42 protein-coding genes are annotated in these 51,243 nt (G+C 63.4%); 14 read left to right on the top strand and 28 right to left on the bottom strand.

Going from position 1 to position 51,243, the window contains the following annotated elements; translation table 11 throughout:
* Positions 1 to 169 precede the first annotated feature (169 nt).
* From DK391_RS14465 to ppsA, 3 genes are all read right to left on the bottom strand, one after another.
* Positions 170 to 1,099: a stomatin-like protein gene (locus DK391_RS14465; protein WP_109478649.1), complete on the bottom strand. Its 930-nt coding sequence runs from the start codon at positions 1,097 to 1,099 to the stop codon at positions 170 to 172.
* A gap of 93 nt (positions 1,100 to 1,192) precedes the next feature.
* A complete protein-coding gene (locus DK391_RS14460) occupies positions 1,193 to 1,648 on the bottom strand; it encodes an NfeD family protein (RefSeq protein WP_109478648.1) in 456 nt (151 codons plus the stop codon).
* Between the two features lie 119 nt (positions 1,649 to 1,767).
* On the bottom strand, positions 1,768 to 4,170 hold the full coding sequence (gene ppsA, locus DK391_RS14455) for a phosphoenolpyruvate synthase (RefSeq protein WP_109478647.1): 2,403 nt from the start codon (positions 4,168 to 4,170) through the stop codon (positions 1,768 to 1,770).
* Positions 4,171 to 4,615: 445 nt separating this feature from the next.
* Between ppsA and DK391_RS14450 the strand changes: the two genes are divergently transcribed.
* Positions 4,616 to 5,431: a pyruvate, water dikinase regulatory protein gene (locus tag DK391_RS14450; RefSeq protein WP_109478646.1), complete on the top strand. Its 816-nt coding sequence runs from the start codon at positions 4,616 to 4,618 to the stop codon at positions 5,429 to 5,431.
* 13 nt (positions 5,432 to 5,444) lie between these two features.
* Here DK391_RS14450 and DK391_RS14445 read toward each other — a convergent pair whose 3' ends face one another.
* The 16 genes from DK391_RS14445 to rpsB form a co-directional block, all read right to left on the bottom strand.
* Entirely contained in the window at positions 5,445 to 6,230 is a 786-nt protein-coding gene (locus DK391_RS14445) for an RNA methyltransferase (RefSeq protein WP_109478645.1), read from the bottom strand.
* Positions 6,231 to 6,314: 84 nt separating this feature from the next.
* Positions 6,315 to 7,019, bottom strand: coding sequence for a ribonuclease HII (gene rnhB, locus DK391_RS14440; protein ID WP_109478644.1), 705 nt, complete (start codon positions 7,017 to 7,019; stop codon positions 6,315 to 6,317).
* On the bottom strand, positions 7,016 to 8,185 hold the full coding sequence (lpxB, locus tag DK391_RS14435; protein WP_109478643.1) for a lipid-A-disaccharide synthase: 1,170 nt from the start codon (positions 8,183 to 8,185) through the stop codon (positions 7,016 to 7,018). The genes rnhB and lpxB overlap by 4 nt, the downstream gene beginning before the upstream one ends.
* 3 nt (positions 8,186 to 8,188) lie before the next feature.
* Positions 8,189 to 8,977: an acyl-ACP--UDP-N-acetylglucosamine O-acyltransferase gene (lpxA, locus tag DK391_RS14430; protein WP_109478642.1), complete on the bottom strand. Its 789-nt coding sequence runs from the start codon at positions 8,975 to 8,977 to the stop codon at positions 8,189 to 8,191.
* A 175-nt stretch (positions 8,978 to 9,152) separates the two neighbouring features.
* Positions 9,153 to 9,614 carry a 3-hydroxyacyl-ACP dehydratase FabZ gene (gene fabZ, locus DK391_RS14425; RefSeq protein ID WP_109478641.1) on the bottom strand — a complete coding sequence of 154 codons (462 nt, stop codon included), beginning with the start codon at positions 9,612 to 9,614 and terminating at the stop codon, positions 9,153 to 9,155.
* 181 nt (positions 9,615 to 9,795) lie between these two features.
* Entirely contained in the window at positions 9,796 to 10,872 is a 1,077-nt protein-coding gene (gene lpxD / locus DK391_RS14420; protein WP_109478640.1) for a UDP-3-O-(3-hydroxymyristoyl)glucosamine N-acyltransferase, read from the bottom strand.
* Positions 10,873 to 10,979: 107 nt separating this feature from the next.
* Positions 10,980 to 11,510 (bottom strand): OmpH family outer membrane protein, encoded by a 531-nt coding sequence (locus tag DK391_RS14415; RefSeq protein ID WP_204117363.1) that lies wholly within the window; start codon positions 11,508 to 11,510, stop codon positions 10,980 to 10,982.
* 47 nt (positions 11,511 to 11,557) lie between these two features.
* Positions 11,558 to 13,870 (bottom strand): outer membrane protein assembly factor BamA, encoded by a 2,313-nt coding sequence (bamA, locus tag DK391_RS14410; RefSeq protein WP_109478638.1) that lies wholly within the window; start codon positions 13,868 to 13,870, stop codon positions 11,558 to 11,560.
* Between the two features lie 65 nt (positions 13,871 to 13,935).
* Positions 13,936 to 15,348: an RIP metalloprotease RseP gene (gene rseP, locus DK391_RS14405; protein ID WP_109478637.1), complete on the bottom strand. Its 1,413-nt coding sequence runs from the start codon at positions 15,346 to 15,348 to the stop codon at positions 13,936 to 13,938.
* A gap of 7 nt (positions 15,349 to 15,355) precedes the next feature.
* Positions 15,356 to 16,561, bottom strand: coding sequence for a 1-deoxy-D-xylulose-5-phosphate reductoisomerase (locus tag DK391_RS14400; protein WP_109478636.1), 1,206 nt, complete (start codon positions 16,559 to 16,561; stop codon positions 15,356 to 15,358).
* Between the two features lie 21 nt (positions 16,562 to 16,582).
* Positions 16,583 to 17,404 (bottom strand): phosphatidate cytidylyltransferase, encoded by an 822-nt coding sequence (locus DK391_RS14395; RefSeq protein ID WP_109478635.1) that lies wholly within the window; start codon positions 17,402 to 17,404, stop codon positions 16,583 to 16,585.
* Positions 17,398 to 18,180, bottom strand: a complete 783-nt coding sequence (gene uppS / locus DK391_RS14390; protein WP_109478634.1) for a polyprenyl diphosphate synthase — start codon at positions 18,178 to 18,180, stop codon at positions 17,398 to 17,400. Before uppS ends, DK391_RS14395 begins: the two co-directional genes overlap by 7 nt.
* A gap of 73 nt (positions 18,181 to 18,253) precedes the next feature.
* Positions 18,254 to 18,814: a ribosome recycling factor gene (gene frr, locus DK391_RS14385; RefSeq protein WP_109478633.1), complete on the bottom strand. Its 561-nt coding sequence runs from the start codon at positions 18,812 to 18,814 to the stop codon at positions 18,254 to 18,256.
* 94 nt (positions 18,815 to 18,908) lie between these two features.
* The gene (gene pyrH / locus DK391_RS14380; RefSeq protein ID WP_109478632.1) at positions 18,909 to 19,622 is read right to left on the bottom strand and encodes a UMP kinase; all 714 of its coding nucleotides are present in this window, start codon (positions 19,620 to 19,622) and stop codon (positions 18,909 to 18,911) included.
* A gap of 244 nt (positions 19,623 to 19,866) precedes the next feature.
* On the bottom strand, positions 19,867 to 20,748 hold the full coding sequence (gene tsf, locus DK391_RS14375; protein ID WP_109478631.1) for a translation elongation factor Ts: 882 nt from the start codon (positions 20,746 to 20,748) through the stop codon (positions 19,867 to 19,869).
* Between the two features lie 188 nt (positions 20,749 to 20,936).
* Positions 20,937 to 21,689 carry a 30S ribosomal protein S2 gene (gene rpsB, locus DK391_RS14370; protein WP_109478630.1) on the bottom strand — a complete coding sequence of 251 codons (753 nt, stop codon included), beginning with the start codon at positions 21,687 to 21,689 and terminating at the stop codon, positions 20,937 to 20,939.
* A 434-nt stretch (positions 21,690 to 22,123) separates the two neighbouring features.
* Here rpsB and map point away from each other — a divergent pair, with 434 nt between their 5' ends.
* The 4 genes from map (at position 22,124) to DK391_RS45710 (ending at position 27,647) form a co-directional block, all read left to right on the top strand.
* Positions 22,124 to 22,936 carry a type I methionyl aminopeptidase gene (map, locus tag DK391_RS14365; protein WP_109478629.1) on the top strand — a complete coding sequence of 271 codons (813 nt, stop codon included), beginning with the start codon at positions 22,124 to 22,126 and terminating at the stop codon, positions 22,934 to 22,936.
* Between the two features lie 25 nt (positions 22,937 to 22,961).
* On the top strand, positions 22,962 to 25,541 hold the full coding sequence (locus DK391_RS14360; RefSeq protein WP_109478628.1) for a [protein-PII] uridylyltransferase: 2,580 nt from the start codon (positions 22,962 to 22,964) through the stop codon (positions 25,539 to 25,541).
* Between the two features lie 310 nt (positions 25,542 to 25,851).
* Positions 25,852 to 26,916 carry a hypothetical protein gene (locus DK391_RS45715; RefSeq protein ID WP_343225419.1) on the top strand — a complete coding sequence of 355 codons (1,065 nt, stop codon included), beginning with the start codon at positions 25,852 to 25,854 and terminating at the stop codon, positions 26,914 to 26,916.
* The gene (locus tag DK391_RS45710) at positions 26,916 to 27,647 is read left to right on the top strand and encodes a pseudouridine synthase (protein WP_343225418.1); all 732 of its coding nucleotides are present in this window, start codon (positions 26,916 to 26,918) and stop codon (positions 27,645 to 27,647) included. The genes DK391_RS45715 and DK391_RS45710 overlap by 1 nt, the downstream gene beginning before the upstream one ends.
* Before the next feature lie 86 nt (positions 27,648 to 27,733).
* Here the strand turns inward: DK391_RS45710 and def are convergent, their stop codons facing one another.
* The gene (gene def, locus DK391_RS14350) at positions 27,734 to 28,267 is read right to left on the bottom strand and encodes a peptide deformylase (protein ID WP_109478626.1); all 534 of its coding nucleotides are present in this window, start codon (positions 28,265 to 28,267) and stop codon (positions 27,734 to 27,736) included.
* The gene (gene ligA, locus DK391_RS14345) at positions 28,264 to 30,261 is read right to left on the bottom strand and encodes an NAD-dependent DNA ligase LigA (RefSeq protein WP_109478625.1); all 1,998 of its coding nucleotides are present in this window, start codon (positions 30,259 to 30,261) and stop codon (positions 28,264 to 28,266) included. Before ligA ends, def begins: the two co-directional genes overlap by 4 nt.
* Positions 30,262 to 30,577: 316 nt before the next feature.
* On the opposite strand from ligA, the gene DK391_RS14340 reads away from it, so the two are divergent.
* Entirely contained in the window at positions 30,578 to 31,444 is an 867-nt protein-coding gene (locus DK391_RS14340) for a lysophospholipase (RefSeq protein WP_239482818.1), read from the top strand.
* A gap of 129 nt (positions 31,445 to 31,573) precedes the next feature.
* Here DK391_RS14340 and DK391_RS14335 read toward each other — a convergent pair whose 3' ends face one another.
* The 3 genes from DK391_RS14335 to DK391_RS14325 form a co-directional block, all read right to left on the bottom strand.
* Entirely contained in the window at positions 31,574 to 32,818 is a 1,245-nt protein-coding gene (locus DK391_RS14335; RefSeq protein ID WP_109478624.1) for a cell division protein ZipA C-terminal FtsZ-binding domain-containing protein, read from the bottom strand.
* Between the two features lie 171 nt (positions 32,819 to 32,989).
* Positions 32,990 to 36,508: a chromosome segregation protein SMC gene (gene smc, locus DK391_RS14330; RefSeq protein ID WP_109478623.1), complete on the bottom strand. Its 3,519-nt coding sequence runs from the start codon at positions 36,506 to 36,508 to the stop codon at positions 32,990 to 32,992.
* Between the two features lie 107 nt (positions 36,509 to 36,615).
* Positions 36,616 to 37,593, bottom strand: coding sequence for a DMT family transporter (locus DK391_RS14325; protein ID WP_109478622.1), 978 nt, complete (start codon positions 37,591 to 37,593; stop codon positions 36,616 to 36,618).
* Positions 37,594 to 38,054: 461 nt separating this feature from the next.
* On the opposite strand from DK391_RS14325, the gene dapC reads away from it, so the two are divergent.
* From dapC to cls, 6 genes are all read left to right on the top strand, one after another.
* Positions 38,055 to 39,272 (top strand): succinyldiaminopimelate transaminase, encoded by a 1,218-nt coding sequence (dapC, locus tag DK391_RS14315; protein ID WP_109478620.1) that lies wholly within the window; start codon positions 38,055 to 38,057, stop codon positions 39,270 to 39,272.
* 93 nt (positions 39,273 to 39,365) lie between these two features.
* Positions 39,366 to 40,193 carry a 2,3,4,5-tetrahydropyridine-2,6-dicarboxylate N-succinyltransferase gene (gene dapD, locus DK391_RS14310; protein ID WP_109478619.1) on the top strand — a complete coding sequence of 276 codons (828 nt, stop codon included), beginning with the start codon at positions 39,366 to 39,368 and terminating at the stop codon, positions 40,191 to 40,193.
* Positions 40,194 to 40,195: 2 nt separating this feature from the next.
* Entirely contained in the window at positions 40,196 to 40,564 is a 369-nt protein-coding gene (locus DK391_RS14305; RefSeq protein WP_109478618.1) for an ArsC family reductase, read from the top strand.
* 156 nt (positions 40,565 to 40,720) lie between these two features.
* Positions 40,721 to 41,860, top strand: coding sequence for a succinyl-diaminopimelate desuccinylase (dapE, locus tag DK391_RS14300; RefSeq protein WP_109478617.1), 1,140 nt, complete (start codon positions 40,721 to 40,723; stop codon positions 41,858 to 41,860).
* 15 nt (positions 41,861 to 41,875) lie between these two features.
* Positions 41,876 to 42,763, top strand: a complete 888-nt coding sequence (prmB, locus tag DK391_RS14295) for a 50S ribosomal protein L3 N(5)-glutamine methyltransferase (protein WP_109478616.1) — start codon at positions 41,876 to 41,878, stop codon at positions 42,761 to 42,763.
* A 296-nt stretch (positions 42,764 to 43,059) separates the two neighbouring features.
* On the top strand, positions 43,060 to 44,499 hold the full coding sequence (gene cls / locus DK391_RS14285; protein WP_109478614.1) for a cardiolipin synthase: 1,440 nt from the start codon (positions 43,060 to 43,062) through the stop codon (positions 44,497 to 44,499).
* Positions 44,500 to 44,506: 7 nt separating this feature from the next.
* Here the strand turns inward: cls and DK391_RS14280 are convergent, their stop codons facing one another.
* The gene (locus tag DK391_RS14280; protein ID WP_109478613.1) at positions 44,507 to 44,998 is read right to left on the bottom strand and encodes a glutathione peroxidase; all 492 of its coding nucleotides are present in this window, start codon (positions 44,996 to 44,998) and stop codon (positions 44,507 to 44,509) included.
* Between the two features lie 125 nt (positions 44,999 to 45,123).
* On the opposite strand from DK391_RS14280, the gene DK391_RS14275 reads away from it, so the two are divergent.
* Together DK391_RS14275 and DK391_RS14270 are read left to right on the top strand one after the other, a co-directional pair.
* Complete coding sequence (locus tag DK391_RS14275) at positions 45,124 to 47,061, top strand: ATP-binding cassette domain-containing protein (RefSeq protein ID WP_109478612.1); 1,938 nt, start codon at positions 45,124 to 45,126, stop codon at positions 47,059 to 47,061.
* 57 nt (positions 47,062 to 47,118) lie between these two features.
* Positions 47,119 to 48,264, top strand: coding sequence for a CaiB/BaiF CoA-transferase family protein (locus DK391_RS14270; protein ID WP_109478611.1), 1,146 nt, complete (start codon positions 47,119 to 47,121; stop codon positions 48,262 to 48,264).
* A 13-nt stretch (positions 48,265 to 48,277) separates the two neighbouring features.
* Here the strand turns inward: DK391_RS14270 and DK391_RS14265 are convergent, their stop codons facing one another.
* The 3 genes from DK391_RS14265 to alr form a co-directional block, all read right to left on the bottom strand.
* On the bottom strand, positions 48,278 to 48,541 hold the full coding sequence (locus DK391_RS14265) for a DUF2866 domain-containing protein (protein WP_109478655.1): 264 nt from the start codon (positions 48,539 to 48,541) through the stop codon (positions 48,278 to 48,280).
* 139 nt (positions 48,542 to 48,680) lie between these two features.
* Entirely contained in the window at positions 48,681 to 50,057 is a 1,377-nt protein-coding gene (gene radA, locus DK391_RS14260; RefSeq protein WP_109478610.1) for a DNA repair protein RadA, read from the bottom strand.
* A 35-nt stretch (positions 50,058 to 50,092) separates the two neighbouring features.
* Entirely contained in the window at positions 50,093 to 51,163 is a 1,071-nt protein-coding gene (alr, locus tag DK391_RS14255) for an alanine racemase (protein WP_109478609.1), read from the bottom strand.
* Between the last annotated feature and the right edge of the window lie 80 nt (positions 51,164 to 51,243).

The following is a 51,243-nucleotide window of genomic DNA, read 5'->3' as shown; positions in this document are numbered from 1 at the left end:
GGTGGTCAGCGGCTTTCTTTTGCCTACTTTTCTTTGCCGCTGCAAAGAAAAGTAGGGGCCGCCCCGCACAGGGGCAACGCTAGCAGACCACTAACATCAAGCGGACGCCAGCAAAAGCAAAAACAAAAACCAAACCCAAAACCCCACCAACCGCCGAAGGCAAAAAAATCTACCCCACCGGCTTCGCCGGCCCCTTAACAATCGCCAACGCCGACGCAATCATCGAACTCATGTCGGCCATGTTGCCCGGCACAATAAGCGTATTGCCGGCCTTCGCCAGATTCCCAAAAGCATTCACATACTGTTCGGCAACCTTAAGATTCACAGCCTCCATCCCGCCCGTAGACTGAATCGCTGCCGCGATTTTCTGAATCGCCTGTGAATTAGCCTCGGCCACGGCAAGAATCGCAGCCGCCTGCCCCTGCGCCTGGTTAATTGCCGCCTGCCGCTCGCCCTCGGACTTCTGGATCGCCGCCTCGCGGCCACCCGAAGCGATATTGATCTGCTCCTGCTTGCGCCCTTCCGACGCCGCAATCAGCGCCCGCTTCTCGCGCTCAGCAGTAATCTGCGCCTGCATCGCGTGGAGAATCTCCTTCGGCGGCGTCAGATCCTTGATCTCGTAGCGCAACACCTTCACGCCCCAGTTCGACGCCGCTTCGTCGAGCGCCGACACGATCGAGTGATTGATGAAGTCGCGCTCCTCGAAGGTCTTGTCGAGCTCCAGCTTGCCGATCACCGATCGCAACGTGGTCTGCGACAACTGCGTGATCGCGAACACAAAATTGCTCGATCCGTACGACGCCTTCATCGGATCTGTGACCTGAAAATACAGCACGCCATCCACCTGCAACTGCGTGTTGTCACGCGTGATGCAAACCTGGCTCGGCACGTCGAGGGGGATTTCCTTCAGCACCTGCTTGTAAGCAATCCTGTCGATAAACGGCAGCACGAAACTCAAGCCAGGCGTGAGCGTCGCGTGATAACGCCCCAGGCGCTCCATCACCCACGCGTGCTGCTGCGGCACGATCTTGATCGTCTGCGCGGCAACCACGATCACGACGATCAGCAACACGAGTCCAACGATGCTCGACGGTTCCATTCCTGCACCCCCACTCTGTTTTTGAATTGTTGTACGCGTTTTAACGCGCTCAAGTCGCGCCGGTCCGACGCGAGCATCCGTTTCCGACGACGATCAGGCTCTGGCCGCCGCCGCTCGCCGGCTCGCGACGACGACAAGACAGTTGCCGTGTACCGCCGTGATTTCGTACAGGTTCGAGTCTTCCGGCTCGCCAGGCGTCAGTTCGACGTCCCATGATGCACCGCGATAGCTGGTGCGCGCGCGTCCGTCGCGCCACGTGGGTACCGTCAGCGTCGAGCCGATATCGAGATTCACGTCAGGGTTGCGCGCGGCTTCGGCCCGCGTCCTTGTCTTGCGCCCGAAGCGCGATTTGCGCAGCAACAGCATCGCCGCGAGTGCGACGGCCGCCGCAATGCCCATCTGCAGCGACAGGTCGAGACCCGCCAGGCGCGCCAGCCCCGCTGCCAGGAAGCCGCGCGCCACCATCAGCAGATAGAACGTGCCGTGCATCAGTTCGAGCACGACCAGCACGCCGGCGCCGATCCACCAGAACAATCCACTTTGGAACACTTTCGCCTCCACAAAGCAAAACACCCCGGAGCAACCGAGGTGTTTATAGCATGAAGCGTTCAGATATGATCGTTCGCAGAGGCACGTTTTGCGCGCCTCCACGAATTGATGCGCAATGCTTACTTCGTGACTTTCGCCAGGTTCTGCCACGTCTCGATGATCGTGGCCGGATTCAGCGAGATCGACGCGATGCCTTCCTTCGTCAGCCACTCGGCGAAGTCGGGGTGATCCGACGGGCCCTGGCCGCAAATACCGACGTACTTGTTCAGGCGCAGGCACGTGTCGATCGCGCGCTTGAGCATGAACTTGACGGCAGGGTCGCGCTCGTCGAAATCGACGGCGAGCAGTTCCATGCCCGAGTCGCGGTCCAGACCCAGCGTCAGCTGCGTCAGGTCGTTCGAGCCAATCGAGAAGCCGTCGAAGTACTGCAGGAACTCTTCGGCGAGAATCGCGTTCGACGGCACTTCGCACATCATGATCAGGCGCAGGCCGTTTTCGCCGCGCTTGAGGCCGTACTTCGCCAGCAGACCGACCACGCGCTCCGCCTGCTTCAGCGTACGCACGAACGGCACCATGATCTCGACGTTGTCGAGGCCCATCTCTTCACGCACGCGCTTGAGCGCGATGCATTCCATCTCAAACGCCTGCGCGAAGTCTTCCGCGATGTAACGCGACGCGCCGCGGAAGCCCAGCATCGGGTTTTCTTCATCCGGCTCGTAGCGCGAACCGCCGATCAGCTTCTTGTACTCATTCGACTTGAAGTCCGACAGACGCACGATCACGGGCTTCGGATAGAACGCCGCGCCGATCGTCGCGATACCTTCCGTCAGCTTGTCGACATAGAACGCACGCGGCGATGCATGACCGCGCGCGACGCTTTCGACCGCCTTCTTCAGGTCCTGCTCGATGTTCGGGTACTCGAGAATCGCCTTCGGGTGAACGCCGATGTTGTTGTTGATGATGAATTCCAGACGCGCCAGACCCACGCCCTTGTTCGGCAGTTGCGCGAAGTCGAAGGCGAGTTGCGGATTGCCGACGTTCATCATGATCTTGACGGGGATTTCCGGCAGTTCGCCGCGCTGGATTTCCGTCACTTCCGTTTCGAGCAGACCGTCGTAGATCTTGCCTTCGTCGCCTTCCGCGCACGACACCGTCACCAGCGCGCCGTCCTTCAGCACGTCCGATGCATCGCCGCAACCGACCACGGCAGGGACGCCCAGTTCACGCGCGATGATCGCCGCGTGGCACGTACGGCCGCCACGATTCGTGACGATCGCGGCTGCGCGCTTCATCACGGGTTCCCAGTTCGGGTCGGTCATGTCGGCGACCAACACGTCGCCCGGTTGCACGCGCTCCATTTCCGACGGATCGTGAATCACGCGCACGGGGCCCGCGCCGATCTTCTGGCCGATTGCACGGCCCGTTGCCAGCACCTGCGACTGGCCCTTCAGCTTGAAGCGCTGCTCGGCCTTGTTGCCGCCCTGGCTCTTCACCGTTTCCGGACGCGCCTGCAGAATGAAAATCTTGCCGTCGCGGCCGTCCCTGCCCCACTCGATGTCCATCGGACGCTGGTAGTGCTTTTCGATGATGACGGCGTACTTCGCCAGTTCGATCACGTCTTCGTCGGTGATCGAGTAGCGGTTGCGCTGCTCGTGCGGCACGTCGACGGTCTTCACGCGGCCTTCTTCGCCTGCCTTCGTGAATTCCATCTTGATAAGCTTCGAGCCGATCGAGCGACGGATGATCGGGTATTTGTTCTGCGCAAGCGTGGTCTTGAAGACGTAGAACTCGTCCGGGTTCACCGCGCCTTGCACGACGGTTTCGCCCAAGCCGTAGCTCGACGTGATGAAGACCGCGTCCTTGAAGCCGGATTCCGTGTCGAGCGTGAACATCACGCCTGCAGCGCCGACGTCCGAGCGCACCATGCGCTGCACGCCCGCCGACAACGCGACTTCAGCATGCGTGAAGCCCTTGTGGACACGATAGGAGATAGCGCGGTCGTTGTAGAGCGACGCGAACACGTGCTTCATGCGATCGAGCACGTCTTCGATGCCGACCACGTTCAGGTAGCTTTCCTGCTGACCGGCAAACGATGCGTCGGGCAGGTCTTCCGCCGTCGCCGACGAACGCACGGCAAACGACAGCTCTTCAGGCGAGCTCTTCGACAGCGTGTCGAACGCGGCGCGGATTTCCTGTTCGAGACGCTCTTGCATCGGAGCGTCGACGATCCATTGACGGATTTCCTTGCCCGCAGCGGCGAGCGCCTTCACGTCGTCGACGTCGAGCGTCTCGAGACGTTGGGCGATGCGTTCGGTCAGGTTGTTGTGATGCAGGAAGTCGCGAAAGGCGAGCGCCGTCGTGGCGAAGCCCGTCGGCACGCGAACGCCGGCTTCAGCGAGCTGACTGATCATCTCGCCGAGCGAAGCATTCTTGCCACCGACGATTTCCACGTCGGTCATTCGCAACTGCTCGAATGGAACTACATACGCCTGATCCTTAGCAACGTTAACTGCGTTAGTCATACAAGCCCCTAAGTGTGGAAAAAATACACGATTGCGCAAGTGGGCTTGAACACGGGGCGCTCATTGGAAGCGTGAACCCGTGCCTTGCACAACCTGTTGGAGAAGCAATCGCACGTGGCATTTGTGCACCGCACGAAGTCCGACGAAGCGAGAGATTGCACGAACTTGCCGCGTAGCCATGCAAGTTACGAACAAATCACAACGTAATCAAAGTGCGATAACAGATAGTTACACCCGATTTCGCTGCAATTGCTTATCCAACAGGTTGCCGCTATTCTACCGTGCCGACTCTCAAAATGTGACAGTCGGCCGAGAAATGCGCCAGAACGGCGCACACTGCGCCCCAGAAGCGCCGTTGCAAGTTTCCGGCCAGCCACCGGGCAGCGCGCGACGCGGCAATGTCTGATTTCGAGCGGCGCTTGCTGCTCACGTTCCCTGCCCACTGATGCCGCCCACCGTATTCATCGTCTCCGACGGTACCGGGATTACTGCCGAAACCTTCGCGCACTCGATCCTCTCCCAGTTCGACCAGAAATTCCGCCTGGTCCGCGTGCCGTTCGTCGATTCGACGGAAAAGGCCTACGCCACCCTCGAAAAGATCAACGAAGCCGCGCATCACGAAGGCCGCCGCCCGATCGTCTTTACGACGCTCGTGAACAGCGCGTCGAACCAGATCGTGAAGGATTCGAATGCGCTCGTGCTGGACATGTTCCAGACCTTCGTCGAGCCGCTCGAACAGGAGCTGGAACTGAAGTCGAGCCACGCGATGGGCCGTGGCCACCAGAACGCGGACACCGAGGAATACAAGAACCGGATCGAGGCGATCAACTTCTCGCTCGCACACGACGACGGCCAGTCGAACCGCAATCTGGAAGATGCCGATGTCATTCTGGTGGGCGTGTCACGCAGCGGCAAAACGCCGACCAGCCTCTACCTGGCGATGCAATATGGGGTGAAGGCGGCAAACTATCCGCTGATTCCCGAAGACTTCGAGCGCGGCAAGCTGCCGACGCCGCTGCTCGCGCATCGCACGAAGATGTTCGGGCTGTCGATCGATCCGCAGCGGCTGTCGGAAATCCGCAATGAGCGGCGTCCGGGCAGCAAGTACGCGGCAATCGAAAACTGCCGCTACGAGATCAATGAAGCCGAGACGATGATGCGGCGTGAAGGGATCAAGTGGCTCTCGTCGACGCACAAGTCGATCGAGGAAATCGCGACGACGATCCTGCAGGAAATCAAGCTGGATCGTTCGGCGTATTGATGACGCAGTGAGGTCAGCCGGCGGCGCGCTGCTGCCGGCACTGCTCGAAGAGACACACGGCGGCGGCCGCCGCAACATTCAGAGATTCCATCCCGCCCGGCTGCGGAATCGTCACGCGATACGTCACCGCGTCACGCCAGGGCTGCGACACGCCCGCCCCTTCATTGCCGAACACCCACGCCACCGGACCCTTGAGATCCGTGTCGTAAATCGCTTCGGCACCGTGCGAATCCGTGATGGCAACGGGCACATCGAGCCGTTCGATCAGCATCTGCGGCTCGACATCTTCGTGAATCTGCAGCAGGAAATGCGCGCCCATCCCCGAGCGCAGCACTTTTGACGACCATGCGTACGCGGTACCCGGCGCACAGAACACATGACCGATGCCCGCCGCCGCCGCACTACGCAGGATCGAACCCACATTGCCCGCATCCTGCACACCGTCGAGCACGACGCAGCTTTGCGTTACGCGCTCCGGCAATGGCAGATCGAGTTTGTCGACGACCAGCAGCATGCCGACGCCGTGCACGACGTTCGACAGTTGCCCAAACAACGCATCCGGCAACGTAACGATGCGCCGTTCGTCGATACGCGCGACGATGGCCTGCGCTTCGTCGTGACGCAGCGCGCCTTCCGTGACAACACAGGTTTCCGGCTGGCCGGCGACATCGAGATACGCGCTCGCGAGGTGAACCCCTTCGAGCAGCGCGTGTCCGCTCTTGCGCTGTTGATGCGTCGAGCCGGCCAATGCCTTCAGACGCTTGTAGAGCGGATTATCCCGGGAGGTGATGGCTTTCACTGGCAGCGACGACCGTATCGGTACGAAAAATAAAACGGTGAAAAGAAAAGCGCCCGTGGGCGCTTGATCGTGGTGTGCGCGTTATCAGAACGGCACGCTGTCGTCGGCTGCAGCAGGCGGCACGACTACGACACCTTGCGCTAACGGAATCGTTGTCCCGAACCGCAGATGCGCCTCGCGCACTGGTGCAAACGAACGCCGGTGATGCTCACACGGACCATGTTCGCGCAGCGCCGTCAGATGCTGTGGCGTGCCGTAGCCCGAGTGCGCATCGAAGCCGTACACCGGGAACATCTGATGCAATTCGAGCAGCATCCGGTCGCGGGTCACTTTGGCAAGAATCGACGCCGCCGAAATGCACGGCACGAGCGCATCGCCGCTAATAATCGCTTCGCTGCGAATGCTCAGCGTAGGACACCGGTTGCCGTCGATCTTCGCGAGCGTCGGCGCGACCTTCAGACCTTCGACGGCCCGCTTCATCGCCAGCATGGTCGCGTGCAGGATGTTCAGTGAATCGATTTCCTCGACGGACGCCGACGCAATGCAATACGCCAGCGAACGCTCGATGATCTTCTCGTACAGCTCGTCGCGCTTTTTCGCCGTCAGCGCTTTCGAATCGTCGAGACCGCGAATGCGCGGCTTCGACGGATCGAAAATCACGGCAGCTGCGACCACCGGGCCGGCCAGCGGACCGCGCCCCGCTTCGTCGACACCGCACACAATGTCTTCCGGCGACGAAAAATCGAAGCCGTTCTGCTGCGCGGTCTTTGCGGCTGCCTTGCGGGTCATGGACGTCCCCGGCGCGTTTCGATCACTTCGACGACGGCTTCCGCCGCCCGCTGCGCGGTGTTCTGCTTCAGCACGTGGTGCATCTCGGTGAAAATTTCCGTCAGCGTGCGCCGGTTTGCGTCATCGCGCAACTGGGTCAACGTGGCATCGGCCAGTGCTTCGGGCGTTGCGAAATGCTGCAGGATTTCCGGCACGACGAAGCGCCCGGCCAGAATGTTCGGCAGGCCGACGTACGGCAAATAACCCTGACGACGCATGATCTGTCCCGTCAGCCAGGGCACCTTGTACGAAATCACCATCGGCTTTTTCAGCAACGCCGCTTCCAGCGTGACCGTGCCGCTTTTCACGAGAATCGCGTCGGCGGCTGTCATCGCGACTTGCGCGTTGCCGTCCGTCAACGTCAGCGGCAGCTTCGGATGCGCGTCGACCAGCGGTTTGAGCAGTTCGCGCAGCGCCGGCGTCGCGGCCGGCATCACGAAACGCACGCCCGGCTCGCGTTGCAGCATCAGTTCCATCGCATCGAAGAACGTCGGGCCGATCAGCGCGATTTCCGCACGCCGGCTGCCCGGTAGCACCGCGATCACCGGGCCGCTTTCCGGCAGCCCGAGCGTGCGGCGCGCGCCGGCCATATCCGGATCGAGCGGGATTTCGTCAGCGAGCGGATGCCCAACGTAAGTCGCCTTTACGCCCGATTTCTCGAGCAGCGCCTTTTCGAACGGGAACACGCACAGCATCTGATCGACGGCTTTGACGATCTTCTTGATGCGGCCGCCGCGCCACGCCCAGATCGACGGGCAGACGAAATGGATGGTCGGAATGCCCGCATCGCGCAGCGGATGCTCGAGGCCGAAGTTGAAATCGGGCGCATCCACGCCGATGAACACCGACGGCGGCTCAGCCAGCAGTTGCCGCTTCAGTTCGTTGCGGATGCCGAGAATTTCGGGGATATGCTTCAGCGCTTCGACGTAACCGCGTACCGACAGCTTTTCCATCGGAAAATGCGCGTCGAAGCCCTTCGCGATCATGCGCGGGCCGCCGATGCCGAAATACTGCGTGGTCTCGGGCAGACGGGCCGCGAGCCCGTCCAGCAGCGACGCCGCCAGCAGATCGCCCGACGGCTCGCCGGCCACCATTGCGAGCCGTAGCGGACTGGTAGGCAACGGCATCGGTTAGCGGATGATGCCGCGCTGCGACTGCTCGACGAAGTCGACCAGCGCGCTAACCGGCTCGTCGCCGTCGCCGCCCGCCGAAGCGAGTTCGCGCAACTGCACCTTCGCTTCTTCCAGCGACAGGCCGTTCTTGTACAGCAGACGATACGCCGAGCGCAGCGCCGAAATCGCATCCGGAGAGAAGCCGCGGCGACGCAGCCCTTCGACGTTGATGCCGTGCGGCTCGGCCTTGTTGCCCGCCGCGATCACGAACGGCGGGATGTCCTGCACGAGCGCCGACGCGCCGCCAAGCATGGAATGCGCGCCGATGCGCACGAACTGGTGCACGCCCGACATGCCGCCGACAATCGCGTGATCGCCGATGATCACGTGGCCCGCCATCTGCGCGTTGCTCGACAGGATCACGTTGTTGCCGATCTGGCAGTCGTGGCCGATGTGCACGTAAGCCATGATCCAGTTGTCGTCGCCGAGCGTGGTGATGCCCTTGTCCTGCACGGTGCCCGTGTGGATCGTGGTGAACTCGCGGATCGTGTTGCGGTTGCCGATCACGAGCTTCGTCGGCTCGTCCTTGTACTTCATGTCCTGCGGACGACCGCCGACCGACGCGTAATGGCCGATGCGGTTGTCTTCGCCGATTGTCGTATAGCCTTCGATCACGCTGTGCGAACCGACTGTCGTGCGAGCGCCGATCGTGACGTTCGCGCCGACAATGGCGTACGGTCCGATTTCGACCGATTCGTCGAGCTGTGCGCCCGATTCGATGATCGCAGTAGGATGAATCCTGCTCATGCGCCCTCGCTTGTATTTCCGCGTATCAGTTACATGGCGCGGATGACGCTGCGGCGTCATCCGGCGCGTTGAAGCGGTCACGGATGCAACCCATCTTGTGACCGCTCGAGGTGTCGATTGTTCTGCCCTGCGTGTTACCGGACGTGACCATCAAAGGCCGCCCGGCCGCCGGCATTTATTCGCTGTCCGTCTGGCGCACTGCGCACATCAGGTCGGCTTCCGCCGCCACCTGACCGTCCACTTCGGCGCGTGCCTTGAACTTCCAGATGCCGCGCATATGGCGCTCGAACGTGACGTTCAGCATCAGCTGGTCGCCCGGTTCGACCACGCGCTTGAAGCGCGCATTGTCGATGCCGACGAACAGATACAGCGTGTTGTCCGGGTCATGCGGCTCTTCCGCGAAGGTCAGCAGCGCTGCCGTCTGCGCGAGCGCTTCCAGAATCAGCACGCCCGGCATCACGGGGCGCTTCGGGAAGTGACCCATGAAGTACGGTTCGTTGATCGACACATTCTTCAGCGCTTTGATGCTCTTGTGCGGCTCGAGTTCGAGCACCCGATCGACCAGCAGGATCGGATAGCGATGCGGCAGCAGCGTGAGAATCTTGTGAATGTCGAGATTGATTTTTTCGGTGCTCATGGTGTTTCTGCTCACGCAGGGGTTGCGCGATGATGACTGCGAATGCTGGGTGCAGGGGTCAGATTGACGATGACGCAGCCCTGCTGCCCGTTCCTGTGCCGGTTGCGCGCGTTTTTGGGGGCCGCGCGCGCCGGCGCTCGATTACGATGGTGCTATGTGATGCCTGTCGTGCCCGCGCTGCTTACGCCTTGTCTCCGGAGGCGCTGGCAACGGCGGCTTCGAGTGCCTTGATGCGATCGCGCAGCTTGTCGAGGTTGCGCATCAATGCGGCGCTCTTGTTCCAGTCGGCATGATTGACGGCCGGGAATGCGCTCGTGTACATGCCGGGCTTGCCAAGCGACTTCGACACACCCGACTGCGCGGTGACGATGACATAGTCGGCCAGCGTGACGTGGCCGGCAATACCGACCGCGCCGCCGATCATGCAGTGGCGGCCAATCGTCGTGCTGCCCGCGATGCCCGCGCAACCCGCGATCACCGTGTAGGCGCCGATCTTGCAGTTATGGCCGATCTGCACGAGATTATCGATCTTCACGCATTCGTCGATGACAGTATCGGCCATCGCGCCGCGGTCGATGGTGGTATTCGCACCGATTTCGACGTCCGGCCCGATCGACACGCCGCCGACCTGCGGAATCTTGACCCAACTGCCCGTGCGCGCCTCGCCATCGCCGACAAAGTCGGGCGCGAAGCCGAAGCCATCCGAGCCGATCACGGCGCCCGCATGAATGATCGCGCGTTCGCCGATCTTGCAGCCGTGATACACGGCGACGTTCGGGTAAAGAGGCGAGCCATCGGCGATCCGGGTGCCGCGGCCGATAAACACGTTCGCGTCGAGGCGCACGTTCTCGCCAATCGTCGCTCCCGCTTCGACCGTCACATTCGGGCCGATCACGGCGCTCGCGGCGATTTGCGCGGACGGATCGATGGTTGCGCTCGGATGCACGCCGGGCTTCGCCTTCGGCGTGGCCATATCGATGAAGGCCTGCGCGAGACGCGCGAAATACGCGTAGGGATTCGACGTGACGATGAAGTTACGGCCGTCGCGCGACGTGACCTTCTCGAGATCCGCCGCATTGATCAGCACGGCGCCGGCGCGGGTCGTCTCGACCTGCGCCAGATACTTCGGATTGGCGAGAAACGCCAGTTGATCGGGGCCAGCCTGATCGAGCGGCGCCAGATTGCCGACGCGGTGCGCGCGATCGCCGACGATCTCTCCGCCGAACTGCTGGACGATCTCCTCGAGCGTGAATGCCATGCGTGTACTGCTCCTGCTGTTCAGTTACCTAACCTGCGCGCTATGTCCGTCGCGCGCGCCGGAGGAAGTGCGCCGGACGGCTGCCGCGGGCGCCGTCCGTTCCGGCTTCAATTGCCCGACGCTGCCAGTGCCTTCAGCACCTGATCGGTGATGTCGATGCGCGGGCTGACGTAGACCGCTTCCTGCACGATCAGATCGTAGTGCTGCTGCTCGGCGATCTGCTTGATGACCTTGTTCGCGCGATCGAGCACGGCAGCCAGTTCCTCGTTGCGGCGCTGGTTCAGATCCTCACGGAATTCGCGCTGCTTGCGCTGGAAGTCCGTGTCGAGCTGCGACAGGTCGCGCTGCTTCTGTGCGCGATCGGCCGGCGACATCGACGCGCCGTTCTTGTCGAGCGAGTCGGACATCGACTTCAGACGCTGCGCCATGTCCTGCAGATCCTTGTCGCGCTTCGCGAACTCCGCCTCGAGCTTGGTCTGCGCCGCTTTCGCCGCCGACGATTCACGCAGGATGCGATCCGAATTCACCGCGGCGATGCGCGCTTCCTGCGCCTGCGCGGCTTGCACCGCGCCCACGCCGAGCGTCATGGCCAGAGCCATCGCACACGCCACACGTTTCGAAAACATACCAGTTAGCAAAGTCATCCTCTCGATGCTGTAATGGGTTCCAGTTCCGGCGCGCGCGATCAGAACGCGGTACCGATCTGGAACTGGAACTTCTGATACTGGTCGCCCGTGTGTTTCTGGACCGGGAAGCCCAGCGACAGCTTGAGCGGTCCGATCGGCGAAATCCACGCGAGACCCACACCATAACCGTAGCGCAGGCCGTTCGAGCCGACCGTCGTGTCGCCGCCCTGACGCGAATCGCCCCAGACGTTACCGGCGTCGAGGAAGGTGAACACACGCAGCGTGCGGTCATAGCCCGTACCCGGCAGCGGGAACGTGAGTTCGACGTTGGTGACGAACATCTTGTTACCGCCGATCGGGTCGTTCGTGACCTTGTCGCGCGGACCCAGCGAGCTCGGTTCATAGCCACGCACGGAGCCGATACCACCCGCGTAGTAGTTCTTGAAGATCGGGTACGCGTTGCCGATACCGTTACCGTAGCCGCCCTGCACGTTGAAGCCGAGCACGAAGCCGCGCGAGAACGAGTAATAGTACTGCGCCTGCAAGTCGGCCTTGTAGTACTCGGTGCCGCCGATCGGCGTGCCGTATTCGGCATTGGCCTGCGTGAAGTAACCGCGGCTCGGTACCAGCGCGCTGTCACGCGCGTCGCGCGACCAGCCTACTGTCAGCGGCACGTTGTTCGACACGCGGCCGAAATCCTGCACGTAGTTCTTGTACGCTTGCGGCGTGTTCGCATCGACGTCGAGCGTGTTCTGCTCGAAGCCCGCACCGAAGTACACCGTGTCCACTTCCGAGAACGGAATGCCGAACTTCAGGTCGCCACCCATCGTGACGATACGGAAGCTCGAATCCGTCGAGTAGTACAGCGGCTCGTACGTACGGTAGTAGACGTCGGTAATGCGCTTGATGCCGTCGACCGTGAAGTACGGGTCGACCTGCGTGACCGTCAGCGTACGGTACGTCTTCGCGGTGTTCACGTTCACCGAGAGGCTGGTACCCGAACCGAACACGTTGTCCTGCGACACGCCTGCCGACAGCACCACCTTGTCCGTCGACGAGAAGCCCGCGCCCAGCGTGATCGCGCCCGTCGGCTTTTCGGCGACCTTCACGTCGACGTCCACCTGGTCAGGCGTACCTTCCACGGGCACCGTGGTCACGTCCACGTCCGTGAAGTAACCGAGACGGTTGATACGGTCCTTCGACAGCGCGAGGCGGTTCGAATCGAACCACGAGCTTTCGAGCTGGCGCATTTCACGGCGCACGACTTCGTCACGCGTACGCGTGTTGCCGACCACGTTGATGCGGCGCACGTACACGCGGCGGCTCGGATCGACCTGCAGCGTCAGGTCGACCTTGTGATGTTCCTGGTCGATCTGCGGCAGCGCGTTCACCGTAGCGAACGCGTAGCCGTATTCACCGAGCTTGTCGACGATAGCCTTGGTCGTGGCCTGCAGCTTTTCAGCAGAGAACTTGTCGCCCGGTTTGATCTTGATCAGCTTGTTCAGCTCGGCTTCGCGATCGAGCAGATTGCCCGCGAGCTTGATGCTGTTGATCGTGTACGGCTCGCCTTCGTGCAGCGTCACCGTCAGATACATGTCCTTCTTGTCCGGCGTGATCGACACCTGGTTCGACTCGATGTTGAACTCGAGGTAACCGCGATTCAGGTAGTACGAGCGCACGTTCTCGAGGTCGCCCGTGAGCTTTTCCTTCGAGTACAGGTCGTTCTTCGTGTACCAGGAGAACCAGTTCGGCGTGGACAACTGCATTTCGTCGCGCAGCGTGCCCGTGCTGAACGACTTGTTACCGATGAAGTTGATCTGGCGGATCTTCGCGCTCGGACCTTCGATCACGGCGAACAGGACCGCAACACGGTTGCGATCGATCGGCGTGATCGTAGTCGTGACTTCAGCAGCGTAGAAGCCGCGCGTCAGATACTGGCGCTTCAGTTCCTGCTCGGCCTTGTCGACGAGCGCCTTGTCGTAATAGCGGCCTTGCGACAGACCGACCGAGCGCAGCGCCTTGATCAGGTTGTCTTTCTCGAATTCATGCAGACCGGAGAAATCGATCGTGCCGATGGCGGGACGCTCGAGTACCTGCACTACCACGACGTCGCCTTCCGTGGCGATCTTCACGTCGTTGAAGAAGCCCGTTGCGTACAGTGCGCGGATGGCTTCGGAAGCCTTCTCGTCGGTAAACGTATCGCCTTGCTTGATGGGCAGATAGGAGAACACCGTGCCGGGCTCGACCCGTTGCAGCCCTTCGATTCGAATGTCCTTCACCACAAAAGGTGTCGTCGCGTGAGCTGCCAGCCCATGCGCGGCGATTGCCGCGGCTACAACCGTCTTTGGAACAAAGCGATGAGGTTTAAACAACGTGCTTCCCCAGTGTGTATAGCTGCATCAGGTCAGGCGGGCGCCATCGTACGCCGCCAGACACTTTAAAAATGGATTAAACGAGCAAGATCGTTGAACAGCGCGATCGCCGACAAGGCGACGATACAAGCCAGTCCCGCTCTTTGAAGAACGAGCTGCCAGCGATCCGATACGGCTTTGCCGGTAACAGCTTCAACCGCATAATATAACAGATGCCCCCCGTCCAATACCGGTATTGGTAAAAGGTTGAGCACGCCGAGGCTTATGCTGACTAGCGCGAGGAACGACAGGAATGCTGACGGACCGAGTCTCGCACTCTTGCCTGCATAGTCGGCAATCGTCACAGGACCGGACAGATTCTTCAGCGACGCCTCGCCGACAATCATCCTTCCGAACATCCGGACCGAGTACACAGCAAGGTCCCACGTGCGATGCGCGCCCAGTTGCAGGCTTTCGACGGGACCATAACGGACGTCGATGGATGGCACCTGCGTGGCCAGTTCGGCACCGATGCGACCGATGGACTGACCCGTCGTTTCATCGCGCTGCACGCCCGGCACGATGGTTAGATTCTGTAATGCACCTGCCTGCTGATCGGCGTTCCGATCTGCCTTTTGCTTGCCGGCGCCGCGCTCGATCTGCAGCACGACGGGCTTGCCCGCATGCGACTTGATGTAGTTGATGAAGGTGGTCGCATTGTCGGCGGGATGACCGTCCACTGCGCGAATGCGGTCGCCCGCCTGCAGACCCGCTGCCAATGCCGCGCTGCCCGGCTGCACGCCCGCCACCGACAACGTGCCGCCACCCGGCTCGAAACCGAGACGTGACATGAAGTCGTCATCGACTTCCTTGTCGGTCAGGCTCTGCAAGTCGAGCGGGAAGTCGAACGTGCCGTGCTTGTCCTTCGCGCTCAGCACGACGCGCTTGTGATCGAACGCAGCACCAAGCAGCTTCCAGCGCAGATCGGACCACGAACGCACGGGTTCGGATTCGCCTGCATTCGCGCTACGCACGGCGACGATCTTCTCGCCGCCTTCGAAGCCCGCGCGTGCCGCGACCGTATCGGCAGCGGGCGCAGCGACGATTGCGGCAGGCTCGGTGACGCCCGTCGCGAACACTGCGGCGAACAGCACGATAGCCAGAATGAAATTGGCGATGGGGCCAGCCGCGACGATCGCAAAGCGCTTGGCCACCGACTGACGGTTGAACGCATGCGGCAGATCCGCGGGCGCAATCGGCGCACCCTCTTCGCGCTCGTCGAGCATCTTGACGTAGCCACCGAGCGGCAGCGCCGCGATGGTCCACTCGGTGCCCGTCTTCTTGCTGACCCAGCGCGCGAGCGGCTTGCCGAAGCCGATCGAAAACCGCAGCACCTTCACGCCGCACAGGCGCGCAATGCTGTAGTGGCCATATTCATGGACGACCACCAGTACGCCAATCGCGACTGCGAAGGCGACCACTTCGATCAGCAGGTTCATAAGCGCCTCACTGGACGGCGCGTTCCGTCAGGCGGGCACCCGCCGGCAGGCCGTCGATGAAAGCGTGAGCGGCGCGGCGCGCAGCGGCGTCGGCGTCGACCACGTCTGCGAGGCTCGATGCCTCGCGGTTGGGCAATGCGTTCAGTACGTCATCGACCACCTGCGCAATCGCCATGAAGCCGATGCGGCGCGACAGGAATGCGTCGACTGCGATTTCGTTCGCGGCATTGAGCGCAGCGCTCGCAATGCCGCCCGCAGCCAGCGCCTGCATGGCGAGCGCGAGACACGGGAAACGCGTGTAATCGGGCTTCTCGAACGACAACTGCGCGACTTGCACGAGATCGAGTTGCGCAACGCCGGAATCGACGCGATCCGGGAACGCAAGCGCGTGCGCGATCGGCGTGCGCATGTCCGGGTTGCCCAGTTGAGCGAGCACCGAACCGTCCGCGTACGACACGAGCGAATGGATCACGCTTTGCGGATGGATCAGCACCTCGATGCGATCGCCCGGCAGGTTGAACAGGTAGTGCGCCTCGATGACTTCGAGACCCTTGTTCATCATCGTCGCGGAATCGACGGAAAGCTTGCGGCCCATCACCCAGTTCGGATGCTTGCACGCTTCTTCCGGCGTGACATCGACCAGCGTCGACGGTTCGCGCGTACGGAACGGGCCGCCCGACGCCGTCAGGATGATCTTCGACACGCCGCCATGCTGCGCCGTTTCGCGCGGCAGGCACTGGATAATCGCGTTGTGTTCGCTGTCGACGGGCAACAGGATCGCGCCGTTGTCTCGCACGGCGTCCATGAAGATCGCGCCCGACATTACCAGCGCTTCCTTGTTGGCGAGCAGGATGCGCTTGCCGGCGCGCGCCGCCGCGAGGCTCGGCTCGAGACCGGCCGCGCCGACGATGGCAGCCACCACCGTATCGCAGCCGTCGCTTTTCGACACGTCGACCAATGCCTGCGGACCGTACGTGACTTCCGTCTTGCAGCCCGCTGCGTGCAGCTTTGCGGCGACGCTCGCAGCCGTGTCGGCATCGCCGACCACGGCCACTTCGGGCTTGAAGCGCAGGCATTGCTCGACGAGCTTGTCGCCGTTGCGGTGCGCCGTCAGCGCGTAGACCGAAAAGCGCTCGGGATGACGCGCGACGACGTCGAGCGTGCTGTCTCCGATCGAGCCCGTGGAACCGAGCAAAGTGATTCGTTTTTGCATATCTCTTTCTCTAGCCGATGGCTACGACAGCACGAGCATCGCGAGCGGCAGCACCGGCAACAAAGCATCAATGCGGTCGAGCACGCCGCCGTGACCCGGCAGCAGATTGCTCGAATCCTTCACGCCGGCCTGGCGCTTGAGCATCGATTCGAACAGATCGCCCACCACACTGAACACGACCAGCAAGGTCAGCATGGCAAACGCACGAGCGGCGCCCAATTGGTCGAGCAGCGCAGAAAACAGGGTGGGCGCGAAGGCGTGGGTCGCGACGGCGACGCCCGCGCCGCTCATCCCGGCCAGCCAGCCGCCGATGGCGCCTTCCCAGGTCTTGCCGGGGCTGATCGACGGCGCGAGCTTGTGCTTGCCACCCGCCTTACCCGCGAAGTATGCGCCGATATCGGCCAACCAGACCACCAGCAGCAGCGAAAGCACGAACGGCACGCCCGCCATGCCCGCGGCAACCAGCGCGTGCCAGCAGGCAGCGAATACCACCACGCCTGCCAGCAGCAGGAACGGGCGCCACGCGCCTTCGGCGAGCGCGGGTTTTCGCAGCAGCACGAACGGGCCGGCCAATATCCAGAAGATTGACGCCGCCTGGAACAGCGGGCGCGGCGCCGCGAGGCCCGTGCCGAGCTTGGTGCTCGCCACCAGCGCCAGCGCGGCCACGATTGCATAGATCACGGGACCGGCGCCCGGCAGTTTGAGCAGCCGCGCCCATTCCCACGCGGCAAACACGACGACGAACGCGATCAGCGCGCCGAATCCACCGATCGGCGCCCAAAGCGTGACGGGAATCAGAATGGCCAGCAGGACGATCGCCGTGATGACACGGGTTTTTAGCATGGAAGCGAATCGACGTTTTGCGATTGCGGCTCGAGCTGCGCGCTGGTGCGGCCGAAGCGGCGCTCGCGGCCCGTGTACGACCCGATGGCGCGGTCAAGCGCGTCGGCGTCGAAGTCAGGCCAGTAGGTATCGGTGAAATAGAACTCGGTGTACGCGAGCTGCCACAGCAGGAAGTTGCTGATGCGCTGCTCGCCGCCCGTGCGAATGAACAGATCGGGCTCGGGCGCGTAAGCCATGGCCAGATGCTCGGCAAAGGCTTCTTCGCTGACTTCGACGGGACGCCCCGCCGCCACCGACTGCTCGACCAGCTTGCGCGTGGCCTGCATGATGTCCCAGCGGCCGCCGTAGTTCGCGGCAATAGTAAGCGTGAGACGGGTATTGCGCGCCGTCTTGGTTTCGGCGCGATTGATCAGATCCTGGATCTTCTTGTCGAACATCGACAGATCGCCGACCACGCGCAGGCGGATGCCGTTTGCGTGCAGCTTGCCGATCTCGCGCTCCAGCGCGGTGACGAACAGGCGCATCAGGAACGACACTTCGTCGGTCGGACGGCGCCAGTTTTCGGAGCTGAATGCGAACAGCGTCAGATATTCGACGCCCTGGCGCGCGCAGGCCTCGACGGCCGCCCGCACGGCGTCGACGCCGCGCGTATGGCCCGCCACGCGCGGCAGGCGGCGTTGCGTCGCCCAACGGCCATTGCCGTCCATGATGATCGCGATGTGTCGCGGTACGGCTGCGACGTCAGGCACGCGAACAGTTGAGCTTGTATAGGTCATGGCCGTCGGGAAAAGCTGCAAAGAAAGAAACGATGATCAATGAAAGTCTTGATGTCTGGTGTGCGCCAGACCATCAAACCGTCATGATCTCGCCTTCCTTCGTCTGCACCAGCTTGTCGATTTCGGCCACGAACTTGTCCGTCAGCTTCTGGATGTCGTCGCTGCCGCGGCGCTCGTCGTCTTCCGAGATTTCCTTGTCCTTGACGAGCTTCTTCAGTTGCTCATTGGCGTCGCGACGCAGATTGCGCACGGCCACCTTGGCCGTTTCGCCTTCGCTCTTGACGACTTTCGTCAGTTCGCGGCGGCGCTCTTCCGTCAGCGGCGGCATCGGCACGCGGATCAGATCGCCGTGCGTGGCCGGGTTCAGGCCCAGATCCGATTCACGGATGGCCTTTTCGATCACGCCGACCATCTTCTTTTCCCACGGCTGCACGCCGATGGTGCGGGCGTCAACCAGCGTGAGGTTGGCAACTTGCGAGATGGGCACGGGCGAACCGTAGTAGTCGACCTGAATGTGATCGAGCAGGCCCGTGTGCGCACGGCCAGTGCGGATCTTCGACAGATCGTTCTTGAACGCGTCGAGCGAGCGCTGCATCTTTTGCTCAGCGCCTTTTTTGGTGTCAGCCACAGACATGATTAAACCTCCGAACCTTCAAAACGATGCGGGCCCGCCAGCGCGCGAGGCGCAGCCTGAGCCCGCGTTCAAGCCCACAGACGTGAAAGAGAGTTTACACGTGGACGAGGGTGCCTTCGTCCTCGCCCTGCACGATGCGCTTGAGCGCGCCCGGCTTGACGATGGAAAACACGCGGATCGGCAGCTTCTGGTCGCGGCACAGCGCAAACGCCGTCGCGTCCATGACCTGCAGGTTGCGGCCGATCGCCTCATCGAAACTGATGGTCGTGTAGCGCGTTGCCGACGGGTCTTTCTTCGGGTCGGCCGAGTAGACGCCGTCTACCTTGGTCGCCTTCAGCACGACTTCCGCACCGACTTCCGAGCCGCGCAGTGCAGCCGCCGTGTCGGTCGTGAAGAACGGGTTGCCCGTGCCGGCCGCGAAAATCACGACTTTGCCCTCTTCCAGCTGACGGATCGCGCGGGGACGGATGTACGGCTCGACCACCTGGGCCAGGCGCAGCGCCGACTGCACGCGCGCCTCGATGCCGGCGTGACGCATTGCGTCCTGCAGCGCCAGCGCGTTCATCATCGTGGCCAGCATGCCCATGTAGTCAGCCGTTGCACGGTCCATGCCCGCTGCGCCGCCCGCCACGCCGCGGAAGACGTTGCCGCCACCGATCACCACCGCCAGTTGCGTGCCGAGCCGCACCACCTCGGCCACGTCCGCCACCATTCTTTCGATCGTCGCGCGATTGATGCCGAACGCATCATCGCCCATGAGGGCTTCGCCAGAGAGTTTGAGGAGGACGCGTTTATAGGCAGTGGGCATAGAGATATCCGGATCGCGCTGAGCAGGGCAAAAAAGCCGCCAAACAACAAGGCACTAACTGTAGGGGTGAAATACGGGTTCGGGCAAGCGCCGCCAAATTGACGCGCCTCAACGATGGGTCGAGGCCCGCCAGCTGGCGGCTGCAGCACACCTTTCGTGCGCGCAGCCCGAGGGGCGCTGCCGACCGCGGCGAAGTCCAGCCCCGCCGCGGGTGAAACGTTACTGAGTGAAACTTAAACGACGCTTATTGTTGCTTTGCAGCAGCAACTTGCGCAGCGACTTCAGCAGCGAAGTCGTCCTGACGCTTTTCGATGCCTTCGCCGACCACGAACAGCGAGAACTTCTGCACGCTCGAGCCAGCTGCCTTCAGCATCTGTTCGATCGTCTGCTTGTCGTTCTTCACGAACGGCTGGTTCAGCAGCGACACTTCCTTCAGGTACTTCTGCACCGAGCCGTCGACCATCTTGGCGACGATTTCAGCCGGCTTGCCCGATTCAGCAGCCTTCTGTTCAGCGATGCTGCGTTCCTTGGCGATCAGATCAGCCGGAACGTCGTCCGACGACAGCGAGACCGGCTTCATGGCCGCGATGTGCATCGCGACGTCCTTGCCGACCTGCTCGTCTGCGCCCGTGTACTCGACCAGCACGCCGATACGCGTGCCGTGCAGGTACGCAGCCAGCTTGTTCGACGTTTCGAAGCGTGCGAAACGGCGGATCGACAGGTTTTCACCGATCTTGCCGACCAGCGCCGAGCGCACTGCGTCGACCGTCGAGCCGTCCAGCGGCAGCGCCGACAGCGCAGCGACGTCAGCCGGGTTTTGCTTGACGATGAGTTCGGCGACCTGCTTCGTGAAGCCGATGAAGTCGTCGTTCTTCGAAACGAAGTCGGATTCGCAGTTCAGTTCGACGATTGCGCCGACGCCGCCTTCGATGAACGAAGCGATCACGCCTTCAGCCGTGACGCGCGATGCAGCCTTGCTGGCCTTGTTGCCCAGCTTGACGCGCAGCAACTCTTCCGCGCGCGCCATGTCGCCGTCGGCTTCCGTCAGCGCCTTCTTGCATTCCATCATCGGCGCGTCGGTCTTTGCGCGCAGTTCTGCCACCATGCTTGCGGTAATTGCCGCCATCATTCGCTCCTTGAGTCTGTCTGTCACACGCCGCCCGCATTCGATGCCGGCGACAGAATTTCGTTTCCGCGCAACGCACAAATTTTCGCGCGCTGCCGCGTGCCCGTTTTGGCACGCACATTCAGATCGTCGCGACTAAAAAAAAGGGGACTATAGAGAGCCCCCTTTTTTGCCGGACACAGGGTGCTTTACGCTTCCCCGTTGACCTCAACGAACTCGTCGCCGTCGGTGCCGCGGACAGCTTGCACGACTTCGTTCACTGCGTTTGCACGACCTTCGACGATCGCGTCAGCCACGCCTTGCGTGTACAGCGCGACTGCCTTGCTGGCGTCGTCGTTACCCGGGATCACGTAATCGATGCCTTCCGGCGAGTGGTTCGTATCGACCACAGCGATAACGGGGATGCCCAGCTTGTTCGCTTCCGTCACAGCGATCTTGTGGTAGCCGACGTCGACCACGAAGATTGCGTCAGGAATGCCGCCCATGTCCTTCACGCCGCCGATCGACTTTTGCAGCTTGGCGATTTCGCGTTCGAACAGCAGCGCTTCCTTCTTGCTCATCTTTTCGAGCTCGCCTGCTTCGACTGCCGCTTCCATATCCTTCAGGCGCTTGATCGAAACCTTCAGCGTCTTGAAGTTGGTCAGCATGCCGCCGAGCCAGCGTGCGTTCACGAACGGCATGCCAGCGCGCAGCGCTTCTTCAGCGATCGTGTCGCGCGATTGACGCTTCGTGCCGACGAACAGGATCGTGCCGCGGTTCGCTGCCAGTTGACGCACGTACTTCAGTGCGTCGTTGTACATCGGCAGCGTCTTTTCGAGGTTGATGATGTGAATCTTGTTGCGATGGCCGAAAATGAAGGGGGCCATCTTGGGATTCCAGAAGCGCGTCTGGTGACCGAAGTGGACACCGGCTTCCAGCATTTGACGCATGGTAACTGCCATGAAAATCTCCGCTAGGGTTGGGTCTTAAGCCGGCTGCCGTATCCGCCGCGCCGTCTTCACCACACTTTGGGAAGACCTGACGCCGCGAACACCCTGGGTGCGCCGGCTTGCGAATCTCGTGAATTGCGGCACACGCCACCGTTGACGAGGAAAGCCCGCCGTCTGACTGATTCCGCGATGCGAACATCGCAGATATTCAAACTGACGATTGACTTAGCCAAAGAGTATAGCACGCGAGCATTGCAGGACTCAACCTGCCCTGGTCGCTCCCGGTTGCACCTCGGTGTGGGAAACCAGCCCGGCCGTCACGGCATCCTTGCCTGGTGTGAGCACGCCCGGCGTGCGCCCCGCTCGCCCGAACAGCCCGCAAAGTCCTGCGATCGCGTGAATAAGGTGCGATAATTACACGATAACCCGCATTTCAGGCCCGACTCATGGCTATTACGCTCAAAAACGAAGACGATATCGCGCAAATGCGCATCGCCGGACGGCTCGCGAGCGAAGTGCTCGACTACATCACGCCGTTCGTCAAACCCGGCGTCACGACGGGGGAACTCGACCGCCTGTGTCACGAATACATGACGAACGTGCAGGGCACGGTTCCCGCGCCGCTGAATTACCAGCCGCCCGGCTATCCGCCGTTCCCGAAGGCCGTCTGCACGTCGGTGAACGACGTGATCTGCCACGGCATTCCCGGCGACAAGGCGCTCAAGAACGGCGACGCGCTCAATATCGACGTCACCGTGATCAAGAATGGCTATTACGGCGACACGAGCCGCATGTTCATCGTCGGCGAAGGTTCGATCATGGCGAAGCGCCTCGTGCAGACCACGTACGAATGCATGTGGCTCGGCATCGAGCAGGTGCGCCCCGGTGCGCATCTCGGCGATATCGGCTATGCGATCCAGAAGCACGCGGAAGGCCTCGGCTATAGCGTGGTGCGCGAGTATTGCGGCCACGGCATCGGCCAGGTGTTCCACGACGAGCCGCAGGTGCTGCACTACGGCCGCCCCGGCACGGGCATCGAATTGCAGGCGGGCATGATCTTCACGATCGAGCCGATGATCAACGCCGGCCGTCGCGATATTCGCACGATGCCCGACCAGTGGACCGTCAAGACCAAGGACCGTAGCCTGTCCGCGCAGTGGGAGCACACCATTCTCGTCACGCCGACGGGCTATGAGGTGCTGACGGTGTCCGAAGGCACGCCCGCGCGTCCGCAAATCGTCGCCGCCGCCACGGCCTGATCCTCTTCGTCGCCACCTGCCGCCTATGAGTAGCGTTCCCGCTGTCGCCCATTTCGATGCCACGTCTCTCAAGGCGGATTACAAGGTGGCCAAGACCCCGCTGCTCGAGCGCTTCAAGACAGCTACCAATGTCGACACGTTGATGCGTGCGCTCGCGCGCATCACGGATGACGCGTTGCGCGGCGCATGGACCGCGTGCGAATTGCCCGACACGCTGGCGTTGTTGGCCGTCGGTGGTTACGGGCGCGGCGAACTGGCGCCCCACTCCGACATCGACATTCTCGTGCTGCTGCCCGACGAACCGATGCCGCATCTGGATACGCGCATCGAACGCTTCATCGGGCTGGCTTGGGATCTCGGGCTGGAACTCGGCAGCAGCGTGCGTACCGTGTCGCAATGCATCGAGGAAGCGGCCGCCGACGTCACCGTTCAGACCTCGTTGCTCGAAGCGCGGCGCATCGTCGGCAGCGCGGCACTGTTTGAGGGGTTTTCTCAGCGTTACCGCGAGGCACTCGATCCACGTGCGTTCTTTCAGGCGAAAGTCCTGGAAATGCGACAGCGTCATGCGAAATTCCAGGACACGCCCTACGCGCTCGAACCGAACGTCAAGGAAAGTCCGGGCGGTTTGCGCGATCTTCAACTGAGTCTGTGGATTACCCAGGCAGCCAACTTTGGCAGCAGCTGGCGCGAACTGGATGCGCGCGGCCTGATCACCGACCGCGAAGCGCGCGAACTGCGCCGCAACGAAGGTTTCCTGAAAGCGCTACGCGCGCGCTTGCACGTGCTGGCTGGACGCCGTCAGGACATTCTGGTGTTCGATCTGCAGACGGCGCTCGCCGAGAGCTTCGGTTTCAAGGCGACGTCCACACGCCGCGCCAGCGAGCAGCTGATGCGCCGCTACTACTGGGCCGCCAAAGCCGTCACGCAGCTCTCGACCATTCTGATCCAGAACATCGAAGCGCAACTTTTTCCTAGCACGAGCGGTATCACGCGCGTTCTGTCCGATCGGTTCGTCGAGAAACAGGGCATGCTGGAAATCGCACGCGATGACGTGTTCGAGCGCGAGCCGAACGCGATCCTCGAAGCTTTTCTGCTCTACGAACAGACGCCCGGCGTGAAAGGGCTGTCGGCGCGTACGCTGCGCGCGCTCTACAACGCGCGCGACAAGATGGATCAGCACTGGCGGCGCGATCCTGAGAACCGTCGCCTGTTCATGGAAATCCTCAAGCAGCCGGCGGGCATCACGCACGCGATGCGTCTGATGAACCAGACCAGCGTGCTGGGGCGTTATCTGCTGAATTTCCGCCGTATCGTCGGACAGATGCAGCACGATCTGTATCACGTCTATACCGTCGATCAGCACATCCTGATGGTTCTGAGGAACATGCGCCGCTTTGCCGTTGCCGAGCACGCGCATGAATATCCGTTCTGCAGCCAGTTGATCGCAAACTTCGAGCGTCCGTACCTGTTGTACGTCGCGGCCCTTTTTCACGATATCGCGAAAGGCCGTGGCGGCGATCACTCCACGTTGGGCATGGCCGACGCGCGCCGCTTCTGCCGCGAACACGACATCTCCGCCGACGACACCGCGCTCGTCGTGTGGCTGGTCCAGCACCATCTGACGATGAGCCAGGTCGCGCAGAAGCAGGACACGAGCGACCCGGAAGTGATCAAGCGTTTCGCTGAACTGGTCGGTACCGAGCGGAATCTGACGGCGCTGTACCTGCTGACCGTCGCCGATATTCGCGGCACCAGCCCGAAGGTCTGGAACACGTGGAAAGGCAAGCTGCTCGAAGATCTGTACCGCGCGACGCTGGCCGTGCTCGGCGGCGCCCGGCCCGATGCGCACTCGGAACTCAAGACGCGCCAGGAAGAAGCGCTCGCGCTGCTTCGGCTCGAAACGGTGCCCGAAAACGCGCACCGTGCGCTGTGGGACAAGCTCGACGTCGGCTATTTCCTGCGCCACGACGCCGCCGATATCGCGTGGCAAACGCGCGTACTGTACCGCCATGTCGAAACGGAGACGCCGATCGTTCGCGCGCGGCCGTCCCCGATTGGCGAAGCATTGCAGGTGCTGGTCTACGTGAAAGACCGCCCCGACCTGTTCGCGGGCATCTGCGCGTATTTCGACCGCAATGCGCTGTCCGTGCTCGACGCACGCGTCAGCACCACCCGTCACGGCTATGCGCTCGACAATTTCCTCGTCGCGCATACGGAACGTGACGTGCACTACCGCGACATCGCCAACCTCGTCGAACAGGAACTGGCGGAGCGCCTGAGGGCGGAAGGCACGTTGCTGCCGGACCCGTCGAAGGGCCGTCTGTCGCGCCTGTCGCGCACATTCCCTGTGACGCCGCGCGTCGACCTGCGGGCCGACGAACGCGGCCAGTACTACATCCTGTCCGTGTCGGCCAACGACCGGCCGGGCCTTCTTTATTCGATCGCGCGCGTGCTGGCCGAGCACCGGGTCGGCGTCCATGCGGCGCGGATCAATACGCTCGGCGAACGCGTCGAGGACGTGTTCCTACTCGACGGACACGGTCTCTCGGACAACCGTCGACAAATCCAGGTTGAAACGGAGCTGCTGCGCGCGATCGCAGTGTGAGATTTCATGCGAGTCAAATTGACAGCCAAGCATCCGCGGCCGGCTACGTCCGAACGCGCCCCTGTGCGTTCGGGCAGTAGCACGGCACGCAAGCCGACGCGGCCTGCCGCGCCGGCGAAAACTGCCTCTTCGAAGCCGCCGCGCGATGGCGCCGGTGCCAGAGGTGCGTCGGGCGAACGAGGCGAGCGACGCACACCGTCGGATCGGCCTTCGCGGGGTGCGGCTTCGGCGGGTGCGGGCGAACGGGCGCCGCGTTTTTCACGGGATGGTGAGGAGCGGCGTAGCGCGCCGCGGTTCTCTCGTGATGGCGATGAGCGCCGTGCGCCTCGCGCTCCGCGTGAAGGTGATGAGCGTCGTAGCGCGCCGCGTTTCTCTCGTGATGGTGATGAGCGTCGTGCGCCTCGCGCTCCGCGTGAAGGTGATGAGCGTCGTAGCGCGCCGCGTTTCTCTCGTGATGGCGATGAGCGTCGTGCCCCTCGCGCTCCGCGTGAAGGTGACGAGCGTCGTAGCGCGCCGCGTTTCTCTCGTGATGGTGATGAGCGTCGTGCGCCTCGCGCTCCGCGTGAAGGTGACGAGCGTCGTAGCGCACCGCGTTTCTCTCGTGATGGCGACGAGCGCCGTGCGCCTCGCGCTCCGCGTGAGGGTGATGACCGCCGTAGCGCACCGCGCTTTTCCCGTGATGGCGATGAACGCCGCGCACCTCGCGCTCCGCGTGACGGTGACGAGCGCCGTAGCGCGCCGCGCTTCTCTCGTGATGGTGATGAGCGTCGTGCCCCTCGCGCTCCGCGTGAGGGTGATGACCGCCGTAGCGCACCGCGCTTTTCCCGTGATGGCGATGAACGCCGCGCACCTCGCGCTCCGCGTGACGGTGACAAGCGCCGTAGCGCGCCGCGCTTCTCTCGTGATGGTGATGAGCGTCGTGCCCCTCGCGCTCCGCGTGAAGGCGACGACCGCCGTAGCGCACCGCGCTTCTCTCGCGACGGCGATGAGCGCCGTACACCTCGCGCTCCGCGTGAGGGCGACGAGCGCCGTAGCGCACCGCGCTTCTCTCACGATGGCGATGAGCGCCGTAAACCTCGCGCTCCGCGTGAAGGTGACGAGCGCCGCAGCGCCGACGCAGACGCCCCGCGCAGCGAGCGCGTCTACGCAAAACCCGTTAAGTCTTCATACGAAGATCGCAGCACGGAAGCCGCACCCCGCGCGACGAAAGCCAAACGCGACCCGCGCGCGATCGAGGATAGCTTCGATCGTCCGGCACGCTTCGACCGCCCGGCCGAAAAGCCCGCGCGCAAGCCCCGCCCGGAAACCGCACCGCGTCAACGCGACGAAGGCGAATACAACGACGCCCCCGGCACTCTGCGCCTGTCGACGCTGATGTCCGAACTCGGCCTGTGCTCGCGCCGCGAAGCGGACGAGTGGATCGAAAAAGGCTGGGTGACGGTGGACGGCGTCGTCGTCGATACGCTCGGCACGAAGGTCCGCCCCGACGCCGACATCCAGATCGATCCCGCCGCGCAAGCCATGCAGCTAAAGCAGGTGACGATCCTCATCAACAAGCCGGTCGGTTTCGTGTCGGGTCAGGCGGAAGACGGCTACGAGCCGGCCGTGACGCTCGTCAAACCCGAAAACCGCTGGGACGGTGACCACACGGATACGCGCTTCTCCGCTGCGCATTTGCGCCAGCTGGCGCCCGCAGGCCGCCTCGACATCGACTCGACCGGTCTGCTGGTGCTCACGCAGGACGGTCGGATCGCCAAGCAGCTGATCGGCGGGCATTCGGAAGTCGACAAGGAATACCTGGTGCGCGTCACGTACGGCGATGTCGAAACGGATGTCGAACATGCGTTCCCAGCAGAAAGCCTCGAGATGCTGTGCCACGGCCTCGAACTGGACGGCGTACCGCTCAAGCCCGCCGAAGTCAGCTGGCAAAATGGCGAGCAACTGCGCTTCGTGCTGCATGAAGGCAAGAAACGCCAGATCCGCCGCATGTGCGAACTGGTCGGCCTGTATGTGGTCGGCCTCAAGCGCGTGCGCATGGGCGGCGTGATGCTCGGCGCGCTGCCGCCGGGCCAGTGGCGCTATCTGGGTCCGGACGAGTCGTTCTGAGCATGACCGTGCCGCGTCAGCATCGACACGGTATGAACGTAAAAAAGCCCGCATGCGCGGGCTTTTTTCTTATCTGCGTCTGAAGATCAGTCGTCCGCATTCGGATCCAGATCGGGGAACAGCACCTCGGTAAAGCCGAACTTCGAGAAATCCGTGATCCGCATCGGATAAAGCTTGCCGATCAGGTGATCGCATTCGTGCTGAACCACGCGCGCGTGAAAGCCTTCAGCGACGCGATCGATCGGTTTGCCGAACTGATCGAACCCGTGATAGCGGATCATCGACAGACGGCTCACCGCGCCACGCAAGCCCGGCACCGACAGACAACCCTCCCAGCCCTCTTCCGTATCGAGCGAGACGGGCGTGATGGTCGGATTGATCAGCACCGTTTCCGGCACAGAAGGCGCATCCGGGTATCGCTCGTTATGACCGAAACCAAAGATCACCACCTGAAGATCGACGCCGATCTGCGGCGCAGCGAGTCCGGCACCGTTGGCGTCGTGCATCGTCTCGAACATGTCGCGCACGAGTTCGTGCAGTTCGGGCGTGTCGAAATGATCGACGGGCTTGGCGATGCGCAACAGGCGCGGATCGCCCATCTTGAGGATGTCGTGAATCATGTTGTGTGCCCCTCCAGGAGCTTACGCATACCATCTTCGTCGAGCACGGGGATACCGAGTTCCTCGGCTTTCGCGAGCTTGCTACCCGCTTCCGCCCCCGCCACCACGTAATCGGTCTTCTTCGATACCGAACCGGCCACTTTCGCGCCAGCCGCCTCCAGCAACTCTTTGGCTTCGTCACGACCCATGGTGGGCAGCGTGCCCGTCAGCACCACCGTCTTGCCCGCCAGCACACCCTGCGGCGCCGTCGGCGCGGGCGGCCCTTCCGGCCAGGTGACCTTGCCGGGCGCGCGCAACTGCTCGATGACGGTTCGGTTGTGCTCTTCGGCGAAAAACTGGTGAATCGCTTCGGCGACGATCGGCCCGACGTCGTTCACTTCCAGCAGTTCTTCGACCGTCGCGTCCATGATGGGCGTCCGCGCGCCGAAATGCTTCGCGAGATCTTTCGCGGTGGATTCCCCGACATGCCGGATGCCGAGCGCGTAGATAAAGCGCGCGAGCGTGGTGTGTTTGGCCTTTTCGAGCGAATCGATGAGGTTCTGCGCGGACTTCTCCGCGAAGCGGTCCAGTTCGGCAAGCGTCGCGAAGCCGAGATTGAAGAGATCAGCGGGCGTGCGCACCAGATTCAGATCGACGAGTTGATCGATGATCTTCTCGCCCAGGCCGTCGATGTCGAGCGCACGGCGCTGCGCGAAGTGCCACAACGCCTGCTTGCGCTGCGCCGGACAGAACAGGCCGCCCGAGCAACGCGCGATGGCTTCCTCCGGCAGACGTTCGATCGCCGCTCCGCACACGGGACATTGCGTCGGCATCACGACTTCGGCGGCATCAGCGGGACGCCGATCGAGCAATGCGCCGACCACTTCGGGAATCACGTCGCCCGCGCGTCGCACGATCACCGTGTCGCCGATGCGGATGTCCTTGCGCCGCACTTCGTCTTCGTTATGTAGCGTCGCGTTCGTCACGGGCGCACCGCCGACGAACACCGGCTCGAGCCGCGCGACAGGCGTAATGGCGCCCGTGCGGCCGACCTGCACGTCGATGGCGAGGAGCTTTGTCAGCGCTTCCTGAGCCGGGAACTTGTGCGCGAGCGCGAAGCGCGGCGCACGCGATACGAAGCCGAGCGCGTCCTGCTGGTCACGCCGGCTCACCTTGTAGACCACGCCGTCGATGTCATACGGCAGCTTGTCGCGCTTCTCGCCGACCTTGTGGAAAAAACCGAGCAAGCCTTCCGCGCCTTGCACGACAGCGCGCTCGGTGTTCACGGGCAAGCCCATCTCGTGATACCAGTCGAGCAGTTCGCTATGCGTGGCAGGCATCTCGGTGCCATCGAGCACGCCGATCCCATACGCAAAAAACGACAGCGGCCGTTGCGCCGTAATCTTCGAATCGAGTTGCCGCAAGCTGCCCGCCGCGGCGTTGCGCGGATTCGCGAACTCGCGTTGCTCGGCCTCACGTTGGCGCTGGTTCAATTTGTCGAAATCGCGCTTGAACATCAGCACTTCGCCGCGCACGTCGACCAGCCTCGGCACACGCTTGCCCTTGAGCCTGATAGGAATCGAACGGATGGTGCGCACGTTCTCCGTCACGTCTTCGCCCGTCGCGCCGTCGCCGCGCGTGGACGCCTGCGTGAACTGGCCGTCCACGTAGCGCAGCGAGATGGCGAGCCCGTCGAATTTCAGTTCGCACGCGTAATCGACAGGTGTCTGTTCCAGCGCATCCGACACGCGCTTGTCGAACGCGGCGATGTCCTCGTCCGAAAAGCCATTGTTCAGCGACAGCATGGGCATGTCGTGCACGACGGGCTGAAAGCCGCTCGCCACTTCGCCGCCGACGCGCTGTGTGGGCGAATCCGGCGTGATCAGATCGGGGTGGTCGCTTTCGATCTGCTGCAGTTCCTTGAACAGCCTGTCGTACTCCGCGTCGGGCAAATCCGGCTGGTCGAGCACGTAGTACGCGTGGTTCGCGCGTTCGAGCTCGTCGCGCAGCCACAAAGCCCGCTCGGCGGGTGCGCTGGTTGCTGGATCAGGGACTTTGGTTCGGGCCGTGCTGTCGGCGTTTCGGAGAAGGTAACGGGATGTCAGATTATCTCAGGAAGCGCTTCCCGTGGCATCGACCGAATGGGCAGTTTCGTGCGCATGCAAACCCATGCGGAATACTTCCTGCCGGATTCCTACAAGCCCTGGCCGGATAGCCAGTGCGCGGCGTTAAACGTTGACAGTGCACAGCCCGCAATGCGACCTTGTCGCCTGCCGTCCATCGTGTGCTTCGATCTTCGACCGCACGCATCGACTGGGAGAAAACGCCGCCATGTCCGAGTCCGTCTTGCGCTTCGAATTCCGCAGCGTATTCCGCTTTGCCTTCCATCTTGTCCGCCGCCTGCTGATGCTGCTGGCGGCCCTCGCCGTCCTGCATGCGCCCGCCGCGATGGCCGGCGAGCAGGTCGTCAGCGTGCCGCTCGCGCAAGGCGGATCCATCTCGTATCTGCTCACGCAACAGGATGGCAGCACGCCGCACTGGGTACTCGTGATGTTTCCGGGCAGCGCCGGTGATCTCGAACTGTCGCAGCAATCTGACGGCGCGATCAGCATGCGCGAGAAGAACAACTTCCTGATCCGTTCGCGCGAGAGGTTCGTGGATGCGCAGTTCGCCACCGCAATCGTCGACGCGCCGTCCGACCAGCCCGGCGGCTATTCCGACGCGTTCCGTGCATCGGCGCGCTCGGCGCAGGATCTCTCGCAGGTCGCGGCCAGCCTGCGCAGCCGCTTCCCTCAGGCGAAACTCGTGCTGATCGGCACCAGCCGGGGCACGATCTCGACAGCGTATGTAGGCCGCTCGCTGCCCGATGTGTGGGACGCCGTCGTGCATACGTCGACGCTCAGCAGTCCCGCGCGCGGTCAGGCGACGCCGCTGATCGGCTTCGACTATGGCTCGATCCACGCGCGGCAGCTATTCGTCCAGCATGCCGATGACGGCTGCTTTCTTTGCTCGTATGAAGCACTCAGGCGCATCGCGGAAAGCGGTCAATACGCGCTGATTACCGTGCACGGAGGTGACGTGCGCAGCAAACCCTGCGACGCACTCTCGCATCACGGGTTCTACGGACGGGATGAGGTGGTGGTGACCGCGATCAAGGCGTGGATCAGCGGACAGCCCTGGCAGGATGATGTGGGGTGAATGTGTTCGTCGCGCGCGTGCGTAGGGTTGGCGTTCTTGCCTTGGCTGCTTGGCTTGGGCCAACAAACCGAAGCCGGAGCTCGACCACAGCTTCCGGCCAGCTCCGACACCCCAACGCGCGACGCGTGCTTACTGGCTAAACAACCGCCGCGTCGCGGGCGATCCAGCCGGAATCCCCGCCTGCTCGAGCTTCGCGTAAAGCGTCATCAACTGCTTCTCGCTCGCCAGCAGCGCGCTCTCGGGCAACGGCCGGCGGCCATCGTCCACCACGCGCCCGCCAATGCGCTCAGCCAGCGACTTCGCGTAATCGCACATCAGGCGGAACGGCAGAATGTCTTCGTCCGCGACGGGCACATCGAGCACCAGCGTAATCATCTGGCCGCCCTTGTACGTGAGGTCATCGCGCAGGAAGTTGGTGTCGCCAAACTGCAGCATGAACACCGGGCTTTGCTTGCCGTCGAGCTTGACGAAGCGCGTGCCGTCGCGCGACAGCAGCAACCCATCCTGCGACGCCACCGCCTGCACATAGTTTGCCGACCATGGCGCGCCATCGGACAGCACGTTGATCGACAACTGGGCGTCGCATTGCGCAGCAAAGCCGTCGAGCTCGCGCGCCATCGACACCGTTTCCATCATGTCGGGGAATTCAGGCGATGCATCGAGCGCATCGGCGAACTGCTGGACGCCCGTCACGAACTCGGAGAACTCCAGTTCGTTGAGCGGGCCGCTGCGGTTGGCCAACTGCGCTGCCGCGCGCAAGTCTTCATAGCGCACGCCGTTCTGCAGCAACTCCCACGTGCTGCTGCCTTCCGGCTTGCCTTCGATATGGACGGGCTTGCTGCCCGCGCGGCGCAGACGCTGCGCAAGCGGCAATACCTTGTCACCCGTCACGGGAGCCGACAGCCGGATCGGCACGATGCAGTCGATACGCCGATCGACAATCGCGGGCGGCGCCGACGAAATCGTCGTCGCGGCGGGCAGGATCGGCTCGTTGCGTTCCTCGTCGTCGGCGAGTGGCTCGGCAGCAGCCTGCTGCACGGCCTCTTCGTCTTCGGGGAAACCATTCGGCGTGGTGCTTTCAGCCTGGATATCCGCGGGTGTGTCGAGCGGCGCGGCGCCGCCGAACGTCGGCTCGACGCGCGCGGCTTCGGCCTGCTCACCCGCAGCAGGCTCGCGGCGTGTCGTCGGGCGCGCCGGTTCGATGAAAGGGCTTTGCTCCACGTGGTCTTCGCGCGCGAGCGGCTCCGCCGCATCGGCGGGCATCGGCCGCGGCATCTTGCGGCGCACCTTCGCACCCTGCCACGCGTTGTAGACCACCACACCCCCGACCACCACGGCGCCCGCGCCGATCAACCCGAGTGTCAACTCGTCCATGCACGCTCCATCTGCGTTTCTTTTCGTCGCGGCACGCAACGCCTGGTTCGCGCGGCTGGCAGGCACACCTGAAGTGACGCACGCCGCCGCTGCGGGCACCTGCGCGCAGCGAATTCGATTCTGTTTCAGCAACACCCGTGCACGGCCAGAGCGGCGCACGCGGGTGGACGTTTAAACGATATTCTGCACAAACCCTGCAGCCGTTTCCATGTCGACAGCCACGATCCGCGATACGCCCTGCTCCTGCATCGTCACCCCGATCAGCTGCTGCGCCATTTCCATCGCGATCTTGTTGTGCGAAATGAACAGGAACTGTGTCTTGGCCGACATCGCACGGACGAGGTTCGCGAAACGTTCGGTGTTCGCGTCGTCGAGCGGCGCGTCCACTTCGTCCAGCAAACAGAACGGTGCGGGGTTCAGCTGGAACATGGCGAACACGAGCGCGGTTGCCGTCAGCGCCTTCTCGCCACCCGACAACAGGTGAATGGTCGAGTTCTTCTTGCCTGGCGGCTGCGCCATCACCTGCACGCCGGCGTCGAGAATCTCGTCGCCCGTCATGATCAGCTTCGCCTGGCCGCCGCCGAACAGACGCGGGAACAGTTCGCCGAAGTGATGGTTCACCTGATCGAACGTGCCTTGCAGCAGCGTGCGCGTTTCCTGGTCGATCTTGCGGATCGCGTCTTCGAGCGTTTCGATCGCGTTGGTCAGGTCGGCCGATTGCGCGTCGAGGAAGTGCTTGCGCTCCGTCGCCGCCTTCAGTTCGTCGAGCGCGGCCATGTTGACGGGGCCAAGCGCGGCGATCGCGTTGTTGATGCGCGTCACTTCGCCCTGCAGGTACGACGGCTTCATGTCCGACGTGAGCTTGGCCTGCAGTTCGGCTTCGTCGACACCCGCTGCCGTCAGCTGCTCGATGAACTGCTCGGCGTTCAGGCGCGCGGCCTGTTCCTTCAACTGCAACTCGGTGATACGGTCGCGCAACGGCTGTAACGAGCGTTCGGCGGTCAGGCGCTGTTCATCGGCGGCACGCAGCTTCGCGGTCAGATCGTCGAGTTCGAGACGCGCGGCATGCAGCGCTTCTTCCTTTGCGCGGCGAATGTCGAGGGCATCCTGCAAGCCCGTGTGCGCGGTCTGTTCGTTGATCGTTTCGAGTTCGGCGCGCGCATCTTCGAGCGAGCCGGCCACGCGCTCGCTCTGCTCGTGCGCCACCTGAATGCTGCGCCGGAGTTCGTCGATACGGTTGGCCATGTTGCGCGCGGCAAAGCGTGCATCGGTGGCGGCGCGGTCGAGTTCGCGGGCTTCGTTGCGGGCGTTGCCCAGTTCTTCGTCGAGCGATTCGAACGCGAGCTGATTGTCTTCGAAACGCGCCTGCAATTCGGCGAGTTCGGCATCGTGACGCTCGAAGTTCGCTTCCGATTCGGCGCGCAGCGCACGCTGCTCGTCGACCTGCGCGGTGATCTCTTCGAGTTCCTCGCTGATCTGCGTGCTGCGCTGCGTGTAGCGCTCATGCGCCTGCGTGAGCTTGAGCACGTCCATTTGCAGCGCGTGCACGCGCTGGGTCGCGCGCTCGGCCTGCTGGCGTACTTCCGTCAATGCATTCGATGCCTGCGTGTGCGCGGCTTCCGCGCGAATCGCAGCGGCCTTCGCTTCTTCAGCAAGCAACGCTTGTGCACGCACCTGACGCGTGAGGTTTTCGATTTCCTGCTGACGAGCCAGCATGCCGGCCTGCTCGGAATCGGCGGCATACAGCTGCACGCCGACGCGGGTCACCACGTGACCCGCCTTCACGACGAACATGCCGCCTTCGGGCAGTTGCGCGCGCATCGACAGCGCTTGCGGCAGATCATCCGCAACAAACGCGTGGCCGAGCCAGTCGTTGAGCACGGCCCGGATGCCGGCATCGTCGATACGCACCAGCGACATCAATGGCCGCAGCGACGCGGGCGCAGCAACCGGCTGACCAGCAGCAGGCGGCGCGTAGAACGCGAGCTTGGCGGGCGGCGCATCGCTGACGAAGTGCTTGACCCAATCCAGATTCGACACTTCCAGCGCAGCCAGGCGCTCGCGCAGAATCGATTCGAGCGCGGTTTCCCAACCGGCTTCGACATGCAGCTTCTTCCACAGACGCGGCAGCGCGCCCAGTTCGTGCTTGTCGAGCCACGGCTGGATCTTGCCTTCCGTCTGGACGTTTTCCTGCAACTGGCGCAGCGCGGCGAGGCGTGCTTCCAGCTGATGGATCTGCGCGCTTTCCGATTGCACCTTCTCCTGCGCGGCGCGGCGCTCGCCGTCGAGACGCGGCAGCGTGTCCTGCGCGTCGGCGAGACGTTCCTGCGCCTCACGCAGAATCTCTTCGTGCTCGACCAACTGCATGCGCAGTTCTTCGAGCTGCACTTCATCCGGCGCGTCGAGACCGCCCGCTTCCGTCTTCAGACGTTCCTGACGCTGCTGCAACTGCTGCAGTTGCTGATCGGCGTTGCGCTGATGCGCGGCTTCGAGCTTGATCGCCTGCTCGGTCTGCGCGATACCGGCGCGTTCCTCGTTCAGTTGCGACTGCGCATCGCGCCAGCGCGCTTCGAGCGCGGGCATCGCGTCGTGCTTCGCGGCGGCCGATTCTTCGGCGATGGCGGCTATCTCGTCGCCTTCCGAAAGCTGCATTTCGGCATCTTCCAGATCGTCCTGAGCCTTTTGCGCCTGCGCAAGCCACTGCTCGCGCTGCGCCGTCAGCGCGGCGATCTGCGCCTGCACGCGGTTGCGCGATTCGACGATGAACTTGATCTCGGCTTCGAGTCGGCTCACCTCGGCGGTCGCTTCGTACAGCGCGCCTTGCGCGCCCTGCATCGCGTCGCTGGCCGAATAGTGCGCAACACGCAGCGTTTCGAGCTGCGCTTCGACTTCGCGCAGCTTCGCGGTATGTGCTTCGAGGTCGATCTGTGCCTGCTCGATCGCGCGCTTCTGCTTGTCCTGCTCGGTGCCTGCCTCGTTCTTGCGCAAAAGCCACAGCAGACGCTGCTTCTCTTCGCCTTCGGCCTGCAGATCCTTGAACTTCGTCGCGACGACAGCCTGCGCTTCGAGCTTTTCCAGATTCGCCGTGAGTTCGCGCACGATGTCTTCGACACGCGTCAGATTTTCACGCGTATCGTGCAGACGGTTCTCGGTTTCGCGGCGGCGTTCCTTGTACTTCGACACGCCCGCGGCTTCTTCGAGGAACACGCGCAGTTCTTCGGGCTTCGCCTCGATGATCCGCGCGATCATGCCCTGCCCGATGATCGCGTACGCGCGCGGCCCGAGGCCGGTGCCGAGGAAGATGTCCTGGATATCGCGGCGACGCGCGGGGAGATTGTTGATGTAGTAGCTCGAGGTGCCGTCGCGCGTCAGCACGCGCTTGACGGCGATTTCGGCATACTGGCCCCACTGTCCGGCGGCACGGCCGTCGGCGTTGTCGAACACGAGTTCGACGCTGGCACGGCTGCCCGGCTTGCGCGCCGTCGAGCCGTTGAAGATCACGTCCTGCATCGACTCGCCGCGCAGCTCCGAGGCGCGCGATTCGCCGAGCACCCAGCGCACGGCATCGATGATGTTGGACTTGCCGCAACCATTGGGACCGACCACGCCAACCAGCTGGCCCGGAACCTGGAAATGCGTGGGATCGACGAATGACTTGAAGCCAGCGAGTTTGATCGAGGTCAGACGCACGGCGATTTCGCTGTTTGAAAGTATTTATGGAAACGGAACGCGCGATCCCGCTGCGATTCCGGCGCCGCGGCGCGCCCTACGCTGCGCCGCCGGCCAATGAGGAGGAATCATACCATCGCGCGCGGGCGATTCTTACCGTCGCCATCCGCCTTTCCTTCGGCGTCCGCCCCGGCCGGCGCGCCGGGCTTCGTGCGATGCACCCAGCTCGACAGCGCGGAGGCCAGCACGATGCACGCGCCGCCCGCCCATTCGCGCGGGCCGGGCACTTCCCCTGCGAACAGCCACGCCGAGAGCGCCGTCACGACGATCTCGAACAGCATGATGATCGATGCGCGGTTGGCGGGCACACGTGCCAGCCCGAATTGGACCAGCATATTGTTGGACGCGAGCACGAGGCCGATGGCAAGCACCAGCCAGGCCGCCGTGCCGAGGTGCGCGCCCGTCGGCGGCGTGGGCATCGCTTCGAACAGCGTCGCGCACGCGCCGAAGATTGCCGCGCCCGCGAAGATCACGGCCGTGCGCATCTCGCCGCGCATATCGGGCAGTTCGCGGCTGATCCGCACGATCAGCACGTTGCTCATCGCGAACGACATGCCCGCCACCAGGCCCGCCCATTCGGCGAGGCTGCCCGGCACGGGCAAGCCGAGCTGCGGCGACCACAGCATCATCATCGCTCCCGCCAGCGACAGCGCGGCCAGCCCCGCGCCCGCCCACGTCAGCCGCTCGTGCAGCACGTAATGGGCGAACAGCGCGGTCCATGCGGGCGTCAGATAGAACAGCAGCAGCACGCGCATCACCTGTCCGTGAATCGCGCCCCACACGAAACCGAGATTGGTGATGCCCGCGAACAGCGCGAGCGCGGGCAGCAGCCAGTGCCAGCGGACCGGCTTGAGCGCGCTCCGGCGCACCAGCAGCACGAACAGGCAGCCCGCGCCGCTCGTCAGTGCACTGGCGGCCGTGCCCGTCACGCCGAGCGCGTTGAGCATGCGCAACGGGTACCAGACCATGCCCCAGACAGAGGCGCCCATCATGATCGCGAGCGTCGGCCACGCGTGGCCGAATGTGTTGCGAAGCGGGTGATTCATCGGGCGGCGCTCCCGGCGTCTGCCGTGTTTTCTTTGCCCGTTGTGATGTCCAGCCTGTGTTGCATGACTTCCTTGCCTTGTGTGTTGCCAGCCACGGCGGCGCGTGGTCGCTGCCTGCCGATGCCGTTGAATTCCTGAACGCCGCGTTCGCTGCGTCCGCTTACTGCCCGCATTCTGTCTCCTGTTCGTCTGTGCGCACCTGAGGTGCGTCACGCCGTGCGAGGCGCCGGCAGTACGCGCACCGCGCCGGCAAAGCCTTGTCCACTCGGACGATGCGCGATGCCCCGGCTCGCCGGCACGCTATAATCATTCGCTCGTCGACGGGACTGCGCCGCTGCTTCGATGCCACTGCATCCACGGCCCTGCGCACGCGTTCCGTCTTGCGCCGTCTTCACCCGTGTCTGCCTGTGTCAGCGCGACCATCCGTCCCGCAACACGCCGAATCTACGCCGAACCGCCAAGTGAATCCGCTACTCGACACCCTTCAGCCCTATCCCTTCGAAAAGCTGCGTCTGCTCTTCAAGGACGTCACGCCGCCCGCCAGTCTGCCGCATATCAGCTTCGGCATCGGCGAGCCGAAACACCCGACGCCCGAGCTGATCAAACAGGCCGTGATCGATTCGCTCGGCGGCCTCGCCTCGTATCCGCTCACGCTCGGCACGCCGGCGCTGCGCGAGGCGATTGCGAAATGGGTCACGACGCGCTACCACCTGCCGCCTGTCGATCCCGCCACCCAGGTGCTGCCCGTGGCCGGCTCGCGCGAGGCGCTGTTTGCGCTCGCACAAACGGTGATCGACCCGAAGAAAAACGCGCAGGGCGAGCCTGCGATCGTACTCTGTCCGAACCCGTTCTATCAAATCTACGAAGGCGCGGCGTTGCTGGCAGGCGCGCAGCCGTATTTCGCCAATAGCGATCCGAAGCGCAACTTCGCGTGCGACTACTCGGCCATTCCCGCCGATATCTGGGCGCGCACGCAGCTGCTGTACGTGTGCTCGCCGGGCAACCCGACGGGCGCCGTGCTGACGCTTGACGACTGGCGCGAACTGTTCGATCTGTCGGATCGTCATGGCTTCGTGATCGCGTCGGACGAATGCTATTCGGAGATCTATTTCGACGAGGCGCGCCCGCCGCTCGGCGCGCTGGAAGCGGCGCACAAGCTGGGCCGTGGCTTCGAGCGGATCGTCGTGCTGTCGAGCCTCTCCAAGCGCTCGAACGTGCCGGGCATGCGCTCGGGCTTCGTCGCGGGCGACGCGGCGATTCTCAAGCAGTTCCTGCTATACCGGACCTATCACGGCGCCGCCTTGTCGACGGTGTACCAGTCTGCGAGCATTGCTGCGTGGAGCGACGAAGCGCACGTGCGCGAAAACCGCGCGATGTACGTGCAGAAGTTCTCGACCGTCACGCCGATGCTCGCGGAAGTCCTCGACGTCAAACTGCCCGACGCCGCGTTCTACCTGTGGGCGAATGTCGCGCGCACGGGCCTGTCGGATGACGAGTTCGCCCGCCGCCTGTACGCCGACTATAATGTGACGGTTCTGCCCGGCTCGTATCTCGCGCGCACCGCGCACGACACGAATCCCGGCCGCGATTTTGTCCGCCTCGCGCTGGTCGCGGGCGTCGACGAATGCACGGAGGGCGCACGGCGCATCGTCGAGTTCTGCCGTTCACTGAAAGCCTGATTCCGGCATTACTCAACCGCGCGAGGAGCGCCGCCGCTGCGCTCCGCCCTCATCCGCTTTCCGATTTCAACCTCTCGAAAGAGCACCACGAACATGTCGCAACAACTTCAGCAGATCATCGATACCGCCTGGGAAAACCGTGCCGAACTGTCGCCGAAGGCCGCACCCGCCGACGTGCGCGAAGCCGTCGCGCATGCCATCGAGCAACTGGACAAGGGCGCGCTGCGCGTCGCCGAAAAGAAGGATGGCGACTGGGTCGTCAACCAGTGGCTGAAGAAGGCCGTGCTGCTGTCGTTCCGCCTGGAAGACAACGCGCCGATGCCTGCTGGCGGCTTCTCGCAGTTCTACGACAAGGTGCCGTCGAAGTTCGCCAACTACACGGCTGAAGACTTCGCCGCAGGCGGCTTCCGCGTGGTGCCGCCCGCCGTCGCGCGCCGTGGCTCGTTCATCGCGAAGAACGTCGTGCTGATGCCGTCGTACACCAACATCGGCGCGTATGTCGATGAAGGCACGATGGTCGATACGTGGGCCACCGTCGGCTCGTGCGCGCAGATCGGCAAGAACGTGCACCTGTCGGGCGGCGTGGGCATCGGCGGCGTGCTGGAACCGCTGCAGGCCAACCCCGTCATCATCGAAGACAACTGCTTCATCGGCGCACGTTCGGAAGTGGTGGAAGGCGTGATCGTCGAAGAGAACTCGGTGATTTCGATGGGCGTGTACCTCGGCCAGAGCACCAAGATTTTCGACCGCGAAACGGGCGAAGTGACGTACGGCCGCATCCCGGCGGGCTCGGTGGTGGTCGCGGGCAACCTGCCGTCGAAGGACGGCTCGCACAGCCTGTACTGCGCCGTCATCGTCAAGAAGGTCGACGCGAAGACGCGCGCCAAGGTCGGCCTGAACGAACTGCTGCGAGGCGACTGATCGTGGCACGCGGCTCCCCTACGACCGTCGTCTACGGCATTCCGAATTGCGACAGCGTGAAGAAAGCACGCGTGTGGCTGGAAGAGCACGGCGTCGAGTTCGAGTTTCACGACTTCAAGAAAGCCGGCGTGAACGACAAGCTGATCCAGGACTGGCTCAAGGATGTGCCGCTCGATCAGCTGATCAACAAGCGCGGCACGACCTGGCGCGGCCTGTCGGACGTGCACAAGGCCGAAGCCGATACGACGGCCGGCGCGATCGCATTGATGATCCACAAGCCGTCGATCATCAAGCGACCCGTGATCGTCGTGAACGGCCGCGTGAAGACGCTGGGCTTTTCGGCGGACAACTACGCGTCGCTGTTCGCCTGAGTTTTTGCCTTTATTTGCCTTTAGCGAAACGTGCGCGGTCAACTCACAGCGCACGGTTTGCACAAGCTGTTGCCGGCCCACTCGGGCCGGCATTTTTTCACCCTGGTTTCAAGCGTGGACAAGCACCACGCCTGCTGGTTGGAAGGAACTGAATCGATGTCCGGCACCCTTGCCCTTACGGAAGCCCTGATCGCGCGCGCGTCTGTCACGCCCGACGATCAGAACTGCCAGCGCCTGCTGATCGAGCGCCTGGTCGCAATCGGCTTCGACTGCGAAACAATCGAATCGAATGGCGTGACGAACCTGTGGGCCGTCAAGCGCGGCACGGCAGGCAAGGACGGCAAGCTGCTCGCCTTCGCAGGCCATACCGACGTCGTGCCGACAGGCCCGCTCGAACAATGGCACTCCGCACCGTTCCAGCCGACCCATCGCGACGGCAAGCTGTATGGCCGTGGCGCCGCCGACATGAAGGCGTCGATTGCGGGCTTTGTCGTGGCGAGCGAAGAGTTCGTGGCCGCGCATCCGCAGCATCGCGGCACGCTGGCGCTGCTCATCACCAGCGACGAAGAAGGCCCGGCAACGGACGGCACCGTGAAAGTGGTCGAGGCGCTCCAGGCGCGCGGCGAGCGCATGGACTACTGCGTGGTCGGCGAGCCAACGTCGAGCGCGCAGTTCGGCGACATGGTGAAAAACGGCCGGCGCGGCTCGATGTCGGGCAAGCTGACCGTCAAAGGCGTGCAAGGCCATATCGCCTATCCGCATCTGGCGAAGAACCCGGTGCATCTGCTCGCGCCCGCGCTGACCGAACTGGTCGCCGAGCACTGGGATGCAGGCAACGAATACTTCCCGCCCACCACCTGGCAGGTGTCGAACCTGCACAGCGGCACGGGCGCGACCAACATCATCCCCGGTCACGCCGAAGTGATGTTCAACTTCCGCTTCTCGACGGCTAGCACGGTCGAAGGGTTGCAAAGCCGCGTGCACCAGATCCTCGACAAACACGGCCTCGAATACGATCTGAAGTGGTCCGTGAGCGGCCTGCCCTTTCTCACGCCGCGCGGCGAGCTGGCGGATGCGCTGGAGAAGGCGATCCACGCCGAAACCGGCCTCACGACGGAACTGTCGACGACGGGTGGCACCTCCGATGGCCGCTTCATCGCGCGCATCTGCAAGCAGGTGATCGAGTTCGGCCCGTTGAATGCGAGCATTCACAAGATCGACGAACATATCGAAGTTGCACATATCGAGCCGCTCAAGAACGTCTACCGACGTGTGCTCGAACAACTGATCGCCTGACGGAGGGCCCAGACCATGACTCATCCGTTTTCCACGGTGCGCGACGTGCTGCGCTATGCAGTGTCGCAATTCAACCAGGCCGGTCTCGCCTTTGGCCACGGCTCGTCGAACGCTTATGACGAAGCCGCTTATCTCGTGCTGCACACGCTGCATCTGCCTATCGACCTGCTGGAGCCGTTTCTCGACGCACGCCTCACGAACGAGGAAATCGAGTCCGTGCTGAAAGTGATCGAGCGGCGCGCGAAGGACCGTGTGCCTGCCGCCTACATCACGCAGGAAGCGTGGATGCACGGCTATCGCTTCCATGTCGATGAGCGCGTGATCGTGCCGCGTTCGTTCATCGGCGAATTGCTGCAGGACGGCTTGCAGCCGTATGTCGAAGATCCCGAACAGGTGGGCGCGGTGCTCGAACTGTGCACCGGCTCCGGCTGCCTGGCGATCCTGGCAGCCCATGCGTTCCCGAACGCCGACATCGACGCTGTCGATCTCTCGGCAGCCGCACTCGAAGTCGCGGCGCGCAACGTTCACGATTACGAACTCGACGACCGCGTTGCCCTGTTCGAAGGGGATCTGTACGCGCCGCTGGCCGAGCGCCGCTACGACGTGATCATCACGAATCCGCCGTACGTGAACGCGGAGTCGATGAAAGTGCTGCCCGCCGAGTACAAGCACGAGCCGGACATGGCGCTTGCAGGTGGCGCGGACGGCAGGGATATCGTGCGCCGCATCATCGCCGAAGCACGCAACTGGATGACGGACGAAGGCGTGCTGGTGGTCGAGATCGGCAACGAGCGCGCGAACGTCGAAGCGGCATTCGGCGGCCTCGATCTGGTGTGGATGTCCACCAGTGCCGGCGACGATAACGTATTCCTGATCCAGGCGAGCGATCTGCCCGTCAGTTGATACACATCAACGGCTGAGCGGCTGACTGCTGCACCGCCTGATAGTCGTCCTCGCGACGCACGCCGCCCCACTGGGCGCCGTGCGTCGTGTGCATTTGGGGATATGCATCTGGCACGCGCACGCCCTTCTTCGCACAAAAAGCCCCTCCCAGCCTATCGACGGGCCGACCGCGGAGCGAGCGCTTTCGGTAATATGAGCGCGACCGCGCTGCTACAACCCGGCACTCGCGACCGATCCCGGCACGAGCCGTCACGTAGTCAACCACGCGCAGCGCGACGGTCATCGCTCGCACGCCTATGCAATTCGATCTGCTTCACATCGGCACGCTCGTGTTTCTCGCCCATGCCCTGGGCGTGATCGCGGCCTGCCATGCCATCCTGCACACCCGCACATCGCAAGGCGCGATCGCGTGGGCGGTGTCGCTCGTCGCGATGCCTTACCTCACACTCGTGCCGTATCTGTTTCTCGGGCGCAGCAAGTTCGCCGGGTATGCGGACGCACGCCGCCTCGAAAACGAAACGCTGCGCACGCGCGCGCACCCGCCGGAATGGGATACGGAGGCGTCGTCGCAAGGCCGCCCGACGGAAGCGCTCGGTCATCAACTGGTGCGCTCGCTGACACGGCTGTCGGGCATGCCGTTCCTGCCTGGCAACCATGTGCGCACGCTGGTGAACGGCGAAGCGAGCTTCGCGGCCATTCTCGATGCGATCGAAAACGCCAGGCACTATGTGGTCGTGCAGTTCTTCATCGTGCGCGCCGACGCGCTCGGCGAAATGCTCAAGGACGCCCTGCTCGCGAAAGCCGCCGGAGGCGTGCGCGTGTATGTGCTGTACGACAGCATCGGCAGCTTCGATCTGCCGCACCGCTATGTCGCGTCGCTACTCGCGGGCGGCGTGCAGATGCATCCGTTCGCGACCAACCGCAAGTTCGTCAACCGCTTCCAGCTCAACTTCCGCAATCACCGCAAGATCGTCGTGGTGGATGGCGAGCGGGCGTTCGTCGGCGGACATACCGTCGGCGTCGAATATCTGGGCGGCAAGCCGCCGCTCTCGCCGTGGCGCGACACGCATATCGAAGTGCGCGGCCCCGCTGTGGCCAGCATCCAGTTCGTGTTCACGGAAGACTGGTACTGGGCCACGCAGGATCTGCCGCACTTCGATTCGCCGCCGCCCGCCAGTCCCAGCGAGGGCATGCACTGCCTCGTCGTGCCGACGGGCCCCGCCGACAAGCAGGAAACCTGCTCGCTGTTCTTCGTCGAAGCGATCAACGCAGCGCGTGAGCGCGTCTGGATCACCACGCCCTATCTCGTGCCCGACGAAGCGGTGTTCGCGGCTTTGCGACTGGCGGCGCTGCGAGGCGTCGACGTGCGCATCCTGATCCCGAGCCGGCGCGATCACCGCGTGGTGTTCGAGGCGTCGAAGCTCTACGCGTACGACTCGATCCGCGCGGGCGTGCGCGTGTTCCGTTACCGTCCGGGTTTTCTGCACCAGAAGGTGGTGCTGATCGACGATGTCGCGGCAGCCATTGGCAGCGCGAACCTCGACAACCGTTCGTTCCGCCTGAACTTCGAAATCATGGTGCTGACCGTGGACCACGGTTTCGCGGCGGAAGTCGAAGCAATGCTGCTGCGCGACTTCGCCGAAGCCTATGAAATCGACCGCGGCGAGTATCGCAACGCGCCGGCGCTGCGGCGCGTGCTGATGCATGTCGCGCGACTGTTCGCGCCGATTCTTTGACGCGCGCTTACAGCAGCGCCTCGATATCGTCCGTGATCGTTTCGGGCTTGGTGGTGGGCGCGTAACGCTTGACGACCTTGCCGTTGCGATCCACGAGGAACTTGGTGAAGTTCCACTTGATGGCTTCGATGCCGAGCACGCCGGGCGCCTCGTCCTTCAGGTACTTGAACAGCGGGTGCGCGTCCGAACCGTTTACGTCGATCTTGTCGAACATCTGGAACGTGACGCCATAGTTCTTTTCGCAGAATGCGCCGATCTGCGCGGCGTCGCCCGGCTCCTGCTTGCCGAACTGGTTGCACGGAAAGCCGAGCACCTCCAGCCCGCGCGCCGCGTACTGCTCGTGCAGCTTCTGCAAGCCCGTATATTGCGGCGTGAAGCCGCATTCGCTCGCCGTGTTGACGATCAGCATCACCTTGCCGTCGTAACGTTCGAGACCGACCGGCTCGCCGCCCAGTGTGCGCGCCGAAAAGGAATAAATCGAAGACTTGTCTGCTGTCATGTGTCGCCCTCCAGAATTATGGTTAGTTTAAATTTTCCAACGCCGCGCGCCACCTGGCCGACCGGCCAATGCCCGAGCCAGCCCGCGCAGTCTAAAATAGCGTTTTTCTTCAAGCCGGCCCTGCTGTGATCCGCTTCAACCAGTTCAGTCTCGCGCGCGGCACCAAGCCGCTCTTCGAACAGACCACCTTCACGCTCAACCCCGGCGAGAAGGCCGGCCTCGTGGGCGCCAACGGCGCGGGCAAATCCACCCTGTTCTCCGTGCTGCTCGGCGAACTGCATGCCGACGGCGGCGACGTCTCGATGCCACCGTCGTGGCAGATCGCGCACGTCGCACAGGAAACGCCTGCCGTCGACAAAACCGCACTCGAATACACGCTCGACGGCGATGCCGCCCTGCGCGCGATCGAAGCGCGCATCGCGGCAGCGTCCGCCGCGCACGATGGCGCGGCCGAAGCCGAAGCGCACGCTGCCGTCGCCGATGCCGACGGCTACACGGCACCCGCACGCGCCGAAGCGCTGCTGCTCGGTCTCGGCTTCACGCTCGACCAGACCCGCGCGAGCGTCGGCAGTTTTTCGGGCGGCTGGCGCATGCGCCTGAATCTCGCGCAAGCGCTGATGTGCCGCTCCGACCTGCTGCTGCTCGACGAACCGACCAATCACCTGGATCTCGACGCTATCGTCTGGCTCGAAGACTGGTTGCATCGCTATCCGGGCACGCTCGTCGTGATCTCGCACGACCGCGAATTTCTCGATTCGGTGTGCAATGTTACGCTGCATCTCGAGAACCAGCAGATCAAGCGATACGGCGGCAACTACTCGCAGTTCGAAGTGCTGCGCGCGCAACAACTGGCGCTGCAACAGAGCGCGTACGAGAAGCAGCGCAAGACCATCGAGCATCTGCAAAGCTTCGTCGACCGCTTCAAGGCGCAGGCCACCAAGGCACGCCAGGCGCAAAGCCGCATGAAAGCGCTCGAAAAGATGGAGCTGATTGCGCCCGCACATATCGCGTCGCCGTTCACGTTCGAATTCCGCACGCCCGACTCCGCGCCGAATCCGATGATGGTGATGGAAGACGTGCGCTGCGGCTATCACGCGGAAGACGGCAGCGAGATTCCCATTGTCGAGCGCGTGGCGCTGTCGATCCAGAATGGCCAGCGCATCGGTCTGCTCGGCGCGAACGGCCAGGGCAAGTCGACGCTGATCAAGACGCTCGCGGGCACGCTAGAAGCGCTCGGCGGTCATGTGCGCCAGGGCAAGGGCTTGCAGCTCGGCTATTTCGCGCAGCATCAGCTGGAGACGCTGCGGCCCGACGCTTCGCCGCTGCTCCACCTCGCGCGCCTCGCACCGGATACACGCGAACAGGAACTGCGCGCCTTCCTCGGCAGCTTCAACTTCTCCGGCGACATGGCGACGGCTGCGATTGCGCCCTTCTCCGGCGGCGAAAAGGCGCGGCTCGCACTCGCGCTGATCATCTGGCAGAAGCCGAATCTGCTGCTGCTCGACGCACCGACCACCCACCTGGATCTGGAGACGCGTCACGCGCTGACCATGGCGCTTGCGCAGTTCGAAGGCACGCTGATCCTCGTGTCGCACGACCGTCATTTGCTGCGTGCCACGACAGCCCAGTTTATGCTCGTCGCGAAGCACAAGCTGCAGCCGTTCGACGGCGATCTCGACGACTATCGCGACTGGCTGCTGCAACACGCTGCTGAACAGCGCGCGGCGCTGAAAGCGGATGCGTCGGCTGCGAATGCGAATGGCGCGGACGCATCGGTGAATCGCAAGGAACAGCGCCGGCTGGAAGCGGAAACGCGCCAGAAGCTCTCGCATCTGAAAAAGCCGTTGCAGAACCGCATCGCGAAGATCGAAAAGGAAATGGACGCGCTGAACGCGGAAAAGGCTACGCTCGATGCATTCGTCGCCGATCCCGCCAGCTATGCCGCCGAGCAGAAAACGAAGCTGACGGAAGCGATCCGCCGTCAGGCAGATGTCACCGCACGACTCGAACCGCTCGAAGCCGACTGGCTCGAGGCGCACGAGGAACTCGAACAAATCGGCTAACGGCCCCTTCGCCGCCGCGAAGGTACGCACAGGGAATCGAGGCCGCGCCAGCAATCGATGGAGGGCTGCGCATTGTCGTCTACTGCCGCACTGAAGGGCTTGCGTGTGCTCGACCTGACGCGCCTGTTGCCCGGCCCCGTTGCGACGCTGAGGCTCGCGGAAATGGGCGCCGACGTGTTGAAGATCGAAGCACCGGGCGCCGGCGACGCCACGCGCACGATGATGCAAAGCAGCGCCGACCGCGTGGCGGGACGGCCCGGCGCGTTCTACCGGCTGGTCAATCGCGGCAAGCGCGAAACGCGGCTCGATCTGAAATCGGAAGGTGGACGCACCGTGCTGATGGCGCTCGCGCACGAGGCGGACGTGCTGATCGAGAGTTTCCGGCCCGGCGTGATGGACAGGCTCGGCGTCGGCTACGACGAGCTGCGGGTGATCAATCCGAAGCTGGTCTACTGCGCGATTTCCGGCTATGGCGCGGACAGCCCTTTCGCTCAGCTAGCGGGGCATGATCTGAACTACATCGGCTACGCGGGTGTGCTCGATCAGCTTGCTGCGCGCGACGGCACGCCGATCTTGCCGAACTTCCAGATCGCGGATCTGCTTGGCGGTGCGCTGTCCGCCGTCAATCAGATTCTTGCTGCACTGTGGGCCGTAGCGCGCGGCGGCGATGGGCGCTTCGTGGATGTGTCGATGGCGCATTGCACCTATGCGAACAACGTCGTCGCGCAGGTCGCGCTCGCCAATGACGGTACGGCGCCTGTCGCGGGCAGCGGCCTGCTGAACGGCGGCGTGCCCTGCTACAACCTGTATCGCACGCTCGACGGGCGATGGCTCGCCGTCGGCGCGCTCGAACTCAAATTCTGGGAAACGCTGTGCATGGCGCTCGAACGTCCCGACTGGGCGACGCGCCACTGGAGTCTCGGTCAGGCGATTGCCGGGCCGGACGCCGTGCAGCTGATCAAGGATATGGCGGCGCTGATCGCCACGCGTTCGATCGACGAATGGGGCATGCTGCTCGTCCCGCTGGATTGCTGTGTGTCGCCCGTGCTGACGCCGGCTGAAGCAGCCCAGCATCCGCTTTTCAATCTGGCCGTGCGCGTGGCACTGATGGCCGAACAGGCAGAACAGGCGCAGCAGGCACAACAGACGCAACAGGCAAGCCACGGGAAAGCCGATCAGTCGCGCCAGACGGGCAACCGATAACCGGAAACTCGTTTTAGCGTCGCGGCAAGGTCTGCCGTGGCTCGCGTTCGTCGTCGATCAGGCGATGCTTGCGGGCTTCCTTATGATGCCGGATGGTGGCCCGCACTTCGTCGGCCGTCACGTTTTCTGCCACGACACGCCGCGAAATCTGGCCGGTCGTGTCGATCCATTCGACGATCCGGCACCCGCCGCCCCACGGCCCATGTATGGGCGCCGATACCCGGCAGCCGCGCAGGTTCGCGAGAAACTCGCCCGAGGATTCATGAGACTGTTTCAAGACGTCTTCCTTTTCCACTCGTGACATTCCATTTCACGAGGATAGGAAAAACGAAAGTCGCCTGGGTTACAGACGGCGCTCAGAAATTTACAGCGGATTACGCCAGAAAGCCGACGCAATCCGCCTGATTCCACAGCCGCTATTCGAGCGTTCGGATACGGTCGATGGCCTGCTCGAGACGGTCGACTGCGATGACCTGCAAACCGTCGATAGGCTGCTTCGGCGCGTTCGCCTTAGGAATCAGCGCAACCGAGAACCCCAGCTTCGCGGCTTCCTTCAGACGTTCCTGGCCACGCGGCGACGGCCGGATTTCACCCGCCAGCCCCACTTCGCCGAATACGATCAGGCCCTTCGGCAGCGCCTTGTTACGCATCGACGAATGAATGGCGAGCAGCACGGCGAGATCGGCGGCCGGCTCGGTGATCTTGACGCCGCCCACTGCGTTCAGGAACACGTCCTGATCGAAGCATGCAATGCCCGCGTGCTTGTGCAGCACGGCGAGCAACATTGCCAGCCGGTTCTGTTCGAGGCCGACGGCGAGACGTCGCGGGTTCGGCACGTTCGCGGCATCGACGAGCGCCTGCACTTCGACCAGCAGCGGCCGCGTGCCTTCCTGCGTGACCAGCACGCACGAACCCGGCACGATCTGTTCATGTTGCGACAGAAACAGCGCCGACGGATTGGCGACGCCGCGCAAACCGCGCTCCGTCATCGCGAATACGCCCAGTTCGTTGACCGCGCCGAAGCGGTTCTTGAACGCGCGCACGAGGCGGAACGACGAGTGCGTGTCGCCTTCGAAATACAGCACGGTATCGACGATGTGTTCGAGCACGCGCGGACCGGCCAGCGCGCCCTCTTTCGTCACGTGACCGACCATGATGATGGCCGTGCCCGACTGCTTGGCGACGCGTGTGAGTTGCGCGGCGCATTCACGCACCTGCGCAACGGAACCCGGCGCGGACGTCAGCGCTTCCGAATAGATGGTCTGGATCGAGTCGATCACGGCAACGTCGGGCTTTTCTTCCGCGATGGTTGCCTGGATTTTCTCCAGCTGGATTTCGGCGAGCAGTTGCAGATCCGTGGCGTGAGAACCCGGCTCCAGCAGCGACAACCGTTGCGCGCGCAACGCAATCTGCGCCGCCGATTCCTCGCCGCTCACATAAAGCGCGCGCCGCTCGCTGGCGATTTCCGCGAGCGACTGCAGCAGCAGCGTCGATTTGCCGATGCCGGGATCGCCACCGATCAGCACCACGCCGCCCGGCACCAGCCCGCCGCCCAGCACGCGATCGAACTCACCGACGCCCGTCGAAAAGCGCGGCACGTCCGATGCCTGGATTTCGGCCAGCCGCTGCACCGGCTGACTCTTGGCGAGCGCCTGGAAACGGTGCGCGGAAGGTGACTCCGCAACCGATTCGACCAGCGTATTCCACGCATGGCACGCCGGGCACTGACCCTGCCACTTCGGCGATTGCCCGCCGCATTCCGTGCAGCTGTACAACGTTTTCTGTTTAGCCAACTTGTTCCGTCACGCGTCGATGTTGTTGGTCTGGATCACTCGGCGCGCACGGGCACGCGCGGCGCGACGGCGCACATCAGCTCGTAGCCGATCGTGCCGCATGACTGCGCGACGTCGTCGATGGGAAGCTGCGCGCCCCACAGTTCGACGCGCGAACCGATGTTGGCCTGCGGACACGGTGTGAGATCGACAGTGATCATGTCCATCGATACGCGCCCGACAATGCGCGTGCGAATGCCGTCGACGATCACGGGCGTGCCTTCCGGCGCCACGCGCGGATAGCCGTCCGCGTAACCACACGCGACCACGCCGATACGCATGCCCGCGCGGGCCGTGAAGGTCGAGCCGTAGCCGATCGTGCCGCCTTCCGTGAGCGTCTGCACGGCGATCAGTTCGGATGCGAGCGTCATGGCGGGCTGCAGGCCCGTGTCCTTGATCGCCGAACTCACGCCCGACGGCGACGCGCCGTACAGCATCACGCCCGGGCGCACCCAGTCGAAATGCGCCTCCGGGCACCACAGCGTTGCGGCCGAGTTGGCGAGGCTGCGCGCGCCCGCAATGCCCTGCGCGCCGCGCTCGAACGCTTCCATCTGATAGGCGATGCCGCGCTCGCTGTCGGCATCCGAGAAATGGGTCATCAACGTGATCTGGCCGACGCCCTGGCAAGCCCGCGCGCGTTCCCACGCGGCGCGGAATTTTTCCGGCGTGTAACCGAGCCGGTTCATGCCGCTGTTCATTTTCAGCTGGATATTGACGGGTTTGGACAGACGCGCCATTTCCAGCATGCGCAATTGCTCGTCCGTATGCAGCGCCGTCGTCAGGCTATAGCGGTCGATAACGTCGATATCGGTGGGGCGGAAAAAGCCCTCGAGCAACAAAATCGGCCCCGCCCAGCCCAATTCACGCAACTTCACGGCTTCTTCGAGGTCGAGCAAACCAAAGCCGTCGGTGGCGCGCAAGCCGGGGAACGCCCGCGCGAGTCCGTGACCGTAGGCGTTGGCCTTCACGACAGCCCAAATCTTGGACTTCGGCGCGTAGCGGCGGGCAACGGCGAGATTATTGGCGAGAGCGGCGGTATGAATCGTGGCTGAGACTGGGCGCGGCATGGGATATTTTCGTAAAGACATTGTCGAATCAGTAGCTTACAGTGCGTTTGCAACGCGCCGAAGGCAACTGCCACAATGCG

This window comes from Paraburkholderia sp. C35, from assembly GCF_003121405.1.
In the GTDB taxonomy this organism is placed as follows: domain Bacteria; phylum Pseudomonadota; class Gammaproteobacteria; order Burkholderiales; family Burkholderiaceae; genus Paraburkholderia.
Note: the sequence above shows the minus strand (reverse complement) of the source record. Positions and strands in the feature narration are given on the sequence as shown.

Excerpts from the sequence above, each read along its gene's own strand:
- def (WP_109478626.1), bottom strand. The coding sequence starts at position 28,267 with ATGATTCACGACATCCTCAAGATGGGCGATCCGCGCCTGTTGCGCATC.
- map (WP_109478629.1), top strand. The coding sequence starts at position 22,124 with ATGGCTATTACGCTCAAAAACGAAGACGATATCGCGCAAATGCGCATC.
- DK391_RS14400 (WP_109478636.1), bottom strand. The coding sequence starts at position 16,561 with ATGCAAAAACGAATCACTTTGCTCGGTTCCACGGGCTCGATCGGAGAC.
- rseP (WP_109478637.1), bottom strand. The coding sequence starts at position 15,348 with ATGAACCTGCTGATCGAAGTGGTCGCCTTCGCAGTCGCGATTGGCGTA.
- lpxD (WP_109478640.1), bottom strand. The coding sequence starts at position 10,872 with ATGGCATTCACGCTCGAGGAGATCGTCCAGCAGTTCGGCGGAGAGATC.
- rnhB (WP_109478644.1), bottom strand. The coding sequence starts at position 7,019 with ATGACCCGCAAGGCAGCCGCAAAGACCGCGCAGCAGAACGGCTTCGAT.
- DK391_RS14360 (WP_109478628.1), top strand. The coding sequence starts at position 22,962 with ATGAGTAGCGTTCCCGCTGTCGCCCATTTCGATGCCACGTCTCTCAAG.
- DK391_RS45715 (WP_343225419.1), top strand. The coding sequence starts at position 25,852 with ATGAGCGCCGTGCGCCTCGCGCTCCGCGTGAAGGTGATGAGCGTCGTA.
- DK391_RS45710 (WP_343225418.1), top strand. The coding sequence starts at position 26,916 with ATGTCCGAACTCGGCCTGTGCTCGCGCCGCGAAGCGGACGAGTGGATC.
- uppS (WP_109478634.1), bottom strand. The coding sequence starts at position 18,180 with ATGACCTATACAAGCTCAACTGTTCGCGTGCCTGACGTCGCAGCCGTA.
- DK391_RS14340 (WP_239482818.1), top strand. The coding sequence starts at position 30,578 with ATGTCCGAGTCCGTCTTGCGCTTCGAATTCCGCAGCGTATTCCGCTTT.
- DK391_RS14465 (WP_109478649.1), bottom strand. The coding sequence starts at position 1,099 with ATGGAACCGTCGAGCATCGTTGGACTCGTGTTGCTGATCGTCGTGATC.
- rpsB (WP_109478630.1), bottom strand. The coding sequence starts at position 21,689 with ATGGCAGTTACCATGCGTCAAATGCTGGAAGCCGGTGTCCACTTCGGT.
- DK391_RS14395 (WP_109478635.1), bottom strand. The coding sequence starts at position 17,404 with ATGCTAAAAACCCGTGTCATCACGGCGATCGTCCTGCTGGCCATTCTG.
- DK391_RS14325 (WP_109478622.1), bottom strand. The coding sequence starts at position 37,593 with ATGAATCACCCGCTTCGCAACACATTCGGCCACGCGTGGCCGACGCTC.
- prmB (WP_109478616.1), top strand. The coding sequence starts at position 41,876 with ATGACTCATCCGTTTTCCACGGTGCGCGACGTGCTGCGCTATGCAGTG.
- lpxB (WP_109478643.1), bottom strand. The coding sequence starts at position 8,185 with ATGCCGTTGCCTACCAGTCCGCTACGGCTCGCAATGGTGGCCGGCGAG.
- DK391_RS14280 (WP_109478613.1), bottom strand. The coding sequence starts at position 44,998 with ATGACAGCAGACAAGTCTTCGATTTATTCCTTTTCGGCGCGCACACTG.
- frr (WP_109478633.1), bottom strand. The coding sequence starts at position 18,814 with ATGTCTGTGGCTGACACCAAAAAAGGCGCTGAGCAAAAGATGCAGCGC.
- tsf (WP_109478631.1), bottom strand. The coding sequence starts at position 20,748 with ATGGCGGCAATTACCGCAAGCATGGTGGCAGAACTGCGCGCAAAGACC.
- dapD (WP_109478619.1), top strand. The coding sequence starts at position 39,366 with ATGTCGCAACAACTTCAGCAGATCATCGATACCGCCTGGGAAAACCGT.
- DK391_RS14450 (WP_109478646.1), top strand. The coding sequence starts at position 4,616 with ATGCCGCCCACCGTATTCATCGTCTCCGACGGTACCGGGATTACTGCC.
- pyrH (WP_109478632.1), bottom strand. The coding sequence starts at position 19,622 with ATGCCCACTGCCTATAAACGCGTCCTCCTCAAACTCTCTGGCGAAGCC.
- DK391_RS14335 (WP_109478624.1), bottom strand. The coding sequence starts at position 32,818 with ATGGACGAGTTGACACTCGGGTTGATCGGCGCGGGCGCCGTGGTGGTC.
- dapE (WP_109478617.1), top strand. The coding sequence starts at position 40,721 with ATGTCCGGCACCCTTGCCCTTACGGAAGCCCTGATCGCGCGCGCGTCT.
- lpxA (WP_109478642.1), bottom strand. The coding sequence starts at position 8,977 with ATGAGCAGGATTCATCCTACTGCGATCATCGAATCGGGCGCACAGCTC.
- ppsA (WP_109478647.1), bottom strand. The coding sequence starts at position 4,170 with ATGACTAACGCAGTTAACGTTGCTAAGGATCAGGCGTATGTAGTTCCA.
- DK391_RS14270 (WP_109478611.1), top strand. The coding sequence starts at position 47,119 with ATGGAGGGCTGCGCATTGTCGTCTACTGCCGCACTGAAGGGCTTGCGT.
- fabZ (WP_109478641.1), bottom strand. The coding sequence starts at position 9,614 with ATGAGCACCGAAAAAATCAATCTCGACATTCACAAGATTCTCACGCTG.
- alr (WP_109478609.1), bottom strand. The coding sequence starts at position 51,163 with ATGCCGCGCCCAGTCTCAGCCACGATTCATACCGCCGCTCTCGCCAAT.
- cls (WP_109478614.1), top strand. The coding sequence starts at position 43,060 with ATGCAATTCGATCTGCTTCACATCGGCACGCTCGTGTTTCTCGCCCAT.